We start from the raw sequence: 55,713 nt of genomic DNA on the forward strand, positions 1-55,713 counted from the left end.
AAGCCGGCGTCGGCGGCAGCGGCGAAGCGCTCCAGGAAGTCCACTTCGGTGAACAGCATGGACAGGTTGGCGGCAAAACGGGGCATATGATGCTCCTTGTTTGGGTAGCCCGGATGCAATCCGGGCTACGGGTTAACGGGCAAGTCAGTCCAGCGGCATGATGCTGGTGGGGGCATCTTCGCGAATGGTGGCCAGTGCCTCGAACTCGTTGATCGCGTCGATCTCGGTGCCCATGGCGATGTTGGTCACCCGCTCGAGGATGATCTCGATCACTACCGGTACCTGGTACTGCGCCATCCAGGCTTCGGCCTGCTCGATGGCCGGGCGCAATTCGGCCTGGCTACGCACGCGGATCGCCTTGCAGCCGAGGCCCTCGACCACGGCGATGTGATCGACCCCATAACCCGCGACTTCCTCCGAGTTGATGTTGTCGAAGGCCAGCTGCACGCAGTAGTCCATGTCGAAACCGCGCTGGCTCTGGCGGATCAGGCCGAGGTAGGCGTTGTTCACCAGGATGTGCAGGTAGGGCAGCTTGAACTGCGCACCCACAGCCAGTTCTTCGATCATGAACTGGAAGTCGTAGTCGCCAGACAACGCCACGATCTTGCGCTCTGGGTCAGCCACGCGCACACCCAAGGCTGCCGGAATGGTCCAGCCCAATGGGCCGGCCTGACCGCAGTTGATCCAGTGACGCGGCTTGTACACATGGAGGAACTGCGCGCCGGCGATCTGCGACAGACCGATGGTGCTGACGTAGCAGGCGTCCTTGCCGAACGCGTTGTTCATGCACTGGTAGACGCGCTGCGGCTTCATCGGCACGTCTTCGAAGTTGGTCTTGCGCAGCATCGTGCTCTTGCGCTCCTGGCAGTCGGCGGCCCAATGGCTGCGGTCTTTCAGGCGGCCGGCAGCCTTCCACTCGCTGGCCACCTGGACGAACAGGGCCAGGGCCGCGCCAGCATCGGAAACGATGCCGAAGTCCGGAGAGAACACCCGACCGATCTGGGTTGGCTCGATATCGACGTGAACGAAGGTGCGGTCTTTTGTGTACACCTCAACCGATCCGGTGTGCCGATTGGCCCAGCGGTTACCCACGCCGAGGACGAAGTCCGAGGCCAGCATGGTGGCGTTGCCGTAGCGGTGGCTGGTCTGCAAGCCGACCATGCCGGCCATCAACGGGTGATCGTCGGGGATGCAGCCCCAGCCCATCAGGGTCGGGATCACCGGTACGCCGACTAGTTCGGCGAACTGCAGCAGCAGCGCTTCGGCCCCGGCGTTGTAGATGCCGCCACCGGCAACGATCAACGGCCGCTCGGCAGCGTTGAGCATGTCCAGCGCCTTCTCGATCTGCGCCCGGCTGGCCGCCGGCTTGTACGGCTGCAGCGGCTGGTAGGTGTCGACGTCGAACTCGATCTCGCCCATCTGCACGTCGAACGGCAGGTCGATCAATACCGGCCCCGGACGGCCCGAGCGCATCACGTGGAAGGCCTGCTGGAATACCCGCGGCACCAGCGCCGGTTCACGTACGGTGACTGCCCACTTGGTCACCGGCTTGGCGATCGACTCGATGTCCACCGCCTGGAAATCTTCCTTGTACAGCCGTGCACGCGGCGCCTGGCCGGTGATGCAGAGGATCGGAATGGAGTCGGCAGAGGCCGAGTACAGCCCAGTGATCATGTCGGTGCCGGCCGGGCCGGAGGTGCCGATGCACACGCCGATATTGCCGGCCTTGGCGCGGGTATAACCTTCGGCCATGTGCGAGGCGCCCTCGACGTGACGGGCGAGGATATGACGAATGCTGCCATCCGCTTTCAAGGCGGAATACATCGGGTTGATGGCCGCACCCGGTATGCCGAAGACGACGTCGATACCTTCCTTCCGCATTACCGCCACTGCTGCATCGATTGCTCTCATACGCGCCATGAAAAATTCCTCCAGGCTTTAGTCGATATTTTTTCTACATGCCTAAAGCATGAAGGCAAGGGGTTAATGGGGTAAATTGCAGGAATCTGCATTTCTGTCGGTATCAGGAGTATCGAATGGACCGTTACACGGCTTTGCACAGTTTCGTTCTGGTGGCCGATCACGGCAGCTTCGCCGCCGCCGCCCTGGTCGAGGGGGTGACCCCGGTGGTGATGGGCCGGCGCCTCGACATGCTCGAGCGCCACCTGGGGGTCAAGCTGATGCATCGCTCGACCCGTGGCCTGTCGCTGACCGATCTGGGCGAGCAATACCTGGAGCGGGCCCGCGGTTTGCTGCGCGATTTCGCCGAGGCCGACGCCAGCATCACCCACGGCGGTCATTCGGTGAGCGGGCACCTGGTGGTGTCGGCGCCGGCGGCGTTCGGCCGTCGGCATATCGCGCCGCATGCGCCGGCATTCCAGGCGCGCTACCCGGACCTCAACCTGTCGTTCAATCTGACCGACAGCGTGGTCGACCTGGTGCGTCAGGGCTACGACATGGGCATTCGCATCGGCGAGGTGACCGACCCCAATTACGTAGCGGTCAAGCTGTTCCCCAATCGGCGGGTGGTCTGCGGTTCGCCGGACTATTTTCAGCGCCATCCCGCACCCCGGGCCCTCGAGGATCTGGCCCAGCACAACTGCCTGGCGTTCAACCTGCAGGGTGGCCAGCAGCGCGGCTGGACCTTCCTGCGCGATGGCAAACAGGTGGCGGTCAAGGTTTCCGGCAATCTCGATTGCAATGACGGCGAACTCCTCTTCGACTGGGTCAAACAGGGCCTGGGCATCGGCTGGCGCTCGACCTGGGAGATCCAGGCCGAGCTCAAGCGCGGGCAACTGGTAACGGTGCTCGACGAGTTCGCCGTGCCGGCCTACGACATCCAGGCGGTCTATCCGCAACAGCGCTATTTGCCCGCCAAGGTGCGTTTTTTCATCGACTACCTGAAAGCGATCTACAACACCCCGGGGTATTGGGAAGGGTGAAGCAGGACGATATTTGTATACAAATAATAATTTAAATGTACTAAAAATATTATTTATTGTGTACGGTTTATTCGTTGGGCATGTCCCGCCGGTCCGCTGCGGACGCTGACGCCGTGGGTGCAGGCCCTGTTTCCATCCATTTTCCGAGGAGGGCTCCAGATATGAGCGCTTTGAACCTGCATACCGCGACCACCATCAGCAACCACGCCCTGGCGCTTGGCCGGGAACTGTCCGCGGCGCCCTTGACCGTTGCCGTGCTGGATGCCGGCGGCCACCTGATCAGCCTGCTGCGTGAAGACGGCGCCAGCCTGCTGCGCCCACAGATCGCCATCGCCAAGGCCTGGGGCGCGGTGGCGCTGGGCAAGGGTTCGCGTGCCATCGCTGCCGATGCGCAGCAACGGCCAGCCTTCATCGGCGCGCTGAATAACCTGGCGGACGGCAAGCTGGTACCCGCCGCGGGCGGCGTGCTGATTCGCGATGAGCGCGGCGCGGTGATCGGCGCCATCGGCATCACCGGCGATACCTCGGATATCGACGAGCAATGCGCGATCGGCGCGGTGCAGGCGGCGGGGCTCAAGGCCGACGCGGGGGAGGCGGTGTAGGTTGAGTTAGGCGCTTGCTACGGAAATACCGGCTATCACGCATGTCGGGTGCGCCCGACATCGCGCTTGTTCGATGAGCCGCTGGGTTACGCGCGCCCAACTTTCGCGGCCGTTTGTGCGTCATCTGGCCTGCGGCGCTAACCCACCCGAATCAATCAGTGTATAGGGCAGGCCATGCACGCAGCATGGCCTGCTCCCGGTAACGCTCAGAGGTTGTGAAAAAATCGAGCGCCGTCGCGAGAGCGTCTCCAGGTGTTCGCGGCAGGGCGCGCTACGCAGCGGGCGCCTGGGGGCGCTCGCAGTAGGCGGGAGTTTTTTCACAGCCTCTCAGCCCGCGCCGCCGCCAACGGCTGGGTGGCGCTTGTGCAGCAGTCCGGAGTAGTCCAGGAGCAAGCGATCCGTGCTGTCGAAATGGTGCTCATCGCAATTGGGCTCTGGACTGATCAGGTCGACGACAATGAAGTCCTGGTCCGGCGCCAGCGCCAGTAGCGGGTGATGCCAGACCCCCGGGTGATAGTTGACGCCCTGCCTGCCATCGGCGACGAAGGCGCGGATCTCGCCGCTGTCGATACGCTCGCCTCGCGGCGCGACCACCACGATGAAGGGCTGGTCGCCCCGCGGGATGAAGGCCTGGCTCGCCAGCGGGTGACGCTCGAGCATCTCGATGCGTAGTGGCGAGGGCAGCGGTTGCGAACGGGCCAGGCTGATGGCTGCATGGCCATCCGTCGGATCGGTGAAGATCCGCGCAATATCGTGAAAGCGCTGGGTCGCGCCCTGGTTGATGGCGAAATTACGGCTGCCCACCATTTCGATCACATCGCCGAAAGGGCTGAAGCTGTCCCGACGCAGTGGCTGCAGTTCAAGCGTGTGGGTCATCCTCAGGCTCCCGTCGTGCCACAGGCGACCGGCGTTCCGATCAGGCGCAGGCGGCTGATGCCGCCATCGGGGAAGATATTCAGGCGCACATGGGTGATGGGCCCCAGCGCGGCGATCTGCTCGCTGAAATAGTGCTGATCATGGGCCCGCAGCTTCTGCGGCGGCAGCAGTTCGCGCCAGAACAGGCTTTGTGTCTCGATCTGCGCGTCGGTGCCGCCTTTGACAAACGCGGCCTGAATCGAGCAACTGTCCGGGTAGTTGCCCTTGAAGTGGGCGGTATCGACTTCGACGCGCTGGATTTCGCCGGGATGCCCCAGCGCCACTATCACCCAGTCGTTGCCGGGCGTCCGGCGGCGCGCCGTTTCCCAGCCATCGCCCATATTGATACCGCGCCCCGGGTTGAGGATGTTGGCCATGCGCCCGAAATGCTCGTCGCTGCAGGCGAGGGCGCGACCGCCATTGACCACGGCCGCGAGATCGATCGGCGTGGAGCTGGCGATTTCGATACGGGACTGTGCCTGCCCCCAGGCGCGCAGGCGGGCGATACCGCCGTCGGGGTAGATGTTCAGCTTGAGATGGGTCCAGGTCCGTTCATCGTCGATGGCATGGATATGGTGGGCATCGCCGGACAGGCTGACCGACGGCAGGATCTCTACCCATGCGGTGTCGGCGTCCGGTTCGGCGTTTTCACAGTGGCAGGCCTGCACCGATGCGGAAGGCGGAAAGTTGCCGGTGAAGTGACTGGTGTCGAGGTCGATGGCCTTGATGGCACCCGGCAGACCGAGTCGGATGATGCTGTAGTCATAGCCTTCGCAACGTTTACGGCGGGACTCCCAGCCGTCCATCCATTTGCCGTTTTCATCGAATACGCCTTCCTGCCAGACCGGCTCCTGGTGGGACAGCATGCGGCTGGCCGCGGCAAAAAACTCGTCGGTACAAAACAGGATCTCGGCACCCAGGCGCTCATCGGCCAGGTTGGGCCAGTGGGCGGAATAGTTGTCGGGAGCGGTTCTTTTCATGGATCACACCTCGATGGGTTGGTGGTTTCTCCACCGGGGCGGGAGGCGCCCCGTGGCTGTTGGACGACATTCAGCCTACGTCAACTCGCGGCGAAAGCAATAGTTAATTTTCACATTGATGTTTTGTAAAAATTGAGTATCATCGATTTCAGGTCGACAGGAGGACCGCCTTCCTCAGGGCGTAATCCAGGGGCCGTGAACAGCGACAAGAACGCAAGGCGCGATGGCGGGGTCGATCAGGCACAGGCGTCGCAGGGTGGGACCGCCGTGGCCGGCATCGGGATCGGTTGCCGGGGCGCAGACGCCGCCTCCTTTCGTTGCTTGAACCGAGGGATAAACAATAAAAATCAAAACTGAGGTAGAAAAAATGGCAGATGCCAACAGCAACAACGACGCTATCGGTCAGTGTGGTGACCCGGCGGAACTGCAGGCCCGGCATGCGGTGCACAAGAAAAAGTCGTTCGAGATGCCGCATATCTACGTCATTCTTTTCGTTTTCAGCGCCATCGCGGCGCTGCTGACCTACATAGTCCCGGCGGGTGTCTATGACCGGGTGCCGGGGCCGAACGGCCGCACCACCATCGACCCGGATTCGTTCCGCGTGATCGAATCCACCCCCGTCGGCTTGGTCGATTTCATGCTGGCGGTGCCCAAAGGGCTGATCGATGCCGGCGTGGTGGTGTTTTTCACCTTCATGATCGGCGGCATGTTCATGGTGCTCAGGCGCACCGGTATCATCGAGATCGGGGTCGACAAGCTGGCGCGGCGTTTTGCCAACAACAGCATCCTGGTGATTCCGATATTGATGGTGACCTTCGCGGTAATCGCCACACTGATCGGCACCCAGGAACTCGCGCTGGTCTACGTGCCGGTGATCCTGCCGCTGATGATTGCGCTGCGTTTCGATTCGGTCACCGCGGCGGCTGTGGCGCTCTGTGCCACGACGGCAGGTTTCACCGCCGGCGTGCTCAACCCGATCAATACCGGGCTCGGCCAGCAGTTGGCGGACCTGCCGGTGTTCTCCGGCATGACCCTGCGCATGCTGGCGTTCGCCGCTATCCTGGCCGCCGGTATCGTCTATGTGGTGCGCTATGCGCTGAAGGTGCGCGGCAATCCCGAGCTCAGCCTGATGCGCGGGGATGCCAAGGAGCTGGAGAAGCAGCAACGCTACCTGCACAGTGCTAGCGAAAGCGCGCGGGGCGCCACCCTGCGCCAGAAACTGGCCGCCGTTGCCGCTTTCGGTTTCTTCGGCCTGCTGGTATGGGGCGTGCTGGAGCAGGGCTGGTTCATGATGGAGATGGCCGGCCTGTTCGTCATCATGGGCATCGTGGTCGGTCTCATCGCCGGCCTGAAAACCGCCGATATCTGTGATGGCTTCAACGAAGGTTTCCGCGATGTACTGGTCGGTGCCATGATCTGCGGTATTGCCCGTGCGGTCGCCGTGGTGCTGGAGGACGGGCAGATCATGGATACCCTGGTCCATGGTCTGGGCAACCTGGTCGGTGGCTTCCCGTCGATGCTGTCGGCGATCGGCATGTTCCTGGCCCAGTTGGGCTTCAACTTCGTCATTCCCTCGGGCAGCGGCCAGGCGCTGGTGACCATGCCGATCATGGCGCCGCTGTCCGATCTGGTTGGGGTAACCCGGCAGACCGCCGTACTGGCCTACCAACTGGGTGACGGCCTCAGCAATATCCTCTACCCGACATCGGGCTACTTCATGGCAACCCTGGCGCTGGCCGGCGTGACCTGGGACAAATGGGTCAAGTTCTTCCTGCCGCTGTTCGCCATCTGGATCGCCATTGCGATGGCTTTCCTGGTCTATGCCCAGGCCACCCAGTGGGTCGGCTGAGCGCACGACCAGCCTGAATAGTCGCGCACTATCCCCGTGGTCTGTGGCCGCGGGGTTTTTCCTTCGCGTCCAAGGGGTTGCCGCTTTCTGTTAGAGTCCAGCGGCGGTCGGACGTAACGGGAACCAGCATCGGGTGCGTAGGGAAGTTGCTATGAAATTGCCAATCGAAGATTGTCTGCGGGACATATATGAGGAGCTGCCGCGTAGCGAGCGGCTGCTGGCCGATATCATCATCGATTTTCCCGGCGACCTGGCGACCCATTCCATCTCCGAGCTGGTCGCCCGCGCCAATACCTCCAATGCCGCCGCCACCCGGCTGATCAAGCGCCTCGGCTACAAGGACTTCCGGGAAGTCCGCAAGCAGGCGCGGGAGGCCAAGGCGCAAGGCTCGCCCCGTTATCTGCATACCATCGATCATCACAGCGGCGACTTCAAAAGCGAGATCAAGCAGCACCTCGATTGCGAAGTGCAGAACCTGCTGAGCAGCTTCGACGCCCTGAGCGAGGAGATGCTGGAGGAGGTCACCGAGTGCATCGAGAAAGCGGACAACATATGGGTCATCGGCTATGGCAACAGTTACATGCCTGCGATGTACCTGCGTCAGCAGCTGATCCAGCTGCGCCAGTGCGTCGAGATCCTGCCACGGCCCGGGCAGGCGATCGAGAAGGACCTGTCGGGACTGAGCGAGCGCGACCTAGTGGTTGTGCTGGGCTTTCGCCGGCGCAAGGACGTGATCTACCGGCTGATGAAGTATGCCCAGGAGCTCGGTACCCGGGTGCTGTACGTCACCGACCATTCCGAGGACAAGACGGCGGGCCTGGCGAACTGGACGGTCCGCTGCATGGTGAAAAGCACCTCGCTGTTCGACTCCTACATCTCCGCCGTCAGCGTCCTTAACTATATCTGCGCCTCTGTCTCCGATCACCTCGGTCGGGCGGCGTCGGAGCGCTTGAGTCGGGCCGAGCGGCTGCACGACATTTTCAGCCGGATCGAGGAGAGCTGATGCGCTGCGCAGGTGGCGTGTAGCCAGAGGCTCGTGCGGGCTCGAGCTCAGCCGCTGGCCTGGTCGCGGCACAGCCGATAGAGCTGTGCTTGCAGGTCCTGGCCGGCCTTGCCCAAGCCTTGGCGGCCGTAAAGCACCAGGTGCATGCCGGCGATCGGCGGCAGGCCGCTGTCCGCCGCCAGTGGCCGATGTCCCGCTTGCAGGACGCGCCGCGGCAGCAGGCTGATGCCGAGACCGGCGGCCACTGCCGCGCAGATGCTGGCCAGGCTGGCACTGGAGTAACTGATGCGCCAGTTGCGGCCGTTGACCTCGAGGGCCTGGATCATTTCCTGGCGATACAAGCCGCCCGGGACAAAGGTCACCAGCGGCAGCGGATCGCGTGCGAGCGCCGGACGCTGGCGACTGTCCACCCAGCACAGGGGTTCCGGCCAGGCCGCCAGGCAATCGCTGCCGGTCTTCATCTGTTTGCTCAGCAGCAGGTCGAATTCACCGTCGCGATACTGCCGCAGCAGTTCCGGGCTGAGTCCGCTGCTGACCTCCAGGCGTACCTTCGGGTGGCTCTCGGCGAACTGGGCCAACAACGGCATCAGCCGTTCGGCGGCGAAGTCCTCGGGCACGCCAAGACGCAGCACACCCTCGCTTTGCGCATGGCGCAGCACCTCTTCGGCTTCGTCGTGCAGCGCCATGATCCGCCGGGCGTAGCCGAGCAGCCGCTCGCCCTCGACGGTTACCAGCACCCGGCGGGCGCTGCGGTCCAGCAGACGACAGCCGAGGTCATCTTCCAGTCGGCGAACCTGCTGGCTGACGGTCGACTGGGTGAGGTGCAGGCGCTCGGCGGCGCGGGTGAAATTGCCGCAGTCGGCAACGGCGACGAAGCTGCGCAGAAGCAGATGATCGAGCATCTATACATTCCAATTTTCACTGATTGGCATTCTTACATTTAATTTCAGAATACCTGAACGGTCCTGGATAATGCGTTTCGACTGCAGGCCAGTGAGTAACACCCACGACTTCGAGAGGCGCCACCGATGCCACACGATCAAGTTATCCCGGCCCCGGCCGTCGCCCCGTCCCGCCAGTGCCTCGAGCGCCGGGCGATGGCTGGTCGCCTTGGTTGCTCCAGGCATGGCCGCTAGTCAACGCCTGCACGACATAGGCTGGGCGCTGACGCTGATCGTCCTGGGTTTGAACCTGCGGCCGATCCTGACGTCGGTCAGTCCCCTGCTCAACGAGATTCGCGAGAGCTCCCGCTTGGGGTTCCAGGGGGCGGCCCTGCTGACCAGCTTACCGGTGCTGTGCATGGGGCTGGTGGCCCTGGCGAGCGCTTCCGTCGAGGCGCGGCTGGGCGAGGGCAGGGGGATCGCCCTGGGCTTGCTGTGCATCCTGCTGGCCTGCGCGGTGCGCGGCTTCACCGTCGATGGTGGCCTGTTGCTGGGCACGGCGTTGCTCGCAGGCATTGGCGTGGCCTTGATCCAGGTGCTGGCGCCGGGTTTGGTCAAGCGCCGCTTCGCTGGCCGGGTGGCGTTGGCGATGGGCGTCTACTCGGCGGCATTGATGGGCGGCGGCGGGCTGGCCGCCTGGTTCAGTCCGCGTCTGGCCAGCCACTTCGGTCATTGGCAAGCGGGGTTGCTGGTGTGGATGCTGCCGGCGCTGCTGGCCTTGGCGCTGTGGTTGAACATGCCCTGGCGCTCTGCCCAGCCGCTGGCCGCCGGGCAGAGCGTGCAGGCCTTCATGGGTAACCGCCGCGCCTGGCTATTGGCGCTGTACTTCGGTTTCAGTAATTGCGGCTATATGACGCTGGTGGCCTGGCTACCGGCCTATTACCAGCAACTGGGCTGGAGCGGTCGGGACGGTGGTTCGCTGCTGGCGCTGATGACCCTGTTCCAGGTCCTGGCCGCCCTGCTGATGCCCGCGCTGGCCCAGCGCACGCGCGAGCGCCGTGGCTTGCTGAGCATCAGCCTGATCGCGCAGCTGTTCGGCTTCGGCGGCCTGCTGCTGCATCCGGCGGATTCGCCGCTATTGTGGATCGCCTTGATCGGCTTTGGCCTGGGCGCCTGTTTCGCCCTGAGCCTTATCCTCAGCCTGGATCATCTGCATGACCCGCGGGCGGCCGGGCAGCTGGCGGCTTTCGTGCAAGGCTTCGGTTTTCTGATCAACGCCCTGGCGCCGGCGCTGGGCGGCTGGCTGCGCGAGCTGACCGGTGGCTTCCAGGCCACCTGGCTGCTGATGCTGGCGTGCCTGCTGGCGATGCTCGCGCTGACCTGGCGCTTCAGTCCTGCCAGCTATTGGCGCATTTCTAGCAATGGCGGCCCGACCTAGGCGCGGGTGACTTGCTCGGAGGCGGCGCTCTGCGTTTCGTCGATCTCGCAGCCCTTGATCACCAGGCGGATGATGGTCTGGGCGGCGGCTTCGTAGTCGGCGTCGTCCAGGCTGGCCTTGCCGGTGACGGTGGCGATCTGCCAGTCGAAGTCGGCATAGGTCTGGGTCGCGGCCCAGATGCTGAACATCAGGTGGTGCGGGTCGATCTTGGCCATCAGGCCCTGGCCGATCCAGCGCTGGATGCAGGCGATGTTGTGCTGGGCCTGGGCGTTGAGCTGTTCGGCCTGTTTGGCGGACAGATGCGGCGCCCCATGCATGATCTCGCTGGCGAATACCTTGGAGGCGGAGGGCAGCTCGCGGGAAATGCGGATCTTCGAGCGGATATAGGCCGTCAGCACGTCAGCCGGTTTGCCGGGCTGATTGAACGGCGCCGAGGCCTCCAGCAGCGGTTCGATAATGCTTTCCAGCACCTCGCGGTAGAGGTTCTCTTTCGACTTGAAGTAGTAATAGACGTTGGGCTTGGGCACACCGGCCTTGGCGGCGATATCGCTGGTCTTGCTGGCGGCAAACCCCTTGTCGGCGAATTCTTCACTGGCTGCGCGCAAAATCAGCTCTCTGTTGCGCTCGCGAATACTGGTCATAAGCCCCTGTGCTTGCATGTGCCACCCGGCGCCGGGCGGCGGTCGGGCATGGTAGCACCGGGCCTGCGCGTGGCTCAAGCCGGCGCGGGCTGGGCGTTTGGATAACTTAACTGACCAGGTGGTCAGTTTATTGTGTACAAAAAATAGCTTTTCTGTTTCTATCTGTGCACTGCATTTCATCACAAAATGTCTCGACTCCCTGAGTAGAGGAGACTCGCCGTGTCTCACGCGCACTTGCTTGACCCCTTCGGTCGGCGCATCACCTACCTGCGATTGTCGGTTACCGACCGCTGCGACTTCCGTTGCACCTATTGTATGAGTGAGGACATGGTCTTCGCCCCGCGGGCGCAGATTCTCAGCCTGGAAGAACTCTACGCCGTGGCCGATGCCTTTATCGGCCTGGGAGTCAAACGCATCCGCATCACCGGTGGCGAGCCGCTGGTGCGCAAGAATCTGCTCGGTCTGCTGGCGCGCCTGGGCCGGCGCCCGGAACTGGAAGACCTGGCCATCACCAGCAACGGCTCGCAACTGGCCGAGCTGGCGACGCAGTTGCGCGCCGCCGGGGTCAAGCGCCTGAACATCAGCCTGGATTCCTTGCGTCGCGAACGTTTCGCCGCCTTGACCCGGCGTGACCGGCTCGATCAGGTGCTGGCCGGCATCGAAGCGGCGCGGGCGGCCGGATTCCACAAGATCAAACTGAACAGCGTGGTGCAGCAGGGGCGCAACGACGACGAGGTACTCGACCTGGTCGACTTCGCCATCGCGCGCGGCCTGGATATCAGCTTTATCGAAGAAATGCCGCTGGGCAGTGTCTCCAGCCATCAACGCGAGCAGACCTTCTGCTCCAGCGACGAGGTGCGCCAGCGTATCGAGGCGCGTCATGCGCTGGTGCGCAGCAGTCAGCAGACCGGCGGGCCGTCGCGCTACTGGCGGGTGCAGGGCACAGGGACGCACGTCGGCTTTATCTCGCCGCACAGCCACAACTTCTGTGGCGATTGCAATCGCGTGCGGGTCACCGCCGAGGGCAAGCTGGTGCTCTGTCTGGGGCACGACAACGCGCTGGATCTCAAGGCCTTGATCCGCCGTTATCCGGGGGACGGCCAGCGTCTACGCGACGCCCTGGTCGGTGCCTTGCGACTCAAACCCGAACGCCACCACTTCGAGCGTGACGAACAGGTCCAGGTGCTGCGGTTCATGAGCGTGACCGGTGGCTGAGCCGCCGCGCTGAATCCCCGGTCGCGGTCTGCCGTTGGCCGATCAAACCGGTTAGACCAAACCAACAATAATCAGGAGGGTTGCCGTGAAGCCCGCTCGTGTCTGCAGTTTGTTCACCTTGCTGTTTTGCACCGCCAGCCAGGCCGAAAGCTATGTCATCGGCGTCGAGAAGATGGCTTTCGCGCCGCATTACAGTGTCGACCAGCAGGGGCAATACCAAGGCTTTGCCCGTGAGTTGTTCGATCTGTTCGCCGCGCACAGCGGCGTACAGTTGAGCTACCGGGCGCTGCCGGTGGCGCGCTTGTTGCCGGCCCTGCTGCAGGGTGAGGTGGACTTCAAGTACCCGGACAGCGATAGCTGGGCGCAGACCCAAAAGCTCGGCAAGGACGTGCACTACAGCCAGGCGGTGGTCGCCTACGTCGATGGCGTGCTGGTCGCACCGCAGCGTCAGGGGCAAGCGCTGGAGCAGCTCAAGCGTCTGGGCATGGTCAGCGGCTGGACCCCCTGGGGTTACCAGCGGGGTATCGAGACGGGACAGATCCAGCTGACCTACAGCGACGACCTGCGCAAGATGATCCAGCAGACATTGAAGAAAGACACCGACGGCGCCTACTTCAATGTGGTGGTCGCCACCCATTACCTCGACAACATCCGCGCCCGCCCCGGCGCCTTGGTGTTCGATGCCAAGTTGCCGCATACCCGCGGCAGCTTTCACCTGTCCACGCTCAGGCATCCCGAGCTGTTGCAGCGCTTCGATCGCTTTCTTGTCGAACAACAGGCCGAGGTAGCGGCGCTAAAGGATCGCTACCGGGTCGAGGCCAATCTGGATTCGGAGTACATGGGGGTGGAGCAGTGGAAGGTGGATTTCCTCAAGCGGCAAAAAGCCAAGGCGAGCGTCGAGTAGCCAATCGACCCGCGCACGGCTCCGGCTTCAGGTCTTCTATGCTTGCAAGTAAGAAGGTGCGATTCGTCCTCGACAGCAATCGGCCGTTGCGGCCAGAAGCTGTTTCGGCCCCGCCGGTGGTCAAGTTGTGTGTCGGCGGTGGCAACAAAGGCATGACTCGCGGACTCCGACACAGGGTGCACAGGAGGCCTGAAATGAACGATTCCGACTTGCAAGCACAGATAGATGAGGCAAATGTCTACCAGGCACTCTTGGTCCCGGCATTGTTCCAGGAGTGGGCGCCCTGGGTCGCCGCCGCCGCCAACCTTCAGCCAGGGCAGAGGGTGCTGGATGTGGCCTGCGGCACCGGTGTACTCGCCGGGGTGGCGGCCATTTGCGTCGGGGCTGATGGTGTCGTCGCGGGGCTGGATGTCAATCCCGGAATGCTCGCCGTTGCCGCACGACTGGCGCCCGATATCGACTGGCGGCAGGGCCCGGCGGAGTCGCTGCCTTATCCGGATGAGTCCTTCGACGCGGTTATCAGCCAGTTCGGCCTGATGTTTTTCAACGATAGGCGACAAGCCCTGCGTGAGATGCTCAGGGTCCTGGTGCCAGGCGGTCGGCTGGCCGTTGCCGTCTGGGATTCACTGGAAAATACCCCGGCCTACGCGGCCGAAGTCGCCTTGCTGGCGCGTCTCGCTGGTGAACAGGCGGCGGACGCCCTGCGGGCGCCATTCGTGCTTGGCGACAAGCAGGCACTGGTGGCGCTGTTCAATAGCGCCGGAATCGGCTCGCCAGGTATCGTGAGTCACACGGCTACGGCATGCTTTCCCAGTGTGCGTGCCATGGTCGAGGCGGATCTGCGCGGCTGGTTGCCGGTCATGGGGGTCAACCTCGATGAGCAAGTGATCGCGCGCATCCTGGCTGAGGCGGAGCAGGTGCTGGCACCTTACGTCGGCGCGGACGGCAAGCTGCGGTTTGATTCACCGGCGCACATCGTGCGGGCACGGAAGCAATAGCGGAGCCTGCGTCGGATATAAAGAGGGGAAGCAGACCAGCATGCTTCCCCTCTACTTTGCCATTGCCGCCTAGCCGTCAGCGATTCAGTGGGTTGCCATCAGATATTTATCAGGCGGCTGTGAGGCAACTTGAGTTGTTATGAATTTGCCCGGGTAGCGGCCGGATCGGCAGGTGCTGTCAGCGGGGGGGGGGGGGCGATGCCGGGCGCGCCTGGTGGCGCTCGTCGGGGAAAAACGGCATCGACCTTGCGGTAGGGGCAAGCGAGGACGTTCGCGCCACGCCAGGGCAAGCCGCCCCCAGGTCTGGTTGTCTCATGCGGTAGCGCGCCGGGGTTGCCTGCGCCGCGCCGTCCGGCAGGTTTTAGCTGCGTGAGCCGAGCGCAGCCGAGGCGCCTTTGGCGCCACAGTGCTTGCGCATCAGCACGTAGTGGAACAGCGCGCCAAGCAGGGCGCCGAACAGCCAGGAGTAGCCGGACAGCTCGTTGAGGCCCGGCGTCCACACCGAGGCGACCGAGAACACCGAGGCCACGCCGAAGGCGATCATGGCATTACGGTTCCAGCCGCCATTGTAGTAGTAGGTCGAGCCGGCTTCGGCGCTGAACAGATCCTGCAGGTTGAGGTGCTGCCTGCGCACCAGGTAGTAGTCGGCGACGAGAATGCCATACAGCGGTGCGAGCACCGCACCCAGGGTGTCGACGAAGGCGGCGATGCCGACGTTGCTGATAAAGGACACCCAGAGTGCGCCAATGAAGAAGGCGATGGCCGCGGTGATGAAGCCGCCGGTGCGCGCGCTGATGTGGGCGGGCGCCAGGTTGGCGATGTCGTAGGCCGGCGGGATGAAGTTGGCGACCAGGTTGATCCCGACCGTGGCGGCGAAGAAGGTCAGCGCGGCGATGATGGTCAGGGTCAGGTTGTCGACCCGGGCGACGATGTCAGTCGGGTTGGTCAGGGTCTCGCCGAACACCACTACGGTGCCGGCGGTGATCACCAGGGCGATCAGCGAGAAAATCGCCAGGCTCACCGGCAGGCCGAGAAAGTTGCCGACGGTCATCTGTTTTTCGCTTTTGACGAAGCGCGCGAAGTCGCCGTAGTTGATCACCACCGCGGCGAAGTAGGCGACCATGGTGCCGACCACCGCGATAAAAGCGGCGACCGGGCCGGCGGCATATTCGCCGGTACCGCGGAAGATCTCGCCCAGCTCACTGAGCAGGCTGGGGCCGGCCTTGTACCAGATCATCAGCATCAGCGCGATCATCACCAGGTAGACCAGCGGGCCGGCCCAGTTGAGGAACTTGGTGATCCAGTCGATACCGCGGATGAACAGGGCGACCTGAAATGCGCAGACGATCACATAGGAGACCCAGCCGATAGCGGTCATGCCCAAAAATGTCGCACTCGAGCCGCTGCCGAGCAGCGAGTTGAGCAGCAGGGCCACGGCGGTGGAGGCGAAATAGGTCTGCACGCCATACCAGAAGATCGCCACGATGCCGCGCACCACGGCCGGGAAGTTGGCCCCGCGCACGCCCATGCTGGCACGGGCCATGACCGGAAAAGGAATGCCGTACTTGACGCTGGGCCTGCCGGTCAACTGCACCAGGCCCATGACGATGAAGCCGGCGAGAACGATTCCGGCCAGCACCGCCCAACCGTTCAGGCCATAGGAAATGAACAGGGTGGCGGCGAGGGTGTAGCCGAACAGGCTCTGGATGTCGTTGGACCAGACATTGAATATCTCGAACCAGCCCCATTTGCGTTTTCCGGGAGGTAAGGGCGCCAGGTCCTCGTTGTGCAGCGAGGTGTCGATTTGCTTGATGCGGAAGTCATCGGTGGACATGGGCGGCTCCTGGTATTTTGTTGTTGACGCCAATATGGCGCGCATCTGAGGAGATATTGTGTGCACGTTCCGTGCCACATCTTGCGTTAGCTTCCCTTGGGTTGACCGGGATTGGGTGGCTAACGCTGAGCGAATGAGAGTGGAGTTCTAATTGTTGTACACATAAAAATTAATCTTGGAAATTGTTTTTTACTAAATTGTCCACAAAAATCCATTTTTATGTGTACCGATAATTGACTTGTCGGTCAGTTTGTGCTGCGTGGTATGTGCTTAAGTTGTTGTGGCTGCTGGATTTCTAGGTTTATTTGAGCGTGCTGACGAGTCAGTCGTCGAGGGCACTGGTTTGCTGCCTGCGTGGCCTATTTTTGTACACAAAAAAAAGGGGATCACGCTCAGCGTGATCCCCTCTACTTTCCCACTGCCGCCTACCCGGCAGTGGTTCAGTGCGTTGCCATCAGAAGTGGTACTTGACCAGGGCTTGCACCGCCGTCTGGTCGAAACCGTCGGTGGAGCCATCGATGGGCTTGATCCCGTACTTGTTGTGCCACATGTTCAGCTCGGTGCCGACGTAGAGTTTGCGCTCCTTGCCGAACAGGGCCTTGCCCGCGTCCCATTTGACCTGGATCGAGGACCCCAGCGAGGTCTGGGTGCCGGCTTCGTCGGAGGGTGAGCGCCAGTCGATGTAGCCGTCGACCACGAAGTCCTGTTCGCCGATGGCGAAGGGGTAGGCGCCGGCCACGGTCAACTGGGTGGCGTAGCCGTTGCTGTCCTGGTCGGCGAAGAACACGTGGTTATTGATCTTGACCTGATACAGGTTGGTCTTGAGGTAGGCGAAGCCCGGCACGTCCCAGTCGAAGCCCAGGCCATACAGGTAGTTCTCGGTACCGGGACCGCCTTCGCCTTTTTCATAGGTGAAGGCGGCTTTGACGTCTTTCAGCGGGCCCGCGGAGAGATCCTGGCCAGTCAGCCAGCTCAGGCTGATGCGCGGCGAGAATTCCATGTAATAGAAGCTGTTTTCGTCGTCTTGCTCGAAGGTGCCGTTGGCGAAGCTGCCACGCGACTGGACGTTGTCGGCGCGGATGTAGTCGAGGAAATAGAACACATCGCCCCAGGCCCAGCCGCTGGCGTGCTCGAAGGTGAAGGTGGTCTGCGAACGCTGTTCCTCGCCGTTGAAGTTGAGGCGCTGGAAGTTGTCGCCATACAGGTAGGACAGGCTGTTGTCCTGCCAGAACAGCAAGTCGCCGGCACTGGCTTGTTGGCCGGCGAGCAGGCTGGCAGAAAGCGCAATGCAGTGAGGCAGATGCTTCAGTTTCATCGGGTTTCCCTTATTTTTAGGAGGTGCACGTCTGGGCTCCCGGCGTGTGCCGCCGGGAGTATGTTGGTCGAATGCTTAGTTGAGGTGCGGGCTCGGCGTGAGGTCGCTGCTCAGGGGGGTAGGTGCAAGGTTCTCGTCGTCCTCGTCAGATGCGCCATGCACTACGGTGTGCATGTGCGCCTCGGGGTCGTAGTCATCCTCTGCCACCTCATGGGTCTCGTCCGGCAGGAAGAAGTTCAGCAGGATGGCGCTGAAGGCGCCGATGGTGATGGGTGAGCCGAAGATGTTCTTCAGCACGTCCGGCATCTGCGAGAGCACCTCCGGTACTCCGGCTACACCCAGGCCCAGGCCCAGGGAAATGGCCACGATCAGCACGTTGCGCCGATGCATGCCGGCCTCACTGAGGATCTTGATGCCGGCTACGGCGACTGTGCCGAACATGATCAGGGTGGCGCCGCCCAGTACCGGTTTGGGCATCAGTTGCAGCACGGCGCCCACCGCCGGGAACAGGCCGAGCAGGACGAGGATGCCGGCGATGTAGAAGGCGACGTGGCGGCTGGCTACACCGGTGAGCTGGATCACGCCGTTGTTCTGGCTGAAGGTGGTCATCGGCAGGCTGTTGAACATGGCCGCGACCGCCGAGTTGCAGCCGTCGGCCAGCACCCCGGACTTGATCCGGCGCATGTACAGCGGGCCCTTGACCGGCTGCTTGGAGATGATGGAGTTGGCGGTCAGGTCGCCGGCGGTCTCCAGCGGAGTGATCAGGAAGATCACGGCAATCGGCACGAAGGCGATGAAGTCGAAGCTGAAACCATACTTGAACGGCTGCGGTACGCTGATCAGCGGAACCTCGGCCATGCTGGCGAAGCTCACCTGACCGGTGAGCCAGGCCACGCTGAAGCCCAGAGTCAGGCCGATGATCACCGCCGACAGGCGCAACACCTGCGAGGACACGCGGTTGAGGATGACGATGGTACTCAGGACCAGGCCGCCGAGGGCCAGGTGATGCAGGGCGCCGAGATCCGGCGCGCCATAGCCGCCGGCCAGGTCGGTCATGCCCACCTTGATCAGCGACAGGCCCATCAGACAGATAATGGTGCCGGTCACTACCGGGGTGATCACCTTGCGCAGCTTGTTGATGAACTGGCTGAAGGCGATCTCGACGAAGGCGGCGCAGAAGCAGATGCCGAACAGGGTGGAGAGGATCTCTTCCTCGCTGCCGCCACGGCCTTTGACGATGAACCCGGCGCTGAGAACCACGCTGAGGAAGCCGAAGCTGGTGCCCTGCAGGCACAGCAGTCCCGAGCCGATCGGACCGACGCGCTTGGCCTGGACGAAGGTGCCAAGGCCGGAGACGAACAGCGCCATGCTCACCAGATAGGGCACGTGGGCGCCCAGACCAAGCACGCTGCCGATGATCAGCGTCGGCGTGATGATGCCGACGAAGGCGGCCAGCACGTGTTGCAAGGCGGCGAAGATGGCGGGAGCGAACGCCGGGGTGTCGTCAAGCTGGTAGATCAGGTCGCTGTTGCCCGCAGGCGGAGCTGGGGCGTGCGTGGTGCGAGTCGTGGTCATGTCAGAGCCTGCCAGTTGTTTTTATGCGGTCATGGGCTTGCACGAGGCTTCACGGGGCCTCTATCCGACCACCAGGAAGTTGTCCGGTCGGTCAGGTAGAGTCGACTATAACAATTTGTCCACAGAGTTAGAAACAAATTACTTGATGATTGTGTACAAAAGTTGTTGCTGCGCACAGCAGAAGGCATGGCTGTCGGCAGCTGTGGAGGAGTCCACATGCCGCCTGACGTGCTGCCTTGGAATTGTTGTTTCGATGACCCCGCGCACCCTGCACAGGTCAGCCGCAGCCGCTTGAGCAATGATTATTGCGAAACAGTAGGGCTCGAGGATTGCTCGAGATCGCAGGGTGGCGGTCGCCTCTCAGTGGCGCGCTTGCAAGCCACGGGCGACGTGTTCGGCCAGACCGCTGCCGGCCTCGCTCATGGTCAGGTAGGTGTGGTCGGCGCCGGCCTCCTGGATGCGCTGGGCGAGGTCTTCGTACATCGCGTGGGAGACGATCAGCCCCTTGAAGCCGCGCTCGCGCAGCTTGTGGGTGGAGATGATCTTGGCTTCGGCGTCGTTCATGGCCAGGATCACGGCCTCGACGGCCGGCATTTCCAGGCTCTGCCAGAACATCTGGTCTTCGCCGTCGCCGAACTGAATCCGGCGCCCGGCCAGGCTGCTGAGTTCGATCATGCCCGGATCGGAGTCGAGGCTGTACAGCTTGAAGCCCTTGTCCTTCAGATAGTCGTAGGCGGCACGGCCGGTGCGGCCCATGCCGATGATCAGGACCTGCGCGTCGCCGAGGGAGACCGGCTGTTCGTCGGGGTGGCGGATATCGCGCTCCAGCGGGATCAGGCGCTTGGCCAGATGCTCGTAGAGCGGGTGAGCGAAGCGGTTCAGTTGCGCGGAAATGACGAAGGACAGGGCCACGCTGATGGCCAGCGGGATGAGCCATTGCGGCAGCACCACGCTGGCCACGATCAGGCCGAACTCGCTGTAGTTGGTTAGGCTGACGCTGCTGAGAAAGGCGCTGCGTGCGCGCAGGCGGAACATCAGGAACAGGCCGAAGAACAGCAGGCCCTTGAGCGGCAGCAGCAACGACATGACCAGGGCGAAAACCATGGCATCGGCGTCCGGCAGGCCGCCGATACCGATCTGCAGAAAGAAGCCGACCAGGAAGACTTCCTTGATGCTCCATAGCGAGTTGGACAGTTCGACTGCGCGCTTGTGCTTGGCCAGCAGGGCGCCGAAGGCCAGGGCGCCGAGTTCGGAGCTCAGGCCCAGCGATTCGAAGCCATAGCCGCCGACGACCAGGGCCAGCAGCAGGCCCAACAGCACCATCAGTTCCTCGTGGCCGCTGGCATCCAGCAGGCGGAACAGCAGTGGCCGCAGCAGGGGCAGGGCGAATACCAGCAAGGCCCAGGGCGAAGGGGCATCGCCGTTGGCCAGGCTCATCACCAGCAGGGCGAGCAGGTCCTGGATGATCAGCACGCCGATCGCCACCCGGCCGTGAAAGGCGCGCAGTTCGCGTTTGCCCTCCAGCACCTTGGCCGCCAGCACGGTACTGGAAAAGGACAGGGCGATGGCCAGCAGCAGTCCCTCCTGCCAGGGCAACTCGAGGAACAGCAGGATGGCCGGCAGGAAGATCAGGCTGGAAATGGCGAAGTGCAGCAGGCCGCCGCCAATCACCTCGCGCCTGACCAGGTTGCTCGGCTTGAGCTTGAGACCGACGGTGAACAGCAGCAGGAGCACGCCGAGGTGGGCGATATGTTCCAGCGCGGCACTGTCGCGCGGCCCCACACCGAAGTGCTCGCCGAACGTGGCCAGGGCGAAGCCGGCAGCCAGGTAGCCGATCAGTGGCGGCAGGCCTATGCCGCGTACGACCAGGCCCATGACGAAGGCGAAGGCGATCCAGGTGGCTTCGATCATGGGCTGTCCTTATCGGCGGAGGCAAAAAACCTGCGCATTGTAACGGGGCGTCGACACGGATTGTCCAGCACAAGCCTTGCGTGGCATATAGCGGTGGCCGCAATCCAAGGCCCTTAAAATGAAGGCATGCCGTTAAAGCCGACAGCATTTTCTCGCCAGGGTCAGCAAAGCGTGCGGCGCGAAGACAGCATGCCAGTTGGGGGGGGGGGGGGATTGCGCTGGGGCTTATTGGGGCTACAAGCAAGGCGCAGTCCAGGTTGCCGGCTGCATGCATGGGGCGAGGCCACAAGAAAAAATGCCGCTCACTTTGCCCAAGTGAACGGCATTGCCTGCGATGGCCTGCGGTGTGGTGCAGGCCGGTGTCGGGGCGGACTGGAACCGCTCAGGTGCAGGACTAGTTGAGCTGCGCGCCCTGGGCGATCCAGGTGCCGATCAGGTCGCGTTCTGCCTGGGTCATCTGGGTGATGTTGCCCAGCGGCATGACCTGCGACGCGACGGACTGGGCATGGATCTTCGCTGCCTGTGCCTGGATCTGTTGCGGGGTGTCGAGCACGAAGCCCAGTGGAGCGGCGCTGAACATCGGACTGCTCGGTTGGGCCGAGTGACACACGCTGCAGCGTTCCTGGATCACCTTGTTGACCTCGGTAAAGTTCGCGCCTGCCTCGCGTGGGGTAGCTCCAGGCGAGGGGGCGAGCACTTCTTCTACCTTGGCGACGACGGCGGCGGGTTGGCTTGCGCTGGCGGCAACCGGGGCGGCTTCAGGCGTCGAGCGCAGCGGGGCGGTGACGTAGGCCAGGCAGATCATGCCCAGGGCGGCGACCGGCAGGGTCCAGGCGAACCTGTTGCTGTCGTGGCGGGTGTTGAAGTAGTGGCGCACCAATACCGCCAGCACCGCAATACCGGCCAGGATCAGCCAGTTGTACTGGCTGCCGTAGGTGCTCGGGAAGTGGTTGCTGATCATGATGAACAGCACCGGCAGGGTGAAGTAGTTGTTGTGCCGCGAACGCAGCAGGCCTTTGGCCGGCAGGGTCGGATCGGGCGTGGTGTTTTCTTCGATCGCCTTAACCAGCGCGCGTTGGGCCGGCATGATGGTGAAGAACACGTTGCCGACCATGATGGTGCCGATGATGGCGCCGACATGGATATAGGCGGCGCGGCCGCTGAAGATCAGGCTGAAGCCAAAGGCCGCGGCGATCAACAGCACGAACAGCACCGCGCCGAGCAGCGCCGGGCGCTTGCCCAGGGGCGAATCACAGAGCAAGTGATAGGCCACATAACCCGCAATCATCGAGCCGAAGCCGATGACAATGGCCAGTTCCGGCGCCAGGTCGACACCAGGCTTGACCAGGTACAGGCTCGGGTTGAGGTAGTAGACCACCAGCATCAGGGCAATACCCGACAGCCAGGTGAAGTAGGCCTCCCATTTGAACCAATGCAGGTTGTCCGGCATTTTTGGCGGGGCCAGTTTGTACTTCTCCAGGTGGTAGATGCCGCCACCATGGATCGCCCATAGATCGCCGGCCAGGCCGTCGCGTGGGTTGACCCGGTTGAGGTTGTTTTCCAGCCAGACGAAATAAAAGGATGCGCCGATCCAGGCGATGCCGGTGATCATATGGATCCAGCGGATGCCCAGGTTCAGCCACTCAGTCAAATGTGCTTCCACAATCAGTACCTCTTTCCCGGTACCGGCAAGCCGGCGCCAGGCTTCTCTTATTGGTGGGGGTCGAGGAGCAGTTGCTCTGCCTCGGTAAAGAAATGCTCATCGCAGTTGTTGCCTGAACCACTGCGATCAACCACCAGGAAGTCATCCCGCTTTTCGATCGTCAGCACCGGGTGGTGCCAGACGCCGCGATGGTAATTAATGCCCTGCCTGCCGTTGCTGCGGAAGGCGCGGACCAACTCCGACCGAGGTGCATCGCCAAGCGGCGCGACCAGGATCAGAAAGGGGTGGCCGAGCAGCGGCATGAATGCCTGGCTGCCCAGCGGATGGCGCTCCAGCATGCGCACGGTCAACGGCATTTGCAGCGCTTCGGCGCTGAAGATGCTGATGATCGCCGTATCCTCCGGCTGCGCGGTCTCGACCGTGGCCAGTTTGTGATAGCGGCGGGTGGAGCCGTTATTGATCATGAAGAACTCGCTGCCCTCGGTTTCGATAACGTCGCCGAAGGGGGCGAAGGCTTCTTTGCTCAGGGGCTCGATGATCAATTTGCGCATGTTGGTCTACTTTTCTTTGAGTTCGGTTGCTTGTGCGTTTGCGTGGGAGGGGCTGGGCGGCATTCCGCTTTAGCCGCGACAGGCTTAAAAGGCTCGCGGCTAAAGCCCCTCCTACGGCTATTTGATTTTTCCGAACAGACGCAGCCGGCTGATACCGCCATCCGGGAATACGTTGATCCGTACATGGGTGATCGGCCCCAACTGGTTGATCTGCTCGGCGAACTCGTGCTCGGCATGCATCGACAGCTTCTGGCTCGGCAGCAGTTCGCGCCAGAACAGGCTCTGGGTTTCGATCTGGCTGTCGGTGCCGCCCTTGACGAAGGCGCCCTGGATCGAGCAACTGTCCGGGTAGTTGCCCTTGAAGTGCAAGGTGTCGACGACGATGCGCTCGATCTCGCCCGGATGGCCGAGGGCGACAATCACCCAGTCGTTGCCCGGGGTGCGGCGACGCGCGGTTTCCCAGCCGTCGCCCATATTGACGCCACGGCCCGGGTTGAGGATGTTGCTCATGCGGCCGAAGTGTTCGTCGGAGCAGGCCAGGGCGCGACCGCCATTCAGCGCGGCAGCCAGGTCGAGCTGTTCATTGTCGCCGACAGTGCTCCAGTCGCGGAACGGAATGCCGTACACGCGCAGGCGAGCGACGCCGCCGTCCGGGTAGATGTTGAAGCGCAGGTGGGTGAAGGCCTGGCTGTTGGCGATTTCGTGGTAGTGGTGGCTGTCGCCCTGCAACTCGACCGCGCCCAGCACTTCGCTCCACTCGGTGGCGTCAGTCGGATCGCCTTCGGCGACGAAACAGCCTTCCAGGGATGCCGACGGCGGGAAGTTGCCAGTGAAGAAGCTGGTATCGATATCCACGCCCTTGATCGAGCCGGCCACGCCCAGGCGGATCACCGCGCTGTCGTAACCTTCGAAGCGCTTGCGGCGCGATTCCCAGCCGTCCATCCACTTGCCGTTGTCGTCGAACACGCCTTCCTTCCATACCGCCGGGGTCGGCTGGAACAGACGGTTGACGTCGGCGAACCAGTCGTCGGTGACCGAGATGGCCTTGGTGCCCAGGCGGGCGTCGGCCAGATTGAGGTATTTCTCGAAGGGTACGGCGTAAGCTTTCATATCGTGTCTGCCTTAACAGTGAGGGCGTTACAGGGCTTGCAAACGGAACAGTGCGATCTTGTTGATCTCGGCCAGGGCGCAGGCGAATTCCTGCTCCGGGGCGTTATGGATGCGTGTTTCGAAGGCCGCGAGGATCTGCTGCCGGTTGCTGCCTTTCACCGCCATGATGAAAGGAAAGCCGAACCTGGCCTTGTAGGCGTCGTTGAGTTCGGTGAAACGGGCGAATTCTTCGGCGCTGCATTCGCTGATGCCGGCGCCGGCCTGCTCGGCGGTACTGGAGGCGGTCAGCTCGCCGCGAATGGCGGCTTTGCCGGCCAGGTCCGGGTGGGCGTTGATCAGCGCCAGTTGGGCCTCATGGTTGGCGCTGAGCAGAATGTCGGCCATGCGCTGGTGCAGGCCGTCGACCTCGTCGACGCTATCGTCCAGGCCAAGATCGAAGGCTTTCTCTGCCACCCAGGGCGAGTGCTCGTAGATATCGGCTAAGACTTTGACGAAATCCTCGCGGCTCAGGCGCGATGGGGTCAGGGTCTGAAAGCGGCTCATTTGCTGTTCTCGCTGAAAGGGTGAGTGGCGTGCCAGTGGCGGGCGATATCGACGCGGCGGGCGCACCAGACTTTTTCATGGCCTTTGACGTACTCGATAAAGCGCGCCAGGGCGGCGATGCGCGCCGGGCGGCCGAGCAGGCGGCAGTGCATGCCGATCGAGAGCATCTTCGGTGCGCCGGCAACACCCTCGGCGTAGAGCACATCGAAGGCGTCCTTCAGGTATTGGTAGAAGTCGTCGCCGGTATTGAAGCCCTGCACCTGGGTGAAACGCATGTCGTTGGTGTCCAGGGTGTAGGGGATCACCAGATGGGGCTTGGCCGCGGTGCTGGCCGGGTCCCAGTAGGGCAGGTCGTCGTCGTAGGTGTCCGAGTCGTAGAGGAAGCCGCCTTCCTCCATGACCAGGCGCCGGGTGTTCGGCCCGGTGCGGCCGGTGTACCAGCCCAGCGGGCGTGAACCGGTGAGGTCGGTGAGGATGCGGATGGCTTCGAGCATATGCTCGCGCTCCTCGGCCTCGTCCATGTACTGGTAGTCGATCCAGCGGTAGCCGTGGCTGCAGATCTCATGGCCGGCGGCGGCCATCGTTTTGATTACATCGGGATGACGCTGGGCGGCCATGGCCACGGCGAATACGGTCAAAGGGATCGCATACTTGTCGAACAGCTTGAGCAGGCGCCAGACCCCGGCGCGGCTGCCGTATTCGTAGAGCGATTCCATGCACAGGTTGCGCTCGCCCTGCAGCGGCTGGGCGGAGACCATCTCGGAGAGGAAGGCCTCGGATTCCGGGTCACCATGCAGAATGTTGCGCTCGCCGCCTTCCTCGTAATTGAGCACGAACGACAGGGCGATACGGGCGTCGCCCGGCCAGTGTGGGTGTGGCGGGTTGTTGGCGTAACCGATCAGGTCGCGTGGGTAGTCAGCGCTCACTGCAGTCTTCCTTCTTGGCGTGTTGCGGTCATTGCGTAGCCCAAGTGACGAGGGGCGCGACCGTGATGGGGTAATTGTATACAAAACGAATGTCGCTTTGTAAATAAGAAAAGCAGCTTTTTTGCTAAATCGATTATCGCCACTAAATCTGTGCCGGTGCCCGGACCGTGCGCTAGGCGCATGTCTTGAACCATGGGGTTAGCCGTCATGGATGGACCGGGTTGGTGGTCTTTGTTGGGTTAATTGTAAAAAACGTATTGTGTACAATAAATTAAAAAAGTGTCTTGAATTGTTCGGCGGCATGCTATGCTCCGCGCAACTCGGAGCTGCTGGAGCCTGAGTCATCTGCCGATTTCACTAACAGTAGAGGAGGTGCGGTATCTGCGCGGCAAATTGGCCGGTGTGGATGCCTGACTAGCTATGGGACGATTGACCACACATGTTCTGGATGCCGCGCACGGCTGCCCCGGCAGCGCCATCACTGTCGAGTTGTATCGGGTCGAAGGCGCGCAGTTGCAGCTGCTCAGCCGCACGGTGACCAATGATGACGGCCGCTGCGATGCGCCCATTCTGCAGGGCGACGATTACCTCAGCGGTGTCTATCAGTTGCACTTCCATGCGGGCGACTATTACCGGGCCCGCGGCGTGCAATTGCCCGACCCGGCATTTCTCGATGTGGTGGTGCTGCGCTTCGGCATCGATGCCGGCCAGGATCACTACCACGTGCCCCTGCTGATTTCCCCCTACAGCTACTCCACCTATCGCGGTAGCTGAGAGCGAATGCTCGTGACCCTCTGACTCATCCTTGGAGTCCATGGCCCGCATTGATTGCGGGCTTTTTGTCGGCTGCACGGGCTGCCCGGACGGCGATCCGTGCGCCGCGCAACGACAACCCGCCGGCTTTGTGCCGCGCCGATTAACCATGGTGCACTGCCTCCGGCGAGTGACACCCCGGGGCCTGGCCAGGTAACGGGGCGGGCGCAGCGCGATCGGAGCTTTTGTCGGATGGCGTTGAGCGCATCCTACAGGGGTAATTGCTGCCTAGCGCGTGGCCATCCAGATCAGCAGGCCCGCCTGGAACATGCAAAACGCCACCAGGCAGGCGATGGTGAAGCGCAGGCTGCTGTCTTCGCGGCGGAACAGTTCGAGGCGCGATTCCAGCTTGCGCAGCTTGACGTCCTGCTCACGCAGGTTCTGGTCGGCTTGCTGCAGCATGGCCGCGGCTTCGAGCAGGTCGACGATCTGCACCTTGTCGTTGTGCCAATCGCTGTGCAGCACGCTGACCCGGGCGGCGCTGTAGCGAGCTTTGAGTTGCAGGGGGTCGAGGTATTCGATGTCGAAGCCTTGGGCTTGCAGGCAGTGGTCGCGGCGCAGGCGGGCGTCATCGCTCAGAGCGTCCTTGGCTGGCAGGGCCGCGCCTTCCACCAGATAGTGGGCGCAGTGTTGCTGGGCCCAGGCGATGCCCTGGGCCAGCAGGAAACGTCCCAGGCCGCGATTGGCCGGCTCTACCAGCAAGCCCTTTTCCGGGCCGAGGCGCATCTCCTTGCTGCGGTGGTCGATCCACACCTCCAGCAGGTTCAGCTCCTTGCGCAGGCGCACGCCGGGCAGATGCAGGCTCAGGCGCAGCAGGCTCTGGCCCTTGGCGTGCCGCTCGACCCGGCCCAGTTGCACGAAGCGCAAGGGTCGCGCGCCGGTGTGGCGGTCGACCGGCAGGGGCGCCAGGCGCAGCAGGCGAAAGTGCTCGGGCGCGAGATCCGCCCAGGGATGGGTTTTCTCGAGCGCAGCTTGCGCAGTGGCGTCAGGCGCAGATTGTGGGGCGTTGGCGTCGGTCATAAAGGCAGTCCTGTGCGCGATACCAGGGCAAAGTATCGCGCTGGCCAAGCCTTTATCGGCCGACTTGCGCGGTGCTGGAGGCTGGCGCTGTGCCAGTGTGCGCAATAAAGCTGACTATTCGCTCGGTTAGCAGACGCGCCAGGGGCAGGCGCGGGTTGTCGTAGGACGCCAGTTGCGCCCTGAAGTCCGGCGCGACTATGCGCAGGACATGGTTCATGCCCTCGATTATCGTCAGTTGTGCATCCGGCTTGGCGGTTTTGAGTGCCTCGGCATCGGCGACGCCGACCTGGATGTCGTGGCTACCCTGGACGATCAGCGCCGGGATCCGCAAGCGGGCGAAGGCCGCGCTGGGATCCTGGCGCAACAGTGAAATCAGGTAGGGCTGCACGCTGGGGCGAAACAGTACCTGCAGCTCATCGGGCACCGCCTCGCTCGGCTGGCCGGACAGCAGCGAGTCGAGCAGGCGATTACTGTGCGCGAGCAGTTTCGGCGGCAGGCGATAGTGCAGCTGTTCGCGCAGCACCTGATCGATCGGGCGCGAACTGCCGGCAATCGAGATCAGTGCATCGGCACCTGCGGCGGGCGCGGCCAGGCTGGCGATCAAGGCGCCTTCGCTGTGGCCGATCAGGATCAGCCGACTGTAACCGCTATCGGCCTTGAGCAGCTGGCCCCAGGCGGCAGCGTCGGCGACATACTGCTCGACAGTCAAATCGCGCTCGTCCGGGGTGGCCGCACGGCTGGCGGCGACCCCGCGTTTGTCGTAGCGCACACTGGCGATGCCGTGCTTGGCCAGCGCCTGGGCCAGGCGCTTGAGGCTGTCGTTGTGGCCGCCGTCTGGGTTGTTGCCATCGCGGTCGGTCGGCCCGGAGCCGGCAATCAGCAGGGCGACAGGCAGCGGTCGCTCACTTTGCGGGCGCAATAAGGTGCCATGCAGGCTGCCCTGTCCGGTGGTCAGGCTGATCGGTCGTTGCAGCATGGAATGGGGCGCGGCCTGGGTCAGGCCGGCAAGCAGGGTCAGGGTCAACAGCAGAACTCGCGGCATGATGGGCACTGTGGCGGGGGACGAGGGTTGGACGTCAACATCGACCTAAGGTTCGAGGGTGAACTGGGCTTTCGCCGCGGGTATACTCGCGACCTTTATTGCGTAAGGGGCCGGCGCGCGCAAGCGCTGCGCCGGGCCCGCTGCTGATTCCCGCGGAGTATCCTGCACATGTCCGGCAATACCTACGGCAAGTTGTTCACCGTCACCAGCGCTGGCGAAAGCCATGGCCCGGCGCTGGTCGCCATCGTCGATGGTTGCCCTCCGGGCCTGGCGCTGTCCCTGGAGGACATGCAGCGCGACCTCGACCGGCGCAAGCCGGGCACCAGCCGCCACACCACCCAGCGCCAGGAAGACGATGTGGTGGAAATCCTCGCCGGGGTGTTCGAGGGCAAGACCACCGGCTGCGCCATCGGCCTGCTGATCCGCAATACCGATCAGAAGTCCAAGGACTACTCGGCGATCAAGGATGTGTTCCGCCCGGCCCATGCCGATTACAGCTACCACCACAAGTACGGCATCCGCGACTACCGTGGCGGTGGCCGCAGCTCGGCCCGCGAGACCGCCATGCGCGTGGCCGCCGGCGCCATCGCCAAGAAGTACCTGGCGACCCAGGGCATCGTGGTGCGTGGCTACATGAGCCAGCTCGGTCCGATCGAGATTCCGTTCAAGAGCTGGGACAGCGTCGAACAGAACGCCTTTTTCAGCGCCGACCCGGACAAGGTGCCAGAGTTGGAGGCCTATATGGACCAACTGCGCCGCGACCAGGATTCGGTCGGGGCGAAGATCACCGTGGTCGCCGAAGGGGTGATGCCGGGCCTGGGCGAGCCGATCTTCGACCGTCTGGACGCCGAACTGGCCCATGCACTGATGAGCATCAACGCGGTCAAGGGCGTGGAGATCGGCGCCGGTTTCGCCAGCGTTGCCCAGCGCGGCACCGAGCATCGCGACGAACTGACCCCGGCGGGCTTCGTGTCGAACAACGCTGGCGGCATCCTCGGCGGCATCTCCAGCGGCCAGCCGATCGTCGCCCATCTGGCGCTCAAGCCGACCTCCAGCATCACCACGCCGGGGCGCTCGATCGACGTCGCTGGCAATCCGGTGGAGGTGATCACCAAGGGCCGTCACGACCCCTGCGTCGGCATTCGCGCCACGCCGATCGCCGAGGCGATGATGGCTATTGTGCTGATGGATCATCTGCTGCGCCACCGCGCACAGAACGCCGATGTGCGGGTGACCACACCGGTGTTGCCACAGCTGTGACCGGCAGGGTAGGTTGGGTTGAGCGCAGCGATACCCAACAATGCGCTCCCTGGGTATCGCTATGCTCAACCCAGGCTACGGCAAAACCATGATCTCCGCGTTGCCTTACTGGCGTCTGTCCGGTTTCTACTTCTTCTATTTCTCGCTACTCGGCGCCACGGCGCCGTTTCTGGCGTTGTATTTCGATCACCTGGGCTTTTCCGCCGCGCGCATCGGCGAACTGGTCGCCATTCCCATGCTGATGCGCTGCATCGCGCCGAATATCTGGGGCTGGCTGGGCGATCACAGCGGCCAGCGCCTGGCGATCGTACGCTTTGGCGCGATCTGCACGCTGCTGTGTTTCGCCGGCATCTTCATCAGTCAGAGCTATGCCTGGCTGGCCCTGATCATGGGCCTGCACGCGTTCTTCTGGCATGCGGTGCTGCCGCAGTTCGAGGTCATCACCTTCGCCCATCTGCAGGAGCAGGCGGCGCGCTACAGCAAGATTCGCCTGTGGGGCAGCATCGGCTTCATAGTCGCGGTGGTCGGCCTGGGCAAGCTGTTCGAACTGCTCAGCCTGGATGCCTATCCCTGGGCGCTGATCCTGATCATGGGCGGCATCGTACTGAGCAGCTGGTGGGTGCCCAACGCCCAGCCGCGCATGCGTCCCAATGCCGTGGGCGAGGGTGGCTTCATCCAGCAGTTACGCCGCCCCGGCATCCTGGCGTTTTACCTCAGCGTCGGCCTGATGCAGCTGAGCAACGGCCCGTACTACACCTTCCTGAGCCTGCACCTGGAGGCGCTCGGCTATTCGCGCGGCCTGATCGGCCAGCTCTGGGCCCTCGGGGTGCTGGCCGAGATCGTGCTGTTCATGGTCATGGCCCAGCTGCTGGCGCGTTTTTCGCTGCGCAGCGTGCTGTTGGCCAGCTTTCTGATCACCGCCGTGCGCTGGTTGCTGCTGGGCAATCTGGCCGATCATCTGCCGGTATTGCTGTTCGCCCAGTTGCTGCACGCCGCGACTTTTGGCAGTTTTCACGCCGCGGCCATCCACTTCGTGCAGCGCAGTTTCGCCGACCGCCAGCAGGGCCAGGGCCAGGCCTTGTACGCCGCACTGACCGGGGTGGGCGGCGCCCTGGGCGCGCTCTATTCCGGTTACAGCTGGAACAGCCTCGGCCCGGCCTGGACGTTCGCCATCGCCAGCCTGATCGCCCTGGTCGCGGCCATTACCGCCACGCGCATGCACGAGCCGCGGCCATGAGCCGGCCGTGTATGACGTCATTGGCTTTGCGCTGCACGCGTGCCTTTACTCCGCCTACGGATCACCAACGGGAATTCTGAATATGAGCAGCCTGAGCGTCTACCCCGAGTCTTCTGCCGATCTGCCGAACAAGGTGCTGACCCATCTGGAAGATATCGCCAGCACCCTGGCTGCCGTCGGTGTGCATTTCGCGCGCTGGCAGGCGGTGGCGCCGCTGGCTCCCGGCGCCAGCCAGGAGCAGGTGCTTGCCGCCTACCGCCCGCAGATCGACCAGCTGATGAGCGAGCGTGGCTATGCTGCGGTCGATGTGCTCGGCGTCAGCGCTGAGCAGCCGGACCAGGCCGAGCTGCGCGCCGGGTTGCTCGACGAGCAGCGGCATGCCGAGGACGAAGCGCGTTTCTTCGTGGTGGGCAGCGGGCTGTTCAGCCTGCATATCGATGACTACGTCTACGCCCTGTTGTGCGAGAAGGGTGACCTGATCGCGCTGCCGGCCGGCACGCGGCACTGGTTCGACATGGGCGAGCATCCGCACTTGGTGATGATCCGTCTATCCAGTAACGCTGGCGGCTGGGTTGGCGAATCCACCGGCGATGATATCGCCAGCCGTTTTCCGCGCCTGGATGATTGATACACGGCCTGTTTTGCGGAGGATGCAGCAGAGGCAGCGCAATGCCGGGCAGCGATGACTATCCTAGAGGGGCAACCCTTCGCACAGGAGTGTCCCCATGGGGTCGACAATGAATGGCCTTGCCGGCCTGATTGTTCTGGTTCTGAGTATCTGGGCCATCATCAATATCGTCAAAAGCAACACCGAGGTCGGCAAGAAAGTCCTCTGGGTGTTGTTGATCCTGTTTCTGCCGGTGATCGGTCTGATCATCTGGGCGCTGCTGGGGCCGCGTGGCAACGTCCGTTTCTAAGGTGCTCGGCTGGGTCTTGCTGGCCTGGCTGAGCCTGCCAGGCTTCGGCTATGCCAGCGATAGCCTGGCCTGGGATGCCCTGCGTGAAGGGCGCGCGCTGTTGCTGTTGCGCCACGCCAGCGCGCCGGGCATCGGCGATCCGCCGGGCTTCCAGCTTGGCGATTGCACCACCCAGCGCAACCTCAGCGAGCAAGGTCGCGAGGAGTCACGGCGTTGGGGCGAGTTGCTGCGCCGCCAGGGGATCGAGCGGCCCAGGCTGTTCAGCAGCCGCTGGTGCCGGGCACGGGATACGGCGAAGGAAATGGGTCTTGGGGCGGTCGCACCCTTGCCGGCGCTGGACTCCGTCTTCGCCAGCCGCGCCCGGGCCTGGCAGCAGACCGAGGAGTTGCTCGCCCAGGTCAATGGCTTGCTCCAGGGGGCGCCTATGGTACTGGTGTCTCATCAGGTCAATATCAGCGTCTTGACCGGTATCCATCCCGCCTCCGGCGAAGGCCTGATCCTGGCCTTGCCGCTCGGCGTGCCGGCCCAGGTGCTGGCACGTATTCCGGCGCCATAGGTCCGAGAATCGATGACACCCGCTCGTAGGGTGCGCCGTGCGCACCAGGCACCCGGTTGTCAGTGGGTTGTCAGTGGGTTGTCAGTGGTGCGCACAGCATAGGCGGCCCCGCGCTCCCTACACAGGCCAGCCGCAGCTGCTTGAGCAATGATTATTGCGAGACAGCACACTAGCAGCCCGCCTCAAAGCGCCAGCGTCGCCTGCTGCGGTAACTGCGCCCCTTCCAGCTGCAACAGCAGCGCCTTGCGCGCCAGGCCACCGGCATAACCGGTCAGGCTGCCGTCGCGGCCGATCACCCGGTGGCAGGGGATGATCACCGCGATGGGGTTGGCGCCATTGGCCGCGCCGACCGCGCGCACCGCCTTGGGACGGGCGATCTGCGCGGCCAGGGCGCTGTAACTGCTGGTCTGGCCGAAGGGGATGCGCTGTAACGCCTGCCAAACCGCCTGTTGAAAGGCCGTGCCGTGCGGCGCCAGGCGCAGCTCGAAGCGCCGCCGACGGCCGGCGAAGTAGTCGTCGAGTTGCCGGCACACCTCATCCAGTTCGCCGGCAGCGGTTCGCCAGTGCTCGGCGATCTGCCAGGGTTTGTCGTCGAGCTCCATCAGCAGTTGCTGCAGGCCGGTTTCGTCGCCGGCCAGCAGCAGGCGGCCGATGGGGCTGTGGTGGTAGCGGTAGAACATGCTTGGTCACCTCTGCGAATAGTTGTGCCACAGGTGGGCGGCGGCGTAGGCGCGCCAGGGTCGCCAGGCTTCGGCGCGGGCCTTGAGCTGCCTGGCGTCGATGCCGTCGGCGCCCCACAGTGGCGCCTTGAGCAGGCCCAGGTCGCTGGCGGGAAAGGCATCGGCTGCGCCGAAGGCGCGCAGGGCGATGTATTCGGCGGTCCAGGGGCCGATGCCGGGCAGGGCGCAGAGTCGTTCTATCAGAGCTTCGCTGCCATGGCGCAGATCCAGGTGCAAGGCGCCGCTGGCGATCAGCCCGGCAAAGTGCTGCAGCGTCTGCACGCGTTTACCCGGCATGCCGATGCCCGCCAGGTCGGCGCCGGCGATTGCCGCGGCGCTGGGGAACAGGCGGTCGACGCCGGCGCCGTCGGCCGCCGGCAAGGGCTCGCCCAGGCGCGCGACCAGACGTCCGCTGATGCTCACCGCGGCTTTTACCGTGACCTGCTGACCGACGATGGCCCGCACCGCCTGCTCGAACGGATCGAAGGCCGTCGGTAGGCGCAGGCCCGGATTGCGCGCGATCAGCGTGGCCAGGTAGGGATCCTGGGCGAAATGTCGGCCGATGCGCTGCGGTTCGGCATCCAGGTCGAACATGCGCCGCACCCGCTGCTGCAGTTCGGCCAGGCAGGGGATGGCCGAGGCGCTGTAGCTCAGGGCCAGGGCGTTCTGTCCGGGCTGCGGACTCACCCTGAACCAGCCGCTGACAGTGCCCAGGCGGAAGCTGCGGCAATAGTGCTCGCGGCCCAGCCGTTCGACCCCCGCCAGGGCGCGCAGGGCGAAGTGGTCGTGGAACTGCTGCCACTCCCAGGGGGCGTGGTAGGGCAACAGCAGTGTGGTTTGCGGGGCGTTATTCATGCCCGGACGATACCCCCTGCGCCGCGCGCTTGTCAGCGCCAAACTGACTTTCAAAACGCGCCGTACTCGTAGTCGAGTCCGAAGGGACATGGCCTGCCGCTTGGCTATAGCGCATGGCAATTTTGCCGTCAGCACAGAATTTCGTTCGATTACCCTGCGATTGGCGGCGCTGTGGCGCTAGACTTGCTGCGCTTTGCTCTTGTACTGGGCGGCGCAGCCCCCATCTTTTGATTTCTTCTTTATTTTCAGGTGCGTGCATTTTTTATGAGTACTGCTCTGTCCATCCGGCAGTTGACCAAAATCTACGGCAATGGCTTCCAGGCGCTGCATGGCATCGACCTGGATGTCGCCGAAGGCGATTTTTTCGCCTTGCTCGGCCCCAATGGCGCCGGCAAATCCACCACCATCGGCATCCTCTCCACCCTGGTGACCAAGACCAGCGGCACGGTCAACGTGTTCGGCCATGACCTGGACCAGCAGCCTTCGGCGCTCAAGCGCTGCCTGGGGGTGGTGCCCCAGGAGTTCAACTTCAACCAGTTCGAGAAGGTCTTCGACATAGTCGTGACCCAGGCCGGTTATTACGGCATACCCGCACGCATCGCCAGGGAGCGTGCCGAGCAGTACCTCAACCAGTTGGGGCTGTGGGACAAGCGCAATGTGCCCTCGCGCGAACTGTCCGGCGGCATGAAGCGGCGGCTGATGATCGCCCGCGCTCTGGTCCACCAGCCGCGCCTGCTGATTCTCGACGAGCCGACCGCCGGGGTCGACATCGAGTTGCGCCGCTCGATGTGGAGTTTTCTCACCGAACTCAACCAGCAGGGCATCACCATCATCCTCACCACCCATTACCTGGAAGAGGCCGAGCAACTGTGCCGCAACATCGGCATCATCGATCACGGCCGCATCGTCGAGAACACCAGCATGAAGGCGCTGCTGAAGAAGCTGCATGTGGAAACCTTTCTGCTCGACCTGAAAGAGTCGTTACTGGTGCCGCCGCAGCTAATCGGTTACCCGGCGCAACTGCTCGACCATCACACCCTGGAAGTGCAGATCGACAAGAGTCAGGGCATTACCGAACTGTTTCGTCAGTTGGCGCTGCAGAACATCGAGGTGATCAGCCTGCGCAACAAGACCAATCGCCTGGAGGAGCTGTTCGTCTCCCTGGTCGAGAAGAACCTGGCGAAGGTGGCGGTATGAGCACGGCTTATCTGAATTCCGAGGTCGCCGCCAACCTGGTGGCGTTGCGCACCATCGTCTACCGCGAGATCCGCCGCTTCACCCGCATCTGGCCGCAGACCCTGCTGCCGCCAGCGATCACCATGGTTCTGTACTTCGTCATCTTCGGCAATCTGATCGGCCGGCAGATCGGCGACATGGGCGGCTTCAGCTACATGGAGTACATAGTCCCGGGGCTGATCATGATGTCGGTGATCACCAACTCCTACGGCAACGTGGTGTCGAGCTTCTTCGGCAGCAAGTTCCAGCGCTCGATCGAGGAACTGATGGTCTCGCCGGTGTCGCCGCACATCATCCTCATCGGCTATGTGATCGGCGGGGTGCTGCGCGGGCTGGCGGTAGGCCTGATCGTCACCCTGCTGTCGCTGTTCTTCACCCACCTGCAGGTGCATCACCTGGGCGTGACCGTGCTGGTGGTGCTGCTGACCGCGACCATCTTCTCCCTGGGCGGCTTCGTCAACGCGGTGTTCGCGCGCAACTTCGACGACATCTCGATCATCCCGACCTTCGTCCTGACGCCACTGACCTACCTGGGCGGAGTGTTCTACTCGATCAGCCTGCTGCCGCCGTTCTGGCAGACGGCCTCGCTGGTCAACCCGGTGCTGCACATGGTCAATGCCTTTCGCTACGGCATCCTCGGCGTGTCGGATATTCGCATCGGTGTCGCCATCGGCTTCATGCTGATAGCCACCGCCGTGCTCTATGGCGTGTGCATCCGCTTGCTGGTCAGCGGGCGCGGCATGCGTCAGTAGGCAGGCACGAAAACCCAGAGCCTTCCGAGTCGCGGCTAAAGCCCCTCCCACAAAACAGTGCGCCCGAGGCTCATGGGGTGGGGCGGCTAGACTCGACTCTTTAGTAAGAAGAGGTTGTATATGTCCGCCCCGAGACGTTGTTGTTCAGCCGCTTTGCTGGTGCTGGCGGGCCTAATGCTCCAGGTTCAGGCGGCCGAAGGCCCCTTGGTCGAGGTCGTGCAAGTGGAAAAGGCCCTGGTGCGCGACGAGCTGATCACCTTCGGTTCGTTGCGCTCCGATGAGTCGGTGATGATCCGCCCGGAGATCGAAGGACGCCTGGCCGCCTTGCATTTCCGCGAAGGCCAGGCCGTCACGGGCGGAACCTTGCTGGTCAGCCTGGATGATGCAATCGCCCGTGCCGAGTTGGCCCAGGCGCGGGCCAATCTCAATCTGGCGGAGAAAAACCATCGGCGCGCGCAGATGCTGTTCAAGCGCGGCGCCAGCAATGCCCAGGCGCTGGATGAGGCCAGTGCCCAGCAGCAAGCCGCCCGCGCCAGCCTGGCGTTGGCCCAGGCGCGCCTGGACAAGACCCGGATCCATGCCCCCCACAGCGGGGTCCTCGGCCTGCGCCATGTCAGCCCGGGCGATTATCTGGAGGCGGGCCAGGATATCGTCAACCTGGAGGTGCTCGATCCGCTCAAGGTCGACTTCCGCATTCCGCAGAAGGCGGTCAGCCAGATTCGCCTGCAGCAGGCCATCGAGATCAGCCTCGACGCCTATCCGGGCGAGCGCTTCAGGGGCGAGATTTACGCCATCAACCCGCGCCTGGATGAAGCCGGGCGCAGCCAGGCGGTGCGTGCGCATATCGACAATACCGACGGGCGCCTGAACCCCGGGCAGTTCGTCAAGGTGTCGGTGATTCTCGCCGAGCGGCCCGAGGCCCTGGTGATCCCCGAGGAAGCGGTGATGCCGGTCGGCGAGCAGTTGCTGGTCAACCTGGTGGTGGACGGCAAGGTCGAGCTGCGCGAGGTCAAGCTGGGCAAGCGTAGCGCCGGTACGGTCGAGGTGCGCGAAGGCCTGGTCGGTGATGAAACCCTGATCAGCGCCGGCTGGCAGAAGGTGCGCGCGGGCATGGCGGTGCGCAGCAAGGTGGTGGGGTTAGCGCCATGATGCTGTCGGACATCTGCATCCGCCGACCGGTGTTCGCCACCGTGCTGTCGCTGATCGTGGTGCTGCTCGGCCTGATGGCCTATCAGCGCCTGAGCGTACGCGAATACCCGAACATCGACGTGCCCATAGTCACGGTCAACGTCAGTTACCCCGGAGCCAGCCCGGAAATCATGGAGTCCCAGGTCGCCCAGCCGATCGAGGACGTGCTCTCGGGCATCGAGGGGCTGGATTTCGTCAGTTCCATCAGCCGCTCGGAAAACACCCAGATCACCGCCCAGTTCAAGCTGGGCACCAACAGCGACGAAGCGGCCAACGATGTGCGCGACCGCCTGGGCCGGGTGCGCGGCCTGCTGCCGGACGAGATCGACGAGCCCATCGTGCAGAAGGTCGAGGCCGATGCCCAGCCGGTGATCTGGCTGGCGTCCTACAGCGAGCGCTACAACGCCATGGAGATCACCGATGTGCTGGAGCGGGTGATCAAGGACCGCCTGCAGACCATCCCCGGGGTCGCCGAGGTGCAGATCCGCGGCGGCCGCACCCTGGCCATGCGCATCTGGCTCGACCCGGAAAAGCTCGCCGCGCACAACCTCACCGTGCAGGACGTGGAAGACGCCCTGCGCCGGCAGAACGTGGAGATCCCCGCCGGGCGCATCGAGTCGCAGGAGCGCGAATTCAGCGTGCTCTCGGAAAGCGATCTGAATACCCCGGAGCAGTTCAATCAGCTGATCCTCGACGACTCGCAGGGCTACCTGCTGCGCCTGGCCGATGTCGGCTATGCCGCGATAGGCCCGCAGAACGAGCGCAGCATCGTGCGCTTCAAAGGCCGCCCGGCGGTGTCCATGGGGGTGATCAAGCAGGCCACGGCCAACCCCCTGGATATTTCCGAGGGTCTGGCCGCGGCCTTGCCGGAGGTGCGTACCCTGCTGCCGGACGACATGCACCTGGTGGTGGCCCACGACAGCTCGCTGTTTATCCGCGAGTCGATCGACAACGTCTTCATCACCATCTGGGAAGCGGTGGCGCTGGTCATCCTGATCATCTTCATCTTCCTCCGTTCGCTGCGCGCCACCCTGATTCCGCTGGTGACCATCCCGGTGTCGCTGATCGGCGCCTTCGCCCTGATGAGCCTGATGGGCTTCACCATCAATACCCTGACCCTGCTGGCCATGGTGCTGGCGATCGGCCTGGTGGTGGACGACGCCATCGTCATGCTGGAGAACATCCATCGGCATATCGAGGAGGGCATGGCCCCGGTGCAGGCGGCGCTCACCGGCAGCCGCGAGATCGCCTTCGCGGTGATCGCCATGACCCTGACCCTGGCCGCGGTGTTCACCCCCATCGGTTTCATGCAGGGCAGCACCGGCAAGCTGTTCACCGAGTTCGCCTGGACCCTGGCCGGGGCCGTGCTGGTCTCGGGTTTCGTCGCCCTGACCCTGACCCCGATGATGTGCGCGGTGCTGCTCAAACCGCACCGGGCCGGCGAGCGACACAACCGCCTGTACAACCTGATCGAGGATTTTCTCAGCGCCCTGACCCATGCCTACAAGCGCTCGCTGGCCCGCGCCCTGGCCGCCTGGTGGCTGGTGCTGGGAGTGCTGGCCCTGGCCCTGCTGGCCTGCCTGCTGCTGTTCGCCGGCTTGAAGGCGGAACTGGCGCCCACCGAAGACACCAGCACCATCATCGGCGTGTTCAACGGCCCGGACGGCGCCACCATCGGCTACACCGGGCGCTATGCGCGGCAGATCGAGGCGGCCTACGCGAGCATCCCGGAGACCAACCGCTACATGGTGATCGCCGGTTTCCCCACCGTGGCCCAGGGTATTTCCTTCATGAAGCTGGAAGACTGGGGCGATCGCACGCGCAGCCAGTTCGAGATTCGCAACGAGCTGCTGCCCAAGTTCCAGGAGATCGCCGGCGTGCGGGCCTTCCCGGTCAATCGGCCGCCGCTGGGGCAGAGCGCGCGCAATCAGCCGGTCAACTTCGTGATCCGCTCCTCGATGGAATATGCCGAGTTGCAGGGCTACGTCGATCAGCTGCTGGACGGCCTGCGCGACTATCCCGGCCTGGAAAGCCTGGACAGCGACCTCAAGTTGAACGCGCCGCAGCTCAAGGTGACGATCAACCGCGAACAGGCTGTGGCGGTCGGCAGCGACGTGGCGACCATCGGCCGCAGCCTGGAAAGCCTGTTCGGCAGCCGCCAGGTGACCCGCTTCAAGCAGAGCGGCGAGCAGTACGACGTGATGGTGCAGTTGCAGGGCATCGATCGCAGCAACCCGCAGGATCTCGACCGCGTCTACGTGCGCGGGCGTGACGACAGCATGGTGCAACTGTCCAACCTGATCGAGGTGCGCGAGACGGTGGCGCCGCGCGAGCTCAACCACTTCAACCAGCTGCGCGCGGTGACGGTGAGCGCCAACGTCGGTGCCGGCTACACCCTGGGCGAAGCCCTGGACCACCTGGAAAGCGCCGCGCGCACGGTATTCCCGCCGGAAACCCAGTACGACTTCACCGGTACCTCACGTGACTTCAAGGAGTCCGGCGCCGGCATCGCGCTGATCTTCGCCCTGGCCCTGGCCTTTATCTTCCTGGTGCTGGCGGCGCAGTTCGAGAGTTTCAGCGATCCGCTGATCATCCTGTTCAGCGTGCCGCTGTCGATGGCCGGCGCCTTGCTGGCGCTGAGCCTGTTCGGCGGCACCCTGAATATCTATTCGCAGATCGGCCTGGTGACCCTGATCGGCCTGATCACCAAGCACGGCATCCTCATCGTCGAGTTCGCCAACGTGCTGCTGCGCCAAGGGCATGAGCTGCGCGGCGCGGTGATAGACGCCTCGGTGCAGCGCCTGCGGCCGATCCTGATGACCACCGGGGCCATGGTCCTGGGTTCCTTGCCGCTGGCGATCGCCAGCGGCGCGGGGGCGGAAAGCCGTCAGCAGATCGGCCTGGTGATAGTCGGCGGCCTGCTGGTCGGTACCTTCTTCACCCTGTTTGTGATTCCCACGCTCTACCTGCTGTTGCGTCGCTGGCGGCCGCTGGCGCAGCACGCAGAGCGGGTGCCGGCAGACGACTAGCCTGGGGCGCGGGGATGTCACCCCGGTCACTGCGCCAGCGAAGCTTGATCCGTGTTCCTGGCGCCAGTCTGTGTTTCCGGCTCCCGCGCTATACCCGACCCCTTTGATCAGGCTTTCTTGATTGCCATCAAGAGGGTTTCGGTAGGTCGCTTCCTAGAATGGACTCGCCTAGCAAAGAGGAAGCGACCATGTCAGAGACCTTCACCAAGAGCATGGCCAGGAATATCTACTTTGGGGGGAGCGTGTTCTTCTTCCTGGTACTCCTGGCCCTGACCTACCACACAGAGCAAACCTTGCCAGAACGCAGCAACGAATCGGAGATGAACGAGTCGGTGGTGCGCGGTAAAGCGGTCTGGGAAAACAACAACTGCATCGGCTGCCACAGTCTGCTCGGTGAGGGCGCCTACTTTGCGCCTGAACTGGGTAACGTGTTCACCCGGCGTGGCGAGGATGCGGCCTTCAAGCCGTTCCTGCATGCCTGGATGAAGGCTCAGCCCCTGGGCATTCCAGGCCGCCGGGCGATGCCGCAATTCAATTTGACCGAGCAGGAAGTGGACGATATGGCGGAGTTCCTCAAGTGGACTTCGAAGATCGATACCAACGACTGGCCGCCAAACAAGGAGGGCTGAGAGATGACCATCATGAACCCGCATCTCAAATTCCAATCGCAAGCCGTGGCTAAACCCTACTTCGTGTTTGCCCTGATGCTGTTCGTCGGGCAGATCCTGTTCGGTCTGATCATGGGCCTGCAATACGTGGTGGGCGACTTCCTGTTCCCGCTGATCCCCTTCAACGTGGCGCGGATGGTGCACACCAACCTGCTGATCGTCTGGCTGTTGTTCGGCTTCATGGGGGCGGCCTATTACCTGATCCCGGAAGAGGCTGACCGCGAGCTGCACAGCCCGAAACTGGCGATTCTGCTGTTCTGGGTATTCGCCGCCGCTGGCGTGCTGACCATTCTCGGCTACCTGTTCGTGCCTTACGCCGGACTGGCCGCGATGACCGGCAACGATTTGCTGCCGACCATGGGCCGGGAGTTCCTCGAACAGCCGACCATCACCAAGATGGGTATCGTGGTGGTCGCCCTGGGCTTCCTCTACAACATCGGCATGACCCTGCTCAAGGGCCGCAAGACCACCATCAGCATGGTCATGATGACCGGTCTGATCGGCTTGGCGGTGTTCTTCCTGTTCTCCTTCTACAACCCGGAAAACCTGGCGCGCGACAAGTACTACTGGTGGTTTGTGGTGCACCTGTGGGTGGAAGGCGTGTGGGAACTGATCATGGGTGCGATGCTGGCCTTCGTCCTGATCAAGATCACCGGTGTGGACCGCGAAGTGGTCGAGAAGTGGCTGTATGTGATCATCGCCATGGCCCTGATCACCGGCCTCCTCGGTATGGGTCACCACTTCTTCTTCATCGGTGCGCCGGAGGTCTGGTTGTGGGTCGGCTCGATCTTCTCGGCCCTAGAACCGATACCCTTCTTCGCCATGGTGCTGTTCGCCTTCACCATGGTCGGCAATCGGCGCCGGCAGCACCCTAACCGCGCCGCTACCCTGTGGGCCAAGGGCACTACCGTGACCGCCTTCTTCGGTGCCGGCGTGTGGGGTTTCCTGCATACCCTGGCCCCGGTGAACTTCTACACCCACGGCTCGCAGCTCACCGCGGCCCATGGTCACCTGGCCTTCTACGGGGCCTACGCGATGATCGTGATGACCCTGATCAGCTACGCCATGCCGCGCTTGCGTGGCCTCGGCGAGGCGCCGGATGAGCGGGCGCAGACCGTCGAGATCTGGGGTTTCTGGTTGATGACCCTGTCGATGGTGGCGATCACCCTGTTCCTCACTGCCGCAGGTGTGGTGCAGGTCCAGTTGCAGCGTTTGCCGATGGATGGCACTGCCATGTCGTTCATGAACACCGTCGACCAACTGGCCGTGTTCTTCTGGCTGCGCCTGGCCGCCGGGGTGGTCTTCCTGATTGGCCTGATCTGCTACCTGTACAGCTTCAAGCAGCGTGCCCGGGCCACGGCCCGCGACGAAGCCGCTGCAGCCGTTTCGGCTTGAGCGGTACGCGGTAAATAGATTTCGGCCCGGCTGGTACAGCGGGCCGTTTTTGTTTTCGGCTCCGGGCCTTAGGCGCGGAGCACAGCGAGCGAGGTGAAGCAGATGGCCTTTACCATAGAAGTGGAAGAGTGGGTGGGCAGCGTCTGGCACCGCTTTATCACCCGTCGCGCCAACCCGGACTTTCCTGAGGCACGGGTCGAGCTGAGCAGCATGCAGCGACCATTGGCGTTGCTGTTTCGCGCCATGGGCGGAGCCAGTGGCGTTGGTGTGGAAGCCGCCAGCGCGCGCGACCTGGTGTTGCGGCGCAATCTGTTGCAGCAGATGGCTGGCACCTGCAAGCAGATGCCGGTGGCCTGGTGCGATGCCAGCAACCTGCGCCTGCCGCCGAGCCTGGCGGTATACCCCGAGGTTGCGCTGAATCAGGATCTCTATCGCTGGCTGGCGCTGCTCGCCGCGCAGGCGGGAGACATGCGCCACTGGGCGCGCGATAACCAGCGCTGGACCCAACAGCTGCTGCAACGCTACCCGGCCTTGCGCCCACGCTACCGGCGCTTGGTCGAGGCTCATCTGCAATTGCGCCCGGACCCCGCGCAGCTGGGCAAGGACGAGGCGGCGCTGGAGATTGCGCTGTGTCAGGCGCTGCGCGAACCGGGCAGTGTCGAGCATTTCCCGCGCAGCGAGCTGGCCCCCTGGCCATTGCCGTTGTGGCTGTATCCGGCGGAAAATCTCGGCGTGCCCCAGGCCTGCGAGTTGAACGAGGAGAGCGAAGGCAACCTGCTGGCCCCGCCGGGCGGACAGAAGGTCGGGCCAAAACGGGCCAAACGGATCGAGGAAAGCACCAGCAAGGGCGGCCTGCTGGTCTTCCGCCTGGAGAACCTGTTCAGCTGGTCCGAGCATGTCGAGCTGGATCGTTGCGCCGACGACAGCGAAGACCTGGACGCCGCGCGGGTCGCCGAGGACCTCGACGAACTGGCCCTGTCCAAGCAGCGCATGCGCAAGGGCGGCGGGCTGAAGTTGCACCTCGACCTGCCGCCGGCGGATGTCGACGATATTCCCCTGGGCGAGGGCATCAAGCTGCCGGAGTGGGACTATCGCAAGCAGAGCCTGCGTGAAGACTTCGTCAACCTGCAGATGATGGTGCCGCGTGGCAGCGAGCCGCAGCCGTTGCCCTTGCGTCTGGCGCCATTGGCGAATCGTTTGCGCCGGCAGTTCGAGCACTTGCGCAACGACCGCCAGTGGCTGCGCCAGCAACCCCAGGGTTCTGAGCTGGATATGCAGGCCTGGCTGGATTTCCATGTCGAGCGTCAGCACGGTCAGTGCGTCGAGCGCGGCCTGTTCATGGAGCAACGCGCCAATCGCCGCGACCTGGCCTGCCTGTTGCTGGCCGATTTGTCGATGTCCACCGACGCGCACCTGGACGACGAACGCCGGGTAATAGATGTGATTGGTGACAGCCTGCTGCTGTTCGGTGAGACGCTATCGACCTTGGGCGACAATTTCGCCCTCTATGGTTTCTCTTCGCTGCGCCGCCAGCAGGTGCGCATGCAGGAACTCAAGTCGTTCAAACAGCGCTACGACGATGTCACCCGCGGGCGCATTCAAGCGCTCAAGCCCGGCTATTACACGCGTATGGGGGCGGCCATCCGGCAGGCCACCGCGCTGCTCGGTGCCTGCAAGCAACGGCGCAAGTTGCTGCTGCTGGTGACCGATGGCAAGCCCAACGACCTGGATCTTTACGAGGGCCGTTATGGCGTGGAGGACACCCGCGAAGCGGTGCTGGAGGCGCGGCGTCAGGGGCTGTTGCCGTTCTGCATCACCATCGACAGCACGGCCGGCGAGTATCTGCCGTACATGTTCGGTGCCAACGGCTACACCCAGATCCGCCAGCCGCAGCAGTTGCCGCTACGCCTGCCGCAGCTGTATCGGCAGTTGACCCAGCCATAACCAAGCGCGGCCAATGCCCTTCCTGCATGCACTTGCAGGGGGGGCTTGGCCGCGATTATCGACGCGTGGGTTGGCGCGTAAGTTCAGGCGATGCTGCGTGGCAGCCACAGGATCATTGCGGCGCAGAACACGGTCAGGCCGATGCAGAACCACAGAAAGCGCCGTTGTCGCCGTTCGCCCGCGCTGTCGGCCAGCATTGGCAGGGGCATGCCGCAATTGCGGCATTCGGGCTCACCGGGTGGATTGTCTTGTTGGCAATACAGGCATTTAGGCATGGCGAGCGCTCACTGTGCGCGTAGGCGCGAGGGCATATTTCACTCGAACTGTTCCAGGCGCGGGCGATCGAGAACAGTGATCAGGCGACCGTCCTGGGTGATGATTTCTTCATCGATCAGCCGGCGAATGATCCGCGAGAAGGTTTCCGGCTGGATCGACAGGTGCCCGGCGATCAATTGCTTAGCCATCGGCAGTTCAAAGCTGTTGCCTCCGTCCGGCAGACGGGCGAGCTGAGTGATCAGGTAGCGCACTACGCGGTGGGTGGCGTTTTTCAGCGACAGCGTTTCAATTTCATTGACTCGCTGGTGCAGGCGCACGCAGAGCTTGCCGAGTAGGGCGAAAGTCAGCCGGCTATTGCTTTGCAGCAGGCGCATATAGGTGCTGTTGGAAATGCGGTAGAGCTGCGTGGGGCACACTGCCTCGGCGGCAGCGACATAATTGGGCGTGTCCATCAGCATCATGGCTTCGGCAAAGGTCTGCCGATTGCCGATAACCTCGAAAACCTTCTCCTGCCCATCCGGGGTGAGGCGGTAGATCTTCACTGCACCGGAGATCACGAAATAGAACGAATGAGCCGGTTCGCCCTGGCGGAACAACGGCTCGCCCTTGTCGATGCTCAGCAGTTGGCTGGTACTCATCAGTTCGTCCATCTGCTCTTCGTTCAGTGGTTCGAACAAATGGTGGCTGCGGAGAATTTGGTGATGAACGCGATGAAGCACCATAGAAGTCATCCTGATTGTCTGGCGTGAAGATCGGCCCTGAACGAGGCTTGCAGCCTGATCCTGTCGCCGTGAGGGGCTGGCGGCTCGGTCTTGCGTGTTGAACGGCAACTTTATCAGACAGTCCGCGTGCTGTGGCGGCCCGTGGTAGTCGAACAGGACATGCGGGTTTTGATCTTTGCTGCAATGGCGGCTGTGGGCCTGCACATTGCTGATCTGTAGCAGGGTTGCTGGCAGTGCCTGCTCAACTGCTGGTATGGGCAGCGACTGCCCATTTCGGCTCTTGCTGCGGTAATTGCAGGCGCTCGCTGGTGTCGTGCCGGTGATCGGTGCCGGTCAGTGCCGTGTCGGTTGCAAAGCTCAAGGCGACGCCGCTGGCCAAGGCCAGCACCGAAAGCAAAACCAGGTACCAGGCTAGGGGTTGCAAGACTTGCTTCATGGAGACTCCCTGTACGGCGGTCACGCCGCAGCTTTATCGCAGTTAGGTTAGTATCCTTTTAGCAAACCCTATGCCAGCTCTAATTCATTGATTTTAAATGGTTAACTTGATCGTGTGGTGAATAGTACCCGACACGCTCGGGGTCGTAGATACCATGTCCGGTTGTTTTTACCATGATGACCGCGGCTGCCATTAGCGGACGATAAGACCGCGTTGCGCATGGCGTGGGGTTGGCCGACCGAGCCGGGACAAGGCTGGCCTGAATCCGCAGTCGAGGCTGTGATTAACGCCGTATCGACGATGCAGGCAGTTTTTCAACGACCGACTGGAGATCGCTGGCGATGATTCGCGCCATGTCTTCGAACAGTGCATCGGCTTCTTCCGCGCTGCAATCTTCCCGGTAGCGTTTGCGCAGGCCGTAGCTGCTGAGGGTGATATGGGTGTCGGCGTTGATGCCGTGTTGGGCCAGACAGGCTTTGACGCAGTGCAGGGGGCAGCCGTCGATGGCAAGAATCGGCCGCCCGGCGCTGGCTTTGTTCACCAGCGCCTGGACATGTCCCCCGACTCCGGCAATGCAGGACATTTCCGCCAGGCCGGCACGATCCAGGCGAACGGCAAGCGTATTCGCCAGTTGCGCCACGTTGGAGCAGCCAGAGCATGAGTAGACCAGGGGGAGGATTGTCTTGGACATTGCGCGCACCCTTCAAACATAAAGAGACCGTCCAGTTTGACGGCCGTGCGGTGGTTGGCGTTGACGACGGTCAATTCTGAGCTTGGCAGGCCGTTGAAAAACTACTGCGCCTGGCCCGGCCTCGCATGCGAGCCCGGGCCAGGCACCCCAGCAAAGTACTCAGCGACAACGCGTAAACTGCGCTTCGCTCATCCGTTGCTCCGCTGCGCCAGGTTTCGGCCAACCTGGCCTTGCCTGACCGCCGCGCTACATTCTGTCAGTCGTCGTAACTGCTCAAACCGGGAAGGTCGATGATTTCGATGCGTCGGCGCTGCACGGCAATCACGCCCGAGTCGATCAGGCGATGGAGAATGCGTGAAAAGGTTTCCGGCTGGATGCCCAGCTTGGAGGCGATCAGTCGTTTCGGCACATCGAGCGTGACTACCCCGTTGCCTTCTTCCTGGGCCTGTGCCAGGAAGCGCTTGACCCTGTGGCTGGCGTTCGCCAGGGTCAAGGTGTCGATTTCGTTCAGCCGCTGGTGCAGGCGGATGCTCAGGGTGGCAAGAATATCCAGGCAGATGCTCGGATGCTCCTCCAGCAGGCGTCGATACTGCGCACCGTGCATGCTGGCTACCTGGCAGGTCTTCAACGCAGTGGCGCTGACCGGGTACTGTGGTACGCCGGTGAACAGCAGTGCCTCGGCAAAGGATTCGCCGGCACGAATGATTTCCACCAATTTTTCCTGACCATCGCAGACCACCCGGTGCAGCTTTACCTGGCCGCTGAAGATGAAATAGAAACGATCGGCCTTGTCACCCTGGTGGAACAGCGAGGAACCCGCAGGCAAGCGTCTGAGGTTGGCCGAGGAGCACAGCTCCTGCAGCGCCGTATCCGGTAGCCGGCTGAACAGGTGATGACGGCGCAACTGCGCGACAAGTGATGGTTCGGTCAGCATGATCTCGCCCTCGAGGCGCTCGGGATTGCTTGGGCTTGAATGCTAGAGGGTCGACAGCCGGACTTTCCTTGATTCCGAACAAGTCCGGACGCAATGTCTGTCGCGCGCCCCACACTGCCGGCTCGATCCCGTGTTGGTGTGCAAACCTCCAGTCGCGGCCGCAGCTTCTGCGCGGGAGGGCGACCCGGCTCAGTTGCAGAATGTGAAGACGCGTAGTGTGGGGGGGCGATTCCAGATCGTGGGTACCATGATCATGCATCGCCCGGCGCTAGCACCCGCGCATTGCCAGTTCGGGGCAATCAGCTCCAGCCCCAGAATTGCAGCCACCAACCGTAGCCGACCCAGGCCGCCCCCAGGAGCAGGCAGGCGAATGCCGCGAGTCGTTGCCCGCCGCGGGCGGCATGGCGACCGAGCACCTGCCAGCCCAGCCACAGGCTCCAGGCAATCGCGCCGATCAGCAGGTTGGCGCGGGCCGTTTGCGCCCAGGCCAGGGCCAGGCCCTCGTAGCGCAGCAGCTTGACGGTGGTGGCGCTGAGACCGAGAAACAGCCCGCACGCGCCCAGAGGGATCAGGCTCAGCGTCAGGTGCTCGAAGGCATTGCCCGTGCGCCCCACCAGCCAAGCGGCTACTCGCAGCAGCAGCCACAGGCCGCCACCAACCAGCAGGGTGCTGGCGAGCAGGTAGGTGAGGATCATCAGGCCGTCGAGCCAGCTGAAGGTATCGTTTACCTGAGGGTAGTGGGTCAGCAGCCACCAGGGTGCATCGGCCTGCAGTGGCCAGTAGATGTCGCGTTCCACCAGCCAGCCAGCCAGCGCCTGTTTCGCGGTTATGAACCAGGGGCTGACCGTCCACTGGAAGGCTCCCATGGCCAGGCCGATGACGCCGAACAGCAACAGGCTGCTGTTCCAGTGGTTGCCGGGCTGCGGGGCAACGATCAACACTTCCTCATTGGCCGAGCGCAGACTCAGGCGCACCGCGCCACGCTGGCCGCTGCAGCGCCCGCAGGCATGGCAGTCGGCGCCACCGCGCATGCGGCGGATATCAAGCAGTGGCGCGCAGTTTGGCGGCGGCTGGTGGGGCGGCGGATTTTCCAGCCAGCGCTGCTCGTCGACCTTATAGTGCAACGGCGCGAGGCGGGCGAGCAGGGCGAACACGCCGCTGACCGGGCACAGGTAGCGACACCAGACGCGTTTGCCGCGACCATAGAGAAAACCCACCAGCATCGCCGCCACGGTGGAGCCGCCAAGGATCAGCAGCGCCGCCTGGGCATAATCATAGACACTGATCAACTGGCCGTAGACGGTGGTCAAGATGAACGCCAGGGTCGGCCAGCCACCCCAGCGAATCCAGCGCGGCGTGCCACGGCCCAGGCCGCGCCAGCTGATCCACTCGCTGAGGGAGCCTTCGGGGCAGAGCACGCCGCACCAGAGTCGGCCGAACAGCAGAACCGAGAGCAGCACGAAGGGCCACCAGATCCCCCAGAAGATGAACTGGGCGAGCAGGGTCAGGTTGTCGAGGATGCGCGCCTGATTGTCCGGCAGCGGCAACAGGGTTGGCGCGACCAGCAGCAGGACATAAAAGGCCACGACTGCCCATTGCATGCCGCGGATGAGCCGGCCATGGCGGCGCAAGGCATCGCCAAAGCCGCCGATGGTGCGGTTCAACCGGCTCACGCCGGACATGCTGAGCCATTCGGCAAGCCTGTCGCCGATAGCCGTCGCAGCCAGAAACCTACCAGTCCCCAGTAGCCGGCGAGGGCCGTCACTGTAGCGACCGAGGGCTGAGCCCGGTAACCGGCGAAGCTGGCCAGCACCGCGCCCACGCCGCTGGCGTCATCGAGTCGGGCGGAGGTATCCCAGAGAGCATCGCCGAACCAGCCATAAACGTATTCAGGCAGATCCATTGCCATCAACTGGCCGCTGACACGGTCTATGCCTGCGACCAGCAGCGCCGCGCCGAGCAGCAACAGAAGCGCCTCGCTGAGAGCGAAGAAGCGTCTCCAGGAAATCGCTCTGCTGCCGCGCTGCAGCAGGACAAAGGTCAGCAGGGCAAGGCCCAGACCGAGGAATCCGCCCAGGGCGAAACGCCAGAGTTCCAAGCCTTGCTTGTGCATGCCCAGGCCGTAGAGAAACACCACTGTCTCGCTGCCTTCGCGGCCCACCGCGAGCATGGCCAGCAGCAGCAGGCCGAGACCGTTGCGCCGGTTCAGCTGGTTGTCGACGGCTTCTCGCAGATCCCTACCGAGCGTGCGTCCATGCTGGCGCATCCAGCCGACCATGTGCAGGATCAACAGGCTGGCCAGCAGTACCAGGGTCGCCTGGAACCACTCGCCAGCCGTGCCGGCCAGCCACTCGCCGGCGAACAGCACGGTCAGCGCCAGCAGGCCGGACAGCAGCAGGCCGAGCGCTACCCCGATCCAGAGATAGAGTCTGGCCCTTGCGGGGCGGGCTTGCTGGCTTATCCAGGCGTGCAGGATGCCGATCACCAGCAAGGCCTCGACACTTTCCCGCCAGACGACGAACAGTGACTGATACATTCAATACTCCCGATGCATCTGGCTCATTTGGCGATGATGCCGCCCTCGGGCAGCTCGAGATGGAACTCGTCGAAGAAGGGGTAGTGGCCGGGCCTTAACGGATGGATCACCACGAACGACTTGACTCCGGGCGACATGACCTTCTCCACGCGCAATGGCATGCTTTCGAACTCGGCTGGGCCCTGGCCCTGGTTGTGCAGGACGATCTTGAAGCGCTGGCCGGCCGGGACTTCGAGGAATTGCGGGGTAAAATGACCATCGCGGATCACCAGTTCGTAACTGGGCAGGCTCGCCGCGAAGGTCGACAGGGGCAGGGCGAGAGCCGCCCACAGCAGTGCTTGCAAGAAATGCGGCATAACGGCCTCTGGTGGGGCGCGGCGTGGGGCGCCGTGTCCGGGTGGATTAATAGCCGCCTTTTTTGCCAATGCCGGCGTAAGTGAACTCGTAGTGCAGCTCGCAGCGCTCGAACCAGGGGGCCACGCCGGTTTCCTTGTCGGTATGGCGACCGAACATCGAGTGGCCGCCCGGCGGCAGGATGCTGTAAGTCAGGCTGTACTTGCCCGGACCGAACAGCTTCAGGTTGTCGCCATAGTGCGGGCCGTCGTTGGCGACCATGGCGTGGAAATCGCCCTTGAGTTCGTCGTCGCTACCGATCTTGCGCAGCACGAAAGAAATGTTCAGATAGGGTACGAAACTGCCTTCCTGGAAACCATGCGGATTGTTTTCCAGGGCGCTGATGTCAGCTTCCAGGTGCACGTCGGAGTCGGCGGAGGGGCGCATCATGCCCGGCGGGTCCATCTCGATCGGCTGCAGGTATACGGCACCTACCTCCATGCCTGCGCATTGCTGGGGTTCGCCAATCGGGTATTCCTTGGCCTGGACGAATGTAGCGGCCAGCAGCAGGGCAAGCGATAAAGGGAATTGTGCACGCATCGATGTAATCCTCTGAGCGTTGGTTTAATTGCGACCAAGCTTAGGGCTTTTTCCACAAACAATAATGATATGCATCAAGACTCTGTTTGCGTGGCGAATTAATTGAGCCAGATCGGCGCTGTGCGCACCTCCTGTAAAGAAGTGTGGGCGTCTGTCAAACCGGCCAGCCGGCTCAATACCTGCAAGGTTGAGAATGTCAGGGCCTGCTACTGCCGAACTACTATTCGAAATCAAAGACACTGCAGAAAGTCTGGAGCATGCTTTATGTAGGCTTGCAAGCGGGAGCATGACCATGACTCGACACGATGTGCTAGAGATCCCCATCCGGGACAGAAGCCGCGCAGGTCAGGCGCTGGCGCAGTTATTGACAGCCTACCGCCAGCGCCCCGACGTGATAGTGCTGGCCCTGCCGCGTGGTGGTGTGCCGGTGGCTTACGAGATTGCCAGCGCCCTGCAGGTTCGCCTCGACCTGATGCTGGTGCGCAAGCTCGGCGTACCCGGCCACGCCGAGCTGGCCATGGGTGCCATTGCCAGTGGTGGCGTGCGGGTACTGAACCGCGATGTGCTGGCGTCGCTGCATATCGATGGCGCCACCGTCGACGCCGTGGCGGCGCGGGAAAGCCTGGAGCTGCAGCGCCGTGACCACGCTTACCGCGGCGAGCGTCCGCCGCCCGTGCTGGACGGCCAGCAGGTGATCCTGGTCGACGACGGCCTGGCCACCGGCGCCACCATGCAGGCCGCGATCGAGGCGGTACGCCAACACTCGCCGGCGCGGATCGTGGTCGCCGTACCGGTGGCGCCTGCCGACAGCGTGGCACTGCTGCGGCGGCAGGTCGATGAAGTCATCTGCCCGTTCATGCCCGAGATGTTCATCGCCATCGGCCGCTGGTACGTGGATTTTTCCCAGACCTCGGATCAGCAGGTACAGGCGCTGTTGCATCAGGCCTGGCAGCGCGAGCAACAGCCGTGAGCGATTACGGCGATGAGGAGGTGAGTCCATGCGCAGCATAGTGTCGCGAACCCTGCAGCTGCCCGTGAGCGATGCCGAGTTGGCCGCCGATCTGCTGCTGCCGGCTGATGCCAGTGGCCTGGTGGTGTTTGCCCACGGCAGCGGCAGCAGCCGTCTCAGTCCGCGCAACCTGCAGGTCGCGCAGTATTTCAACGAGCTGGGCCTGGCCACCCTGTTGTTCGACTTGCTGACCACGGCAGAAGAACGGGTGGACCGGCTCAGCGCCGAATATCGTTTCGATATCCCGCGCCTCAGCCAGCGGCTGGTCGGGGTAATCGACTGGCTTGTCGGCAACGCCGAACTCGGCGCTCTGCCCATCGGCCTGTTCGGGGCCAGCACGGGCGCGGCGGCGGCGCTGATCGCCGCGGCGCAACGACCGCAGGCGGTCCATGCCGTGGTCAGCCGTGGTGGACGCAGCGATCTGGCCGGCGAAGCGCTGAACGGGGTGAGGGCGCCAACCCTGCTCATCGTCGGTGGTGCCGACCCGCAGGTGTTGCGCCTGAATCGCGAAAGCAGTCAGCAACTGCGGTGCGAGCACCAATTGGCCGTGGTTGCCGGGGCGACTCATCTGTTCGAGGAGCCGGACGCACTGGAGCAAGTGGCCCGGCTGGCCGGTGACTGGTTCCGTCGCCACCTGTGCGATGGCGGCGGATGAGCCACGTCTCTCGAACGCAAGCATTCAGAAGGTTCGTTAGCGAACCTCGATTCTGTCAAGCCGGTTCAGCGCCGCGGGATGCTTGAGGCGCAGTTCGCGGCCCTTGATTTCCAGCAGCCCCTGCTGGCGCAAGCGGCTGAACAGCCGGCTGACCGTCTCGGTGGTCAGGCCCAGGTAGTTGCCGATGTCGCCGCGACTCATCGACAGGATGAAACTGGTCGACGACAGGTTGCGCCTGCTATAGCGCGCCGAGAGGTTGAGCAGGAATGCTGCCAGGCGCTGTTCGGCGCTTTCCCGGTTGTGGCTGTAATGCTGCTGCTCTTCATGCAGCTCACGACTCAGGGTAACCAGCAGGCGTTTTCTCAGGCTGGGGATGCAGCCCGCCAATTCTTCCAGCTCGGCAAGCGGAATGGTGCACACCAGGGATGTTTCCAGGGCCACGGCATAGCTGGGAAAACAGCTGCTGCCAAAGGCATCCAGGCCGACCAGCTCACCCGGCAGAATGAAACCGGTGACCTGCTCGTTGCCGTCCTGGTCCAGCAGGTAGGTTTTCAATGCGCCCGAACGCAGCGCGTAGACCTGCTGCATGGGCTCGCCGGCACGAAACAGATGATCGCCTTTGTGCAGCGGACGATTGCGTTTGACGATGTTTTCCAGCCGATCGATTTCACTTTGCTGCAAGCAGCCTGGCAGGCACAGCCGGCTCAGGGTGCAATCATGACAGTTCATCCGAATCTTGCTTGGCGAGGGAAAAGTACCGTGATGAACGCTGGCGGACATGGCGCTAATCCTTTATTTATCTAAAAAGTGTTATAGATCAATAATTAGCTGATTCTAATTTGCCAATGCGGTTTTTTTGTCAGCTGTTTGACTATCTTATGTTAGGAGAGGGGGACGCTTTCTGTTGAAATCAGACCAAAGGTCGCAAGCAGGAACGAAGGTGGTACTGATGCAGTTATTTGCTGTTGCGGCTCACTCCGCGCCATGGCGGTTCTGAGCACGGTTGCCGCAGCGCTGGTTTCAGCGAGGTAGAGGATCGATTGCCGGGCGAACGTCGTGAGGGCGAGTCATGGACCGGAGCAAATTGCCGCTGCACCCGGATGACATCGAGCTGTCGGCCGGCGACGGTTTTCGGGCCAGGGACAAGGTCGAAAGTTTGCTGGAGCGCGCCGGAATCGTCCTCAACGGCAACCAGCCGTGGGACATACAGGTGCTCGACCCGCGTGCCTACTCACGCATTCTGTCCCAGGGCAGCCTGGGTCTCGGCGAGGCCTATATGGATGGCTGGTGGGAGTGCGAACAACTCGACGAGTTCATCCATCGGGCATTACGCGCCGATCTCGAAGCGCAAATCCGCGTCGGCTGGTATGACGCCTGGCAACTATTGCGCGGCCTGCTGGCCAATCTGCAGTCCAAGGCGCGCGCCTTCATGGTCGGCGAGCAGCACTACGACCTGGGCAACCAGCTCTACCAGTGCATGCTCGACTCACGCATGACCTATACCTGCGGCTATTGGCGCAATGCCGCCGATCTCGAGCAGGCGCAGGCCAGCAAGCTCGATCTGGTCTGCCGCAAGATCGGCTTGCAACCTGGCGACCGGGTGCTGGATATCGGTTGTGGCTGGGGCAGTTTCGCCGAGTTCGCCGCACGCAACTACTCGGCCGAGGTGGTCGGCATCACCATTTCCCGGGAGCAGGCCGAGTTGGCCCGGGTGCGCTGCAGCGGGTTGCCCGTGGAGATCCGCCTGCAGGATTACCGCGACCTGCACGAGAGCTTCGACCATATCGTCTCGCTTGGCATGTTCGAGCACGTCGGTTGGAAGAACTACCGCACCTACATGCAGGTCGTGCAGCGCTGCCTGCGCGACAAGGGCCTGTTCCTGCTGCACAGCATCGGTGCCAACCAGAGCGGCCTGCACACCGATACCTGGATCGACCGGCATATCTTCCCCAATGGCGGCTTGCCGTCGATCGCGCAGATCGGCAAGGCCATCGAACCCGATTGGGTGATGGAGGACTGGCATAATTTTGGCGCCGACTACGATCTCACCCTGATGGCCTGGTATGCCAATTTCGAGCAGCACTGGGGCGAACTGGCGGCGCACTACGACCAGCGCTTCTACCGCATGTGGCGCTACTACCTGCTGACCTGCGCCGGCGCCTTCCGCGCGCGCGATATCCAGCTGTGGCAGATCGTGCTGTCCAAGGGCGGTGTTGCAGACGGTTATCGCTCGCTGCGCTGAGCGGGCGTAACGCGACAGTGCAAATACTGAGGGTTATTGCATGGCACATACCAAAGTTCTGTTCCGCGGCAGTGCCCGAGAGACGGTGCTGCGTGGGGCGACCCAATTGGCGGATGCGATCCGGGTAACCCTGGGGCCGAAATCCAAGTCGGTGTTGATCCAGAAAAAGTGGGGCACGCCGCAGGTCTGCAACGATGGCGTGACCATTGCCAAACAGATGAATCTGGAGGATCCCGAAGAGAACCTCGGCGTGCAGATGCTGCGCCAGGCCGCCGAGCGCACCGGCGATGCGGTGGGCGACGGCACCAGCACCTCGACAGTGCTGGCCCATGCGATCTTCGCCGACGGTGTGCGCAATGTGGTCGCCGGAGCCAGCGCCATCGATATCAAACGCGGTCTGGATCGCGGCTTGCAAGTGGTGATCGACTCGTTGCGCAGCCAGTCCAGAACCGTGCGCACGCGCAAGGAGAAGGCTCAGGTGGCGACCATCTCGGCGCACAACGACGGCGCCATCGGCGAACTGGTCGCCGATGCCCTGGAGAAGGTCGGCAGCGAAGGGGTGATCAGCGTCGAAGAATCGAAAACCACCGAGACCGTGGTGGAGGTGGTCGAGGGCATGCGCTTCGACCGCGGTTATGTCTCGCCGTACTTCATCACCGATACCGACAAGATGCAGGTGGAGCTGGAAGAGCCCTACCTGCTGCTCTGCGACCAGAAGATCGGCCTGCTCAAGGACCTGATTCCGCTACTCGAGCAGATCGCCAAGAGCGGCCGGCCGCTGGCATTCATCGCCGAGGATATCGAGGGCGAGGCGCTGGCGACCCTGATCGTCAACCAGATCCGCGGCATCCT

The 55,713-nt window shown here is 63.2% G+C and carries 54 protein-coding genes (2 of these 54 running past the window's edge); 25 read left to right on the forward strand and 29 right to left on the reverse strand.

Features of this window, described 5'->3' with window-relative positions; translation table 11 throughout:
• A protein-coding gene (gene hyi, locus BM315_RS06930) for a hydroxypyruvate isomerase (protein WP_090499199.1) crosses the window boundary here: on the reverse strand, positions 1 to 86 show its start. The gene continues 697 nt to the left of window position 1, outside the view; the window shows 86 of its 783 coding nt (coding positions 1–86); it begins with the start codon at positions 84 to 86; its stop codon lies beyond the left edge, outside the window.
• A gap of 58 nt (positions 87 to 144) precedes the next feature.
• On the reverse strand, positions 145 to 1,920 hold the full coding sequence (gene gcl / locus BM315_RS06935) for a glyoxylate carboligase (RefSeq protein WP_090499201.1): 1,776 nt from the start codon (positions 1,918 to 1,920) through the stop codon (positions 145 to 147).
• Between the two features lie 116 nt (positions 1,921 to 2,036).
• Between gcl and BM315_RS06940 the strand changes: the two genes are divergently transcribed.
• Both BM315_RS06940 and BM315_RS06945 read left to right on the forward strand, forming a co-directional pair.
• Positions 2,037 to 2,942 carry a LysR family transcriptional regulator gene (locus tag BM315_RS06940; protein ID WP_090499203.1) on the forward strand — a complete coding sequence of 302 codons (906 nt, stop codon included), beginning with the start codon at positions 2,037 to 2,039 and terminating at the stop codon, positions 2,940 to 2,942.
• 161 nt (positions 2,943 to 3,103) lie between these two features.
• Positions 3,104 to 3,544 (forward strand): GlcG/HbpS family heme-binding protein, encoded by a 441-nt coding sequence (locus tag BM315_RS06945; RefSeq protein WP_090499205.1) that lies wholly within the window; start codon positions 3,104 to 3,106, stop codon positions 3,542 to 3,544.
• A 327-nt stretch (positions 3,545 to 3,871) separates the two neighbouring features.
• Here BM315_RS06945 and BM315_RS06950 read toward each other — a convergent pair whose 3' ends face one another.
• Together BM315_RS06950 and alc (BM315_RS06955) are read right to left on the reverse strand one after the other, a co-directional pair.
• Positions 3,872 to 4,420: an ureidoglycolate lyase gene (locus tag BM315_RS06950; protein WP_090499207.1), complete on the reverse strand. Its 549-nt coding sequence runs from the start codon at positions 4,418 to 4,420 to the stop codon at positions 3,872 to 3,874.
• A gap of 2 nt (positions 4,421 to 4,422) precedes the next feature.
• Positions 4,423 to 5,439: an allantoicase gene (alc, locus tag BM315_RS06955; RefSeq protein ID WP_090499209.1), complete on the reverse strand. Its 1,017-nt coding sequence runs from the start codon at positions 5,437 to 5,439 to the stop codon at positions 4,423 to 4,425.
• Between the two features lie 367 nt (positions 5,440 to 5,806).
• Here alc (BM315_RS06955) and BM315_RS06960 point away from each other — a divergent pair, with 367 nt between their 5' ends.
• On the forward strand, positions 5,807 to 7,288 hold the full coding sequence (locus tag BM315_RS06960; protein WP_212632938.1) for a YfcC family protein: 1,482 nt from the start codon (positions 5,807 to 5,809) through the stop codon (positions 7,286 to 7,288).
• A gap of 151 nt (positions 7,289 to 7,439) precedes the next feature.
• On the forward strand, positions 7,440 to 8,291 hold the full coding sequence (locus BM315_RS06965) for a MurR/RpiR family transcriptional regulator (RefSeq protein ID WP_090499211.1): 852 nt from the start codon (positions 7,440 to 7,442) through the stop codon (positions 8,289 to 8,291).
• A gap of 47 nt (positions 8,292 to 8,338) precedes the next feature.
• Here the strand turns inward: BM315_RS06965 and BM315_RS06970 are convergent, their stop codons facing one another.
• Positions 8,339 to 9,193, reverse strand: a complete 855-nt coding sequence (locus BM315_RS06970; RefSeq protein WP_090499213.1) for a LysR family transcriptional regulator — start codon at positions 9,191 to 9,193, stop codon at positions 8,339 to 8,341.
• A 223-nt stretch (positions 9,194 to 9,416) separates the two neighbouring features.
• On the opposite strand from BM315_RS06970, the gene BM315_RS06975 reads away from it, so the two are divergent.
• Complete coding sequence (locus BM315_RS06975; protein ID WP_090499215.1) at positions 9,417 to 10,610, forward strand: cyanate transporter; 1,194 nt, start codon at positions 9,417 to 9,419, stop codon at positions 10,608 to 10,610.
• Here BM315_RS06975 and BM315_RS06980 read toward each other — a convergent pair.
• Complete coding sequence (locus BM315_RS06980) at positions 10,607 to 11,251, reverse strand: TetR/AcrR family transcriptional regulator (RefSeq protein ID WP_090499217.1); 645 nt, start codon at positions 11,249 to 11,251, stop codon at positions 10,607 to 10,609. The two genes, BM315_RS06975 and BM315_RS06980, sit on opposite strands and share 4 nt — an antisense overlap.
• A gap of 219 nt (positions 11,252 to 11,470) precedes the next feature.
• Here BM315_RS06980 and moaA point away from each other — a divergent pair, with 219 nt between their 5' ends.
• From moaA to BM315_RS06995, 3 genes are all read left to right on the forward strand, one after another.
• Positions 11,471 to 12,466 carry a GTP 3',8-cyclase MoaA gene (moaA, locus tag BM315_RS06985; RefSeq protein WP_090499219.1) on the forward strand — a complete coding sequence of 332 codons (996 nt, stop codon included), beginning with the start codon at positions 11,471 to 11,473 and terminating at the stop codon, positions 12,464 to 12,466.
• Positions 12,467 to 12,551: 85 nt separating this feature from the next.
• Positions 12,552 to 13,370, forward strand: a complete 819-nt coding sequence (locus BM315_RS06990) for a substrate-binding periplasmic protein (protein ID WP_090499221.1) — start codon at positions 12,552 to 12,554, stop codon at positions 13,368 to 13,370.
• 194 nt (positions 13,371 to 13,564) lie between these two features.
• On the forward strand, positions 13,565 to 14,368 hold the full coding sequence (locus BM315_RS06995; RefSeq protein ID WP_090499223.1) for a methyltransferase domain-containing protein: 804 nt from the start codon (positions 13,565 to 13,567) through the stop codon (positions 14,366 to 14,368).
• A 361-nt stretch (positions 14,369 to 14,729) separates the two neighbouring features.
• Here the strand turns inward: BM315_RS06995 and BM315_RS07000 are convergent, their stop codons facing one another.
• The 9 genes from BM315_RS07000 to puuE all read right to left on the reverse strand — a co-directional run bounded on the left by BM315_RS07000 (position 14,730) and on the right by puuE (position 25,796).
• Positions 14,730 to 16,202: an NCS1 family nucleobase:cation symporter-1 gene (locus BM315_RS07000; RefSeq protein WP_090499226.1), complete on the reverse strand. Its 1,473-nt coding sequence runs from the start codon at positions 16,200 to 16,202 to the stop codon at positions 14,730 to 14,732.
• A gap of 454 nt (positions 16,203 to 16,656) precedes the next feature.
• A complete protein-coding gene (locus tag BM315_RS07005) occupies positions 16,657 to 17,517 on the reverse strand; it encodes an outer membrane protein OmpK (RefSeq protein WP_090499228.1) in 861 nt (286 codons plus the stop codon).
• 75 nt (positions 17,518 to 17,592) lie between these two features.
• The gene (locus tag BM315_RS07010) at positions 17,593 to 19,092 is read right to left on the reverse strand and encodes a nucleobase:cation symporter-2 family protein (protein WP_090499230.1); all 1,500 of its coding nucleotides are present in this window, start codon (positions 19,090 to 19,092) and stop codon (positions 17,593 to 17,595) included.
• Between the two features lie 360 nt (positions 19,093 to 19,452).
• Positions 19,453 to 21,003, reverse strand: coding sequence for a cation:proton antiporter domain-containing protein (locus tag BM315_RS07015; protein ID WP_090499232.1), 1,551 nt, complete (start codon positions 21,001 to 21,003; stop codon positions 19,453 to 19,455).
• A 394-nt stretch (positions 21,004 to 21,397) separates the two neighbouring features.
• Entirely contained in the window at positions 21,398 to 22,666 is a 1,269-nt protein-coding gene (locus BM315_RS07020; protein WP_090499234.1) for a urate hydroxylase PuuD, read from the reverse strand.
• Positions 22,667 to 22,713: 47 nt separating this feature from the next.
• Positions 22,714 to 23,217, reverse strand: coding sequence for an ureidoglycolate lyase (locus tag BM315_RS07025; RefSeq protein ID WP_090499236.1), 504 nt, complete (start codon positions 23,215 to 23,217; stop codon positions 22,714 to 22,716).
• A gap of 117 nt (positions 23,218 to 23,334) precedes the next feature.
• Positions 23,335 to 24,327 carry an allantoicase gene (gene alc, locus BM315_RS07030; RefSeq protein WP_090499239.1) on the reverse strand — a complete coding sequence of 331 codons (993 nt, stop codon included), beginning with the start codon at positions 24,325 to 24,327 and terminating at the stop codon, positions 23,335 to 23,337.
• A 27-nt stretch (positions 24,328 to 24,354) separates the two neighbouring features.
• Positions 24,355 to 24,870, reverse strand: coding sequence for a 2-oxo-4-hydroxy-4-carboxy-5-ureidoimidazoline decarboxylase (gene uraD, locus BM315_RS07035; RefSeq protein WP_090499241.1), 516 nt, complete (start codon positions 24,868 to 24,870; stop codon positions 24,355 to 24,357).
• Complete coding sequence (gene puuE, locus BM315_RS07040; RefSeq protein ID WP_090499243.1) at positions 24,867 to 25,796, reverse strand: allantoinase PuuE; 930 nt, start codon at positions 25,794 to 25,796, stop codon at positions 24,867 to 24,869. The genes uraD and puuE overlap by 4 nt, the downstream gene beginning before the upstream one ends.
• Positions 25,797 to 26,216: 420 nt before the next feature.
• Between puuE and uraH the strand changes: the two genes are divergently transcribed.
• Positions 26,217 to 26,570, forward strand: coding sequence for a hydroxyisourate hydrolase (uraH, locus tag BM315_RS07045; RefSeq protein ID WP_090499245.1), 354 nt, complete (start codon positions 26,217 to 26,219; stop codon positions 26,568 to 26,570).
• A gap of 267 nt (positions 26,571 to 26,837) precedes the next feature.
• Here the strand turns inward: uraH and BM315_RS07050 are convergent, their stop codons facing one another.
• Together BM315_RS07050 and BM315_RS07055 are read right to left on the reverse strand one after the other, a co-directional pair.
• A complete protein-coding gene (locus BM315_RS07050; protein ID WP_090499247.1) occupies positions 26,838 to 27,629 on the reverse strand; it encodes a hypothetical protein in 792 nt (263 codons plus the stop codon).
• 52 nt (positions 27,630 to 27,681) lie between these two features.
• The gene (locus BM315_RS07055) at positions 27,682 to 28,671 is read right to left on the reverse strand and encodes an alpha/beta hydrolase (RefSeq protein WP_090499249.1); all 990 of its coding nucleotides are present in this window, start codon (positions 28,669 to 28,671) and stop codon (positions 27,682 to 27,684) included.
• 168 nt (positions 28,672 to 28,839) lie between these two features.
• Here BM315_RS07055 and aroC point away from each other — a divergent pair, with 168 nt between their 5' ends.
• The 5 genes from aroC (at position 28,840) to BM315_RS07080 (ending at position 32,641) form a co-directional block, all read left to right on the forward strand.
• Positions 28,840 to 29,931, forward strand: a complete 1,092-nt coding sequence (aroC, locus tag BM315_RS07060; RefSeq protein ID WP_090499251.1) for a chorismate synthase — start codon at positions 28,840 to 28,842, stop codon at positions 29,929 to 29,931.
• Positions 29,932 to 30,019: 88 nt separating this feature from the next.
• The gene (locus BM315_RS07065; RefSeq protein WP_090499438.1) at positions 30,020 to 31,168 is read left to right on the forward strand and encodes an MFS transporter; all 1,149 of its coding nucleotides are present in this window, start codon (positions 30,020 to 30,022) and stop codon (positions 31,166 to 31,168) included.
• Positions 31,169 to 31,250: 82 nt separating this feature from the next.
• Complete coding sequence (locus BM315_RS07070; RefSeq protein ID WP_090499254.1) at positions 31,251 to 31,796, forward strand: 1,2-dihydroxy-3-keto-5-methylthiopentene dioxygenase; 546 nt, start codon at positions 31,251 to 31,253, stop codon at positions 31,794 to 31,796.
• Positions 31,797 to 31,893: 97 nt separating this feature from the next.
• Entirely contained in the window at positions 31,894 to 32,085 is a 192-nt protein-coding gene (locus BM315_RS07075; RefSeq protein ID WP_090499256.1) for a PLDc N-terminal domain-containing protein, read from the forward strand.
• 1 nt (position 32,086) lies between these two features.
• On the forward strand, positions 32,087 to 32,641 hold the full coding sequence (locus tag BM315_RS07080; protein WP_090499258.1) for a histidine phosphatase family protein: 555 nt from the start codon (positions 32,087 to 32,089) through the stop codon (positions 32,639 to 32,641).
• A 182-nt stretch (positions 32,642 to 32,823) separates the two neighbouring features.
• Here BM315_RS07080 and BM315_RS07085 read toward each other — a convergent pair whose 3' ends face one another.
• Positions 32,824 to 33,321: a methylated-DNA--[protein]-cysteine S-methyltransferase gene (locus tag BM315_RS07085; RefSeq protein WP_090499260.1), complete on the reverse strand. Its 498-nt coding sequence runs from the start codon at positions 33,319 to 33,321 to the stop codon at positions 32,824 to 32,826.
• A 6-nt stretch (positions 33,322 to 33,327) separates the two neighbouring features.
• Positions 33,328 to 34,215 carry a DNA-3-methyladenine glycosylase family protein gene (locus BM315_RS07090; protein WP_090499262.1) on the reverse strand — a complete coding sequence of 296 codons (888 nt, stop codon included), beginning with the start codon at positions 34,213 to 34,215 and terminating at the stop codon, positions 33,328 to 33,330.
• 264 nt (positions 34,216 to 34,479) lie between these two features.
• Here BM315_RS07090 and BM315_RS07095 point away from each other — a divergent pair, with 264 nt between their 5' ends.
• The 7 genes from BM315_RS07095 (at position 34,480) to BM315_RS07125 (ending at position 44,427) form a co-directional block, all read left to right on the forward strand.
• The gene (locus tag BM315_RS07095; protein WP_090499264.1) at positions 34,480 to 35,412 is read left to right on the forward strand and encodes an ABC transporter ATP-binding protein; all 933 of its coding nucleotides are present in this window, start codon (positions 34,480 to 34,482) and stop codon (positions 35,410 to 35,412) included.
• Positions 35,413 to 35,423: 11 nt separating this feature from the next.
• The gene (locus BM315_RS07100; RefSeq protein WP_090499440.1) at positions 35,424 to 36,203 is read left to right on the forward strand and encodes an ABC transporter permease; all 780 of its coding nucleotides are present in this window, start codon (positions 35,424 to 35,426) and stop codon (positions 36,201 to 36,203) included.
• A 174-nt stretch (positions 36,204 to 36,377) separates the two neighbouring features.
• Positions 36,378 to 37,352, forward strand: a complete 975-nt coding sequence (locus tag BM315_RS07105) for an efflux RND transporter periplasmic adaptor subunit (RefSeq protein WP_090499266.1) — start codon at positions 36,378 to 36,380, stop codon at positions 37,350 to 37,352.
• Positions 37,349 to 40,420, forward strand: a complete 3,072-nt coding sequence (locus BM315_RS07110) for an efflux RND transporter permease subunit (RefSeq protein WP_090499268.1) — start codon at positions 37,349 to 37,351, stop codon at positions 40,418 to 40,420. The genes BM315_RS07105 and BM315_RS07110 overlap by 4 nt, the downstream gene beginning before the upstream one ends.
• Before the next feature lie 188 nt (positions 40,421 to 40,608).
• Positions 40,609 to 41,049 (forward strand): c-type cytochrome, encoded by a 441-nt coding sequence (locus BM315_RS07115; RefSeq protein WP_090499270.1) that lies wholly within the window; start codon positions 40,609 to 40,611, stop codon positions 41,047 to 41,049.
• A gap of 3 nt (positions 41,050 to 41,052) precedes the next feature.
• The gene (locus BM315_RS07120; RefSeq protein WP_090499272.1) at positions 41,053 to 42,483 is read left to right on the forward strand and encodes a cbb3-type cytochrome c oxidase subunit I; all 1,431 of its coding nucleotides are present in this window, start codon (positions 41,053 to 41,055) and stop codon (positions 42,481 to 42,483) included.
• A gap of 102 nt (positions 42,484 to 42,585) precedes the next feature.
• Complete coding sequence (locus tag BM315_RS07125) at positions 42,586 to 44,427, forward strand: nitric oxide reductase activation protein NorD (RefSeq protein WP_090499274.1); 1,842 nt, start codon at positions 42,586 to 42,588, stop codon at positions 44,425 to 44,427.
• Positions 44,428 to 44,510: 83 nt separating this feature from the next.
• On the opposite strand, the gene BM315_RS07130 is transcribed toward BM315_RS07125, so the two are convergent.
• The 9 genes from BM315_RS07130 to BM315_RS07170 form a co-directional block, all read right to left on the reverse strand.
• Positions 44,511 to 44,702: a DnrP protein gene (locus BM315_RS07130; RefSeq protein WP_090499276.1), complete on the reverse strand. Its 192-nt coding sequence runs from the start codon at positions 44,700 to 44,702 to the stop codon at positions 44,511 to 44,513.
• 39 nt (positions 44,703 to 44,741) lie between these two features.
• On the reverse strand, positions 44,742 to 45,425 hold the full coding sequence (locus BM315_RS07135) for a Crp/Fnr family transcriptional regulator (protein ID WP_090499278.1): 684 nt from the start codon (positions 45,423 to 45,425) through the stop codon (positions 44,742 to 44,744).
• A 241-nt stretch (positions 45,426 to 45,666) separates the two neighbouring features.
• Complete coding sequence (locus BM315_RS07140; protein ID WP_090499280.1) at positions 45,667 to 45,861, reverse strand: hypothetical protein; 195 nt, start codon at positions 45,859 to 45,861, stop codon at positions 45,667 to 45,669.
• Between the two features lie 283 nt (positions 45,862 to 46,144).
• Complete coding sequence (locus tag BM315_RS07145) at positions 46,145 to 46,552, reverse strand: putative zinc-binding protein (protein ID WP_090499285.1); 408 nt, start codon at positions 46,550 to 46,552, stop codon at positions 46,145 to 46,147.
• 256 nt (positions 46,553 to 46,808) lie between these two features.
• Complete coding sequence (locus tag BM315_RS07150; RefSeq protein ID WP_090499287.1) at positions 46,809 to 47,486, reverse strand: Crp/Fnr family transcriptional regulator; 678 nt, start codon at positions 47,484 to 47,486, stop codon at positions 46,809 to 46,811.
• A 299-nt stretch (positions 47,487 to 47,785) separates the two neighbouring features.
• Positions 47,786 to 49,168 (reverse strand): 4Fe-4S binding protein, encoded by a 1,383-nt coding sequence (locus BM315_RS07155; protein WP_090499289.1) that lies wholly within the window; start codon positions 49,166 to 49,168, stop codon positions 47,786 to 47,788.
• A complete protein-coding gene (locus BM315_RS07160; protein WP_090499291.1) occupies positions 49,156 to 50,022 on the reverse strand; it encodes an FTR1 family iron permease in 867 nt (288 codons plus the stop codon). Before BM315_RS07160 ends, BM315_RS07155 begins: the two co-directional genes overlap by 13 nt.
• Positions 50,023 to 50,045: 23 nt before the next feature.
• Positions 50,046 to 50,378, reverse strand: coding sequence for a cupredoxin domain-containing protein (locus tag BM315_RS07165; RefSeq protein WP_090499293.1), 333 nt, complete (start codon positions 50,376 to 50,378; stop codon positions 50,046 to 50,048).
• A gap of 46 nt (positions 50,379 to 50,424) precedes the next feature.
• Positions 50,425 to 50,955, reverse strand: coding sequence for an iron transporter (locus BM315_RS07170; protein WP_090499295.1), 531 nt, complete (start codon positions 50,953 to 50,955; stop codon positions 50,425 to 50,427).
• 292 nt (positions 50,956 to 51,247) lie between these two features.
• On the opposite strand from BM315_RS07170, the gene BM315_RS07175 reads away from it, so the two are divergent.
• Together BM315_RS07175 and BM315_RS07180 are read left to right on the forward strand one after the other, a co-directional pair.
• Positions 51,248 to 51,925, forward strand: coding sequence for a phosphoribosyltransferase (locus tag BM315_RS07175; RefSeq protein ID WP_090499443.1), 678 nt, complete (start codon positions 51,248 to 51,250; stop codon positions 51,923 to 51,925).
• Positions 51,926 to 51,953: 28 nt separating this feature from the next.
• Positions 51,954 to 52,619: a dienelactone hydrolase family protein gene (locus tag BM315_RS07180; protein WP_090499297.1), complete on the forward strand. Its 666-nt coding sequence runs from the start codon at positions 51,954 to 51,956 to the stop codon at positions 52,617 to 52,619.
• 36 nt (positions 52,620 to 52,655) lie between these two features.
• Here the strand turns inward: BM315_RS07180 and fnr are convergent, their stop codons facing one another.
• Positions 52,656 to 53,399, reverse strand: coding sequence for a fumarate/nitrate reduction transcriptional regulator Fnr (fnr, locus tag BM315_RS07185; protein ID WP_280140414.1), 744 nt, complete (start codon positions 53,397 to 53,399; stop codon positions 52,656 to 52,658).
• A 289-nt stretch (positions 53,400 to 53,688) separates the two neighbouring features.
• Here fnr and cfa point away from each other — a divergent pair, with 289 nt between their 5' ends.
• Positions 53,689 to 54,861: a cyclopropane fatty acyl phospholipid synthase gene (gene cfa, locus BM315_RS07190; RefSeq protein WP_090499301.1), complete on the forward strand. Its 1,173-nt coding sequence runs from the start codon at positions 53,689 to 53,691 to the stop codon at positions 54,859 to 54,861.
• A gap of 40 nt (positions 54,862 to 54,901) precedes the next feature.
• Positions 54,902 to 55,713 carry the 5' portion of a chaperonin GroEL gene (groL, locus tag BM315_RS07195; RefSeq protein ID WP_090499303.1) on the forward strand. Its footprint extends 805 nt past the window's final position, so the window shows 812 of its 1,617 coding nt (coding positions 1–812); its start codon is at positions 54,902 to 54,904; its stop codon lies off the right edge, out of view.

This window comes from Pseudomonas borbori (assembly GCF_900115555.1).
Classification (GTDB): domain Bacteria; phylum Pseudomonadota; class Gammaproteobacteria; order Pseudomonadales; family Pseudomonadaceae; genus Aquipseudomonas; species Aquipseudomonas borbori.

What these genes read in the sequence shown, in the direction of transcription:
- cfa (WP_090499301.1), top strand. Translation starts at nt 53,689, where the DNA reads ATGGACCGGAGCAAATTGCCGCTGCACCCGGATGACATCGAGCTGTCG.
- BM315_RS07050 (WP_090499247.1), bottom strand. Translation starts at nt 27,629, where the DNA reads ATGACCGACGCCAACGCCCCACAATCTGCGCCTGACGCCACTGCGCAA.
- BM315_RS07130 (WP_090499276.1), bottom strand. Translation starts at nt 44,702, where the DNA reads ATGCCTAAATGCCTGTATTGCCAACAAGACAATCCACCCGGTGAGCCC.
- BM315_RS06980 (WP_090499217.1), bottom strand. Translation starts at nt 11,251, where the DNA reads ATGACCAGTATTCGCGAGCGCAACAGAGAGCTGATTTTGCGCGCAGCC.
- BM315_RS07155 (WP_090499289.1), bottom strand. Translation starts at nt 49,168, where the DNA reads ATGTCCGGCGTGAGCCGGTTGAACCGCACCATCGGCGGCTTTGGCGAT.
- BM315_RS07070 (WP_090499254.1), top strand. Translation starts at nt 31,251, where the DNA reads ATGAGCAGCCTGAGCGTCTACCCCGAGTCTTCTGCCGATCTGCCGAAC.
- BM315_RS07105 (WP_090499266.1), top strand. Translation starts at nt 36,378, where the DNA reads ATGCTCCAGGTTCAGGCGGCCGAAGGCCCCTTGGTCGAGGTCGTGCAA.
- BM315_RS07075 (WP_090499256.1), top strand. Translation starts at nt 31,894, where the DNA reads ATGGGGTCGACAATGAATGGCCTTGCCGGCCTGATTGTTCTGGTTCTG.
- BM315_RS07095 (WP_090499264.1), top strand. Translation starts at nt 34,480, where the DNA reads ATGAGTACTGCTCTGTCCATCCGGCAGTTGACCAAAATCTACGGCAAT.
- BM315_RS07015 (WP_090499232.1), bottom strand. Translation starts at nt 21,003, where the DNA reads ATGATCGAAGCCACCTGGATCGCCTTCGCCTTCGTCATGGGCCTGGTC.
- BM315_RS06940 (WP_090499203.1), top strand. Translation starts at nt 2,037, where the DNA reads ATGGACCGTTACACGGCTTTGCACAGTTTCGTTCTGGTGGCCGATCAC.
- BM315_RS07135 (WP_090499278.1), bottom strand. Translation starts at nt 45,425, where the DNA reads ATGGTGCTTCATCGCGTTCATCACCAAATTCTCCGCAGCCACCATTTG.
- BM315_RS06945 (WP_090499205.1), top strand. Translation starts at nt 3,104, where the DNA reads ATGAGCGCTTTGAACCTGCATACCGCGACCACCATCAGCAACCACGCC.
- BM315_RS07025 (WP_090499236.1), bottom strand. Translation starts at nt 23,217, where the DNA reads ATGCGCAAATTGATCATCGAGCCCCTGAGCAAAGAAGCCTTCGCCCCC.
- BM315_RS07085 (WP_090499260.1), bottom strand. Translation starts at nt 33,321, where the DNA reads ATGTTCTACCGCTACCACCACAGCCCCATCGGCCGCCTGCTGCTGGCC.
- alc (WP_090499239.1), bottom strand. Translation starts at nt 24,327, where the DNA reads ATGAAAGCTTACGCCGTACCCTTCGAGAAATACCTCAATCTGGCCGAC.
- BM315_RS07165 (WP_090499293.1), bottom strand. Translation starts at nt 50,378, where the DNA reads ATGCCGCATTTCTTGCAAGCACTGCTGTGGGCGGCTCTCGCCCTGCCC.
- BM315_RS07170 (WP_090499295.1), bottom strand. Translation starts at nt 50,955, where the DNA reads ATGCGTGCACAATTCCCTTTATCGCTTGCCCTGCTGCTGGCCGCTACA.
- aroC (WP_090499251.1), top strand. Translation starts at nt 28,840, where the DNA reads ATGTCCGGCAATACCTACGGCAAGTTGTTCACCGTCACCAGCGCTGGC.
- BM315_RS06975 (WP_090499215.1), top strand. Translation starts at nt 9,417, where the DNA reads ATGGCCGCTAGTCAACGCCTGCACGACATAGGCTGGGCGCTGACGCTG.
- BM315_RS07120 (WP_090499272.1), top strand. Translation starts at nt 41,053, where the DNA reads ATGACCATCATGAACCCGCATCTCAAATTCCAATCGCAAGCCGTGGCT.
- uraH (WP_090499245.1), top strand. Translation starts at nt 26,217, where the DNA reads ATGGGACGATTGACCACACATGTTCTGGATGCCGCGCACGGCTGCCCC.
- BM315_RS07110 (WP_090499268.1), top strand. Translation starts at nt 37,349, where the DNA reads ATGATGCTGTCGGACATCTGCATCCGCCGACCGGTGTTCGCCACCGTG.
- BM315_RS07140 (WP_090499280.1), bottom strand. Translation starts at nt 45,861, where the DNA reads ATGAAGCAAGTCTTGCAACCCCTAGCCTGGTACCTGGTTTTGCTTTCG.
- BM315_RS06960 (WP_212632938.1), top strand. Translation starts at nt 5,807, where the DNA reads ATGGCAGATGCCAACAGCAACAACGACGCTATCGGTCAGTGTGGTGAC.
- BM315_RS07125 (WP_090499274.1), top strand. Translation starts at nt 42,586, where the DNA reads ATGGCCTTTACCATAGAAGTGGAAGAGTGGGTGGGCAGCGTCTGGCAC.
- BM315_RS07175 (WP_090499443.1), top strand. Translation starts at nt 51,248, where the DNA reads ATGACTCGACACGATGTGCTAGAGATCCCCATCCGGGACAGAAGCCGC.
- BM315_RS07005 (WP_090499228.1), bottom strand. Translation starts at nt 17,517, where the DNA reads ATGAAACTGAAGCATCTGCCTCACTGCATTGCGCTTTCTGCCAGCCTG.
- BM315_RS07150 (WP_090499287.1), bottom strand. Translation starts at nt 47,486, where the DNA reads ATGCTGACCGAACCATCACTTGTCGCGCAGTTGCGCCGTCATCACCTG.
- BM315_RS07055 (WP_090499249.1), bottom strand. Translation starts at nt 28,671, where the DNA reads ATGCCGCGAGTTCTGCTGTTGACCCTGACCCTGCTTGCCGGCCTGACC.
- BM315_RS06950 (WP_090499207.1), bottom strand. Translation starts at nt 4,420, where the DNA reads ATGACCCACACGCTTGAACTGCAGCCACTGCGTCGGGACAGCTTCAGC.
- alc (WP_090499209.1), bottom strand. Translation starts at nt 5,439, where the DNA reads ATGAAAAGAACCGCTCCCGACAACTATTCCGCCCACTGGCCCAACCTG.
- BM315_RS06965 (WP_090499211.1), top strand. Translation starts at nt 7,440, where the DNA reads ATGAAATTGCCAATCGAAGATTGTCTGCGGGACATATATGAGGAGCTG.
- BM315_RS07145 (WP_090499285.1), bottom strand. Translation starts at nt 46,552, where the DNA reads ATGTCCAAGACAATCCTCCCCCTGGTCTACTCATGCTCTGGCTGCTCC.
- BM315_RS07180 (WP_090499297.1), top strand. Translation starts at nt 51,954, where the DNA reads ATGCGCAGCATAGTGTCGCGAACCCTGCAGCTGCCCGTGAGCGATGCC.
- uraD (WP_090499241.1), bottom strand. Translation starts at nt 24,870, where the DNA reads ATGAGCCGCTTTCAGACCCTGACCCCATCGCGCCTGAGCCGCGAGGAT.
- fnr (WP_280140414.1), bottom strand. Translation starts at nt 53,399, where the DNA reads ATGTCCGCCAGCGTTCATCACGGTACTTTTCCCTCGCCAAGCAAGATT.
- gcl (WP_090499201.1), bottom strand. Translation starts at nt 1,920, where the DNA reads ATGGCGCGTATGAGAGCAATCGATGCAGCAGTGGCGGTAATGCGGAAG.
- BM315_RS06970 (WP_090499213.1), bottom strand. Translation starts at nt 9,193, where the DNA reads ATGCTCGATCATCTGCTTCTGCGCAGCTTCGTCGCCGTTGCCGACTGC.
- BM315_RS07000 (WP_090499226.1), bottom strand. Translation starts at nt 16,202, where the DNA reads ATGTCCACCGATGACTTCCGCATCAAGCAAATCGACACCTCGCTGCAC.
- BM315_RS07010 (WP_090499230.1), bottom strand. Translation starts at nt 19,092, where the DNA reads ATGACCACGACTCGCACCACGCACGCCCCAGCTCCGCCTGCGGGCAAC.
- BM315_RS07115 (WP_090499270.1), top strand. Translation starts at nt 40,609, where the DNA reads ATGTCAGAGACCTTCACCAAGAGCATGGCCAGGAATATCTACTTTGGG.
- BM315_RS06995 (WP_090499223.1), top strand. Translation starts at nt 13,565, where the DNA reads ATGAACGATTCCGACTTGCAAGCACAGATAGATGAGGCAAATGTCTAC.
- BM315_RS07090 (WP_090499262.1), bottom strand. Translation starts at nt 34,215, where the DNA reads ATGAATAACGCCCCGCAAACCACACTGCTGTTGCCCTACCACGCCCCC.
- BM315_RS07065 (WP_090499438.1), top strand. Translation starts at nt 30,020, where the DNA reads ATGATCTCCGCGTTGCCTTACTGGCGTCTGTCCGGTTTCTACTTCTTC.
- BM315_RS07160 (WP_090499291.1), bottom strand. Translation starts at nt 50,022, where the DNA reads ATGTATCAGTCACTGTTCGTCGTCTGGCGGGAAAGTGTCGAGGCCTTG.